Below are 55,020 nucleotides of genomic sequence, written 5' to 3'. Positions count from 1 at the left end.
GTCGGAGACAGCCTGAACGTCGCAGGCCGGTAGTCGCGCTACCACCGTCGGCCGCGGTCTGGGCGCGCGAAACGTTCCGGAGCGGTCGTAGGCTGCGATCATGACCGAACGACGCATCCGGATCGGCCTGCAGCTCCAGCCGCAGCACGCCGACTACGACACCATCCGGCGCACCGCGTCGGCCGCCGAAGACCTCGGGGCCGACATCGTCTTCAACTGGGACCACTTCTACCCGCTGTACGGCGATCCCGACGGCCTGCACTTCGAGTGCTGGACGATGCTGGGCGCGTGGGCGGAGTCGACGTCCCGGGTGGAGATCGGCGCGCTGGTGACCTGCAACAGCTACCGCAACCCCGAGCTGCTGGCCGACATGGCCCGCACGGTCGACCACATCTCGGGCGGCCGGCTCATCCTCGGCATCGGCTCCGGCTGGTTCGAGAAGGACTACGACGAGTACGGCTACGAGTTCGGCACCGCGGGCGGCCGCCTCGACGACCTGGCGGAGTCGCTGCCGCGCATCGAGTCGCGCCTCGGCAAGCTGAACCCGGCCCCGACCCGCAAGATCCCGGTCCTCATCGGCGGCGGCGGCGAGAAGAAGACGCTCAAGCTGGTGGCCAAGCACGGCGACATCTGGCACGGCTTCGGCGACCCGGAGGTCGTCGAGCGCAAGGTGAAGATCCTCGACCAGCACTGCGCGGACGTCGGCCGCGACCCGGGCGAGATCGAGCGTTCGTGCGGCGTGCAGGGCGAGCCGGACGAGCTGGGCCCGAAGCTGCTCGACCTGGGCGTCACGACGTTCACGGTCGGCGTGGGCGGTCCGGACTACGACCTGGGCGCGCTCGAGAAGTGGGTCGCTTGGCGGGAGAAGACCACCAGCTGAGTTCTCGAGGTGGTCGAGGTCCGAGTGGCCTCGACCACCTTCAGCCGCGGCTGACGACGGCGTACTCGCCGGAGCTGCTGTTCTCCGAGACGACGTAGCCGTCGCCGCGGACGCCCGAGCCGGTCGTCGTGACGCTGTAGGTGATGCGGTTCGCCTTGCGCTGGGCTTCCTCTTCTGCCTTCCGTTGCGCCTCGGCCGCGGCAGCGGAGCTGGCCGCCGCCTTCGAGGACTGTTCGGCAGCCGAGGACGAAGCATCGGCCGCCTCCGAGTTCCGACTTTCCTGGGCTTCCCAGCTCGCCTTCGCGGCGGAACTTTCAGCGGCCGCGGCGACCGGGGTCCGTCGTGCGGACAGTCAGGTCCGAAGTCGCCTCGGCCGTGAGCGCCGGCTTCGGCGAGGTGGCCATGGAGATCGAGCCGACGATGACGACGGCACCCACCGCCGCGGTGATCCACGGCCACCTGGGGCGCCGCTTCGGGTGGGGTGGCGGCTGGACTGCGGGGAAGGTCGTGCGGTTCTCGATTCGGGTCTCGCCGGCACTTCCCCCGCGTCGTCGCGCACGTCCGGCCGGTTGTTGCGGTCCGCAGCGAAGACAGGCCGAAAGACCCGGGCATGACCTCAGTGCGTCACCTTCGCGCGCGGTGCGCGGCGACGCGTTCGCGTGTCGCGCACCGGGGGGAACAAAACCGCCGGGGGCTGCCGCCGCCCGTGTGGGCGAACGGCTTGCCGCACGACGGTGAAGCGCACAACCCTCCCGGGACGTCCTGGCGCTCCGCCAGCAGCGAAGCCAGCCCCAGCGCCGACGACGTCACCAGCCACGCGCGCCACGGGCCGTCGTCCGAGGCGTCGACGTGCAGGTGCCAGCCGTAGCCCTCGTCGTGGTCGGTCAACCGCGGCGGGCGTGCGTATGTCGCGAACAACCCGTTCAGCACCGCGGCCGCCGCAGCGACGTCCGGCGCCGCGAAGACCGGAAGCAGCTCGAGAGCCGCCGCGTGCAGTTCCGGAACGTCGACCTCGGAGAGGTCGGTTTCGCCGTGGGCCAGCAAAACGCGCCGCACCGCCGCCGGATCGGGGTCCGGGAGCAGTACCCGGAGCAGGTCGACCGCGCGCTGCACGGAATCCCGGTGCGGAAACGCCATACCCCACTGTAACGTCTCGCTCATGATAAGGCGTTACCTGGTCGGAGCGACGCTCGCGCGGACCGGGGACGAGCTGTCCGGCCCCGCTCTCCTCCTGCTCGGCCTCACCGCCGGGCCGCACGCCGGGTCCGCGCTGCTCGCCGGGCTGACCGCGGCCGCCGCCGTGGGTGGCCCCCTGTTCGGGGCCCTTCTCGACCGCAGTGCCGTGCCCGGGCGGCTGCTCGCCGTCGCGCTCGCCGGGTACGCCGGAGGGCTCGCGGTCGTCGCCGCCGTCTTCGGGCACCTGCCGCTCGCCGGGGTGGTCGCCGTGGCGGCCGCGGCCGGGCTGCTCAACCCCGCCATCGCGGGCGGCTGGACCGCTCAGCTGCCCGGCGTCGCCGGTCCGGAACTCCCCCGCGCCAGCCGGCTCGACGCCCTCACCTTCACCGCCGCCGCGCTCGCCGGGCCCGGGCTCGCGGGGCTGCTCGGCGGGCCGGCCGGGCTCGTCGTGGCCGTCGCCATGGTCGGCGTCGCGGTGCCGGTGGCGTGGGCGCTGCCGAAGAAACCCGGGAAGGCGACGACCCACCTCAAGGAGGGCTTCACGGTTCTGGTCCGCAACGCCGCGCTCAGGCGGGCGACGGTCGCCTCGACCCTCTCCTGCGCCGGGATCGGCATGGTCACCGTCTGTTACCCACTCCTCGGCGCGGCGCACCTGCGCGGCCCCACGGACGGCGCACTGCTGATGACCGTGCTGGCCGTGGCGTCGCTGCTGGTCAACGCGGTCTTCGCGAAGAAGCCGCTGCCGTGGGCGCCGGACCGGACGGTGTGGCTGAGCACGCTCGTCCTGGCCGCGAGCGCCGTCCTGGCCGCGCTCGCCGACGGCGTGACCCTGCTGCTGGTCGCCGCGGCCACCGCCGGATTGGCCGAAGGTCCGCAGCTCACGGCCTTGTTCGCGATCCGCCACCGGGAAGCGCCCGAGCACGTCCGGGCGCAGGTGTTCACGACGGCGGCGAGCGTGAAGATCACCGGGCTGGCGGCGGGAGCCGCACTGGCCGGTCCGCTGGCCGCGTGGTCGCTCCCCGCGTGCCTCGGCGTCGCCGCGGCCGTTCAGGCCGTCGCGGCGCTCAGCTGTCTGCGCAGGTCAGAACGCCATCGCCTGCGCGCGCCGCTTGACCTCGGTGCCGTGGCTGGTGCGCAGGGCGTTGACCGGGGTACTGCCGGGCAGGGTGTCGTCCGCCGTGAACAGCCACCGGAGCATCTCCGTCCGGCTGAACCCGGAGTCGGCGAGCACCGTGATGGTGCCGGCCAGGCCCTTGACCACGCCGTCCTTGACGAAGAAGTCGCCGGGCACGCACAGTTCGCCGCCGCGCTTCAGCGCGATCAGCTGCCCGTCGCGCAGCATCTGCCGGACCTTGTTGGTCGAAGTCCCGAGCGCTTTCGCGACCTCGGGCAACGGGAGGACCGCGATGGCGGTGTCGAGGACGTCATCGGCGACAGGAATCCCACTCACAGGTGACACTGTGCCACATTCGGCTCCCGCACCCGCTAGTGCGCACGGGTGACCCGCGAGGTCTCCTCCACGAGGCGTGTGCGGTTCCGTACGATCCATACCCGTGACACGCACCCACCCCAGCCTGGCCGGCACGCTCCTCGAGCGGCGCTACCGGGTGGACCGGCTGCTGGCCCACGGCGGGATGTCTTCCGTCTACCGGGGGACCGACACCCGGCTGGACCGTCCGGTCGCGATCAAGATCATGGACCCGCGGTTCGCGGACGACCGGTCGTTCGTCGACCGCTTCGTGCGCGAGGCCCAGTCCGCGGCGCAGCTGCACCACCCGCACGTCGTGGCGGTGCACGACCAGGGCTTCGACCTGCCGCAGGGCGCCGAGTCCGGGCTGGCGTTCCTGGTCATGGAGCTGGTGGACGGCGGGACGCTGCGCGACCTGCTCGACGAGCGGGGTCCCCTGGACATCGCGCTGGCGCTGAGCGTGGCCGAGCCGGTGCTCTCGGCGCTGGCGTCGGCGCACCGGGCCGGGCTGGTGCACCGGGACGTCAAGCCGGAGAACGTGCTGATCGGCCGGTCCGGCCCGCACACCGGCGGCGCGGTGAAGGTCGCGGACTTCGGCCTGGTGCGGGCGGTGGCGAGCGCGGGCACGACGAGCTCGAGCGTCATCCTCGGCACCGTCGCCTACCTCTCCCCCGAGCAGGTCGAAACCGGCTCGGCGTCGGCACGCGGCGACGTCTACTCGGCCGGGATCCTGCTCTACGAAATGCTGACCGGCCAGGTGCCCTACACCGGCGACACGGCGATCTCGGTGGCCTACCGGCACGTGAACGACGACGTGCCGCGCCCGAGCCTGCTGCGCCCGGATCTGCCGCCGGAGCTCGACGACCTGATCACGCGCGCGACGCGCCGCGACCCCGAGCAGCGCCCGGCCGACGCCGGCGAGTTCCTCACCGAGCTGACCGCGGTGCGCGCCCGGCTGGGGCTGCTGCCGGTGAACGTGCCGATCCCGGTCTCCCGCGGCCAGGGCGACCACGCCGACACCGAACGCACCCTGCCGCGCATCCCGCAGGTGCCGGACGGCCAGCGGACGATGCCGGTGCACCGCCCGAACGCGACGCGGGCGCTGAGCCACCCGGGCACCCCGCCGCCGGGGATCACCCAGCAGATCCCGCCCGTCCGCCCCCACCCGCCGCGGCGGCGGAGCGAGCCGGAACCGGAGAAGCCGAAGGACAAGCGCAAGCTCATCGCCATCGTCGCCGGCGCGGCGCTGCTGTTCGGCGGGCTGATCACCGCGTTCGTCTTCATGCTCACCGACACCGGCGGCGACAAGACCGCGACCGTGCCGAAGCTCGTGGGGCTGAACCAGGCCGCGGCCGGCGACGCGCTGCGGTCGGTGAAGCTGACCCCGCAGTTCAGCCAGGAGTACGACAACAGCGTCCCGTCGAACACCGTGCTGCGCGCCGAGCCCGGCGAAGGCACGCCGCTGGCGCCGAACTCGACGGTGTCGGTCGTGCTGTCCAAGGGCCGCCCGGCGGTCCCGGACGTCCGGCCCGGCACCGCGCTGCCCGATGCCGAGAACGCGATCAAGACCGCGCAGCTGACCCCGGTCCGCGGCACCGACGACTACGACGCCGAGGTCCCGCAGGGCGCGGTCATCCGCACCGAGCCCTCCGCCGGCAGCCAGCTGAACATCGGCGGCCAGGTCACGATCATCGTGTCGAAGGGCCCGATCCCGCTGCCGCCGGTCCCGGACGTCGCCGGCCGGAGCAAGGACGAGGCCTTCCAGCTGCTGCAGCAGGCCGGCTTCGAGCCGTTCCAGGCGGGCGAGGAGTTCAAGCAGGACGTCCCGGGCGGCGCCGTCACCCGGACCGACCCGCCGGGCGGCGCGCAGGCGAAGGAAAAGCGGATCGGCGTCTTCGTCAACAACGCCGTCCAGGTGCCGGACGTCCGGTTCCGCTCGTTCGACGACGCGCAGAAGATCCTCGAGCAGGCCGGGCTGAAGGCCGACCGCGACGGCGGCCGCGGGCGCGGCCCGGGCGGCGGCGGGTTCGACTTCGTCTTCAACCAGGACCCGCAGCCGGGGTCGTTCGTGCAGAAGGGCTCCAAGGTCAAGCTCAAGGGCTTCGGCCAGTGATCGGCAGCCGCGGCCGCGTCACCGGCACGATCGGCCCCGGCCTCATCGGCGAGGTGCTGCTGAACGTCCGGGGCGGCACGGAGGCGTTCTACGCCTATCCCGCCGACCCGGACGAGACCTACCGCTCCGGCACGCAGGTGCTCGTGGTCGACTTCGAACCCCCGCGAACGGTTTATGTCGAACGGTGGCAACCGCTGAGCCGCTGACGGCGTCGAAGAGGCACCAACACACCCACAACAGAAGAGCGAGGGGGTCGGTGCCATGAGTCTCGTGGAAATCGTGCTGCTTTCCATCGGTGGTCTCATCGTCGCGCTGGTGGTGATCTTCGGCATCCTGCGGCTGCTCTACAAGGTCGCCGAGCCGAACGAAGCCCTGATCATCTCCGGGCTCGGCGTCCGCGTCGACCGCGCGGACACCGCGGACAGCCTGGGCTTCAAGATCATCACCGGGCGCGGGGTGAACGTCCTGCCCGGCTTCCAGACCGCGCGGCGGCTGTCGCTGGACACCCGGGGCGTCAACCTGCAGGTCTCCTGCGTGACCAAGCAGGGCCTGCCGGTGACCGTGCGGGCCGTCGTCATCTACAAGGTCGGGGACGACTTCGCCTCCATCGCCAACGCCGCCCGCCGGTTCCTGGACCAGCAAAAGGGCATGAACGACACGATCCACGAGCTGTTCTCCGGGCACCTGCGCTCGATCGTGGGCGGGCTGACCATCGAGGAGATGATCCACAACCGCGACGCGCTCACCGGCGAGGTGCGCCAGTCCTCGGCCACGGAGATGATCAAGCTCGGGCTGATCGTGGATTCGCTGCAGATCCAGGAGATCGACGACGAATCGGGCTACATCACCAACCTCGGCAAGCCGCACGCCGCCGCGATCGCCGCTTCGGCCCGCATCGCCGAGGCGCGCAGCGACCAGGAGGCCGCCGAGGTCGAGCAGGTCTCCGCGGCGAAGAAGGCGGCCGCGGTCCGCGAAAGCCAGATCCAGCAGGCCGGTTACCAGGCCGAGGTGGACCAGGCCCGGGCGAAGGCGTCGCAGTCGGGCCCGCTGGCCGAGGCGACCGCGCGCCAGGAGGTCGTCGTCCAGGAGACCCGCGCGGCCGAGCTGGAAGCGGCGCTGGCCGAGCAGCGGCTGCAGTCGCAGGTCCGCAAGCCGGCCGACGCGAAGGCGTACGACACGCGGACGACGGCCGACGCCGCCCGTGACGCTTCGATCGCGAAGGCCCAGGCCGAGGCGAAGGAGACCGAGCTGCGGGCCGCGGCGGACGCGACCCGCGTGAAGACGGCGGCCGAAGCCGAGGCGCAGGCCACGAAGGCCCGGGCGGAGGCGGCGGCCGGGGCGACCCGGGCGACCGGTGAAGCGGAGGCGGCCGCGGCCAAGGCCCGCGGGCTGGCCGACGCGGAGGCCGCGAAGGCGAAGGGTCTCGCCGAAGCGGAGTCGGCCCGGGCGAAGGGTCTCGCCGAGGCGGACGCCATCAAGGCGCGTGCGGCGGCGCTGGCGGAGAACCAGGAAGCCGTCGTCGCGCAGCAGCTGGCCGAGCGCTGGCCGGAGATCGTCGAGGCGGGCGCGAGCGCGTTCGGCAACATCGACCACATGGTCGTGCTCAACGGCGCCGACGGCATGTCCGACATGTTCGCCAAGGCGCTTTCGCTCGGCGGAACCGGTCTCGGCCTGGCCCGGCAGCTCATGGACGCCATGGGCAAGCCGGCCGAGAACGAGCTCGACGAAGGCGCGCGCAAGAACGGCGAGCTCAAGCTGAGCGACTGACCGGCCACGGAGCGTACGGCCCCGGTGTCCCGGATCACGGGAAGCCGGGGCCGTACGCCCGATCGGGGGCGGCAATTCCCCGGCCGTTGTCCTACCGTGGGCGCATGGTGCCGGACTGCGTGTCGCGGGCCGTCCGATGAGCTTCTTCACCGGCGGTCCCCGTGAACGTCCCCTGTTCCCCGTCCCGGAGCAGGAGCTGTACGCGTTCAACGGCCGGCACTGGACCGACGCCCCGCGCGAGCACATCGTCCCGGCCGTGCTGAGCTGGGCTCAGCCGCTGGGCCGCGCCGACCGCACGGTGGTCGCGCTGCGGGCCATCGAGGTGTGGCCGGAGGCGCTGACGCTGCGCATCACGGTGTACTCGCGGGACAGCCTGCTCGACGACCCCGCCGAGGGGCTGATCGACCACCGGCGCAAGCCGGACTACAACGGGCTGCTGATCGGCGTGCTCTACGCCGACGGCAGCCGGGCCAGCTCGGAAACGGTGTCGGTGCCCTCGGCCGCCGAGCCCGACGGCCCGGTGCTGCGGGCGCAGGCGGCGGGCGGTACGCGCTTCGCCGTCGAGCACGAGGTGTTCCTGTGGCCGCTGCCCCCGGCCGGCCCGCTCAAGCTCGTCGTGCAGTGGACCGACCGGGAAATCCCGGAGACCCGGACGACCCTCGACGGCGGCGCGATCCGGGCCGCGGCGAAGGACGCCGCGGAGATCTGGCCGGGACTCGGCAAGCGGCAGGCGAACGGCCTGCCGGTCCGCCGGGTCGGCAAGCAAGTGGCACTGACCCCCGATTGGGGGACCCCGGTGGTGCGGGCAGAGCAGCCCGGATCCACCCCGGGCGAGTGACCACCAGCTGATCTGTGACCCCGGGCACCGCGACCCGGGGTATCTCGAATGGATGAACGGGGTGAGTAGTTAGCGTCGTGGAAACACTTCGACCACCCGGCCGTCATGTCGGGCTGGTGCAGTGGATCCCCTCCTCCTGACGCACGTGGCCGTGCACCCGCGAACCAGGAAAGGTCGCCCATGGCAGGCTCGCCGCTCAGCGCTCTCGACGTCGCTTTCCTTTGCCTGGAAAGCGAAACCTCCCCGATGCACATGGGGGCGGTGCTCACGTTCACCCCCCGCCTCCCCGTGGACTCCGGGGCTCTGACGGCGCTCCTCGCCGACCGGGCCGCGCGGCTGCCGAAGCTGCGCCAGCGGGCGCGCGCGGAGCTGTTCCCTCCCGGCGCCGCCAGCTGGACCGAGGACGCGGGATTCGTTGCCACCGAACACATCCACCACGTCGTGCTCAGCTCGCTCTACGATCCGGACCCCTTGGCGGCGTTCGCGTCGCGGTGGATCGCCGAGCCGCTGGACACCACCCGCCCGCTGTGGGACCTCACCGTCGTGACCGGGCTGCCGGACGGGAAGTTCGCGCTGCTGCTCAAGCTGCACCACGCGCTCACCGACGGCGCCGGGGCGTACGCGGTCGCGGCCGGCCTGCTCGACGGCGTCAAGCTGCCGGAGCGGAGCACCGCGCTGCCCCGGGCGATCCCGGCGCCGCGCTCCACTTTGGACACGGTGAAGGACGCGCTGGGCACGGCGTGGGGGCAGGCGAACGAGACCGCCGGGATCGCCTCGTCCCTCGTGCGGGCCGCGCGGCCGCCGCTCTCGCCGGTGTCGGCGCCGACGTCGGCCGAACGACGCCTCGGGTTCGTGCGGCTGCCGCTGGCGGAGCTGCGCCGGGTGCGCCGGGCCCACGGCGGCACCACGAACGACGTCGTGCTGGCGGTGCTCTCCGGCGCGCTGCGCGAATGGCTGGTCAACCGCGGCCGGCGCGCCGACGGCCGCACGCTGCGCGCGCTGATCCCGGTGAGCGTGCGCGGCCGGGCGGGCGGTGGGCTCGGCGGCAACAAGCTGTCCGGCTACCTGTGCGACCTGCCGGTCGGCGAAGACGACCCGGTCGAGCGGCTGCGCGCGGTCCGCCGCGCGATGACCCGCAACAAGGCGGCGGGCCCCAGCCGGGGTGCCGGCGCGCTGCCGCTGCTGGCCGACCGCGTCCCGCCGCTGCTGCACCGCCTGGGCACGCGCACCGCGGGCTTGGCCGCGCCGATGCTGTTCGACCTGGTCGTCACCACGGTCCCGGTGCCACCGGCCCGCCTGTCGATCGACGGCGCCCGGCTGGCGGAGATCTACCCGTTCGTGCCGCTGGCCCCGCGGCACGCGGTCGGCATCGCGGTGGCCACCTACCGCGACTCGGTCCACGTCGGGTTGCAGGTCAACGGCGCGGCGGTGCCGGACGTCGGCTCGCTGCGCGACGCGGTGCTGAAGTCCGCGGACCGGCTCGTGGACGCGTCCTAAGGTGTCACGCCCGCCGCGCCGACCACTTCCAGGAACGCCAGTGCCTCGGCGCTTCGGGAGCCGGGCGGTGCGGTGTAGAGCACGAGGTGCTGGTCGTCGCCCGCCAGGGTGAGGGAGTCGCAGTCGACGGTCACCTCGCCCACGGCCGGGTGCCGGAAGGTCTTGGTGAGCACCGGCGCCGCGTGCACGTCGTGGCGCTCCCACAGCCGGGCGAAGTCGGCGCTGCCCGCGCGCAGCTCGTCGACCAGCCCGCGCACCGCCGGGTCGGCCGGGTAGCGGGCCAGGGTCGCGCGCAGTTCCATGACGACGTTGAGCCGGAACTCGGCGGTGTCGGAGACCCGGTACAGGGACCCGGCCGGCGCGAGGAACGCCTTGCGGGCGAGGTTGCGCTCCTCGGGCGGGACCGCAGCGAAGTCCGCCATCAGGGCCGCCGCGAGGTCGTTCCACGCCAGCACCTCGAACGTGGCGGAGACGACGAAGGCGGCCGTCTGCGGCAGCCGCTGCAGCAGCGCCAGGATGCTGGGGCGCACGGCACGGCGGTGGTGCCCGCTCCGGATCGGCGCGGTCCCCGCCAGGACGTGCAGGTGCTCGGCCTCGGCGCCGGTCAGCCGCAGCGCCTCGGCGATACCGGCCAGCACCTCGCCCGACGGGCGCGGCGCCCGGCCCTGCTCGAGGCGGACGTAGTACTCGGTGGAGATGTGCGCGAGCACCGCGACCTCCTCGCGGCGCAGTCCCGGCGTTCTCCGGCGCGGCCCCGAGGGCAGGCCGGCGTCCGACGGCCGCAGCCGCTCACGGCGGCTGCGGAGGAAGGCTCCGAGCTCTTGCTTGTCCACCCCTCCAGTATGCGAAGGGCGCGGCGCCGGATCCTGGTACGACCTGTGCCTGTCTCGCGGCTCCGGGCCGGGGCAGCGTCGAAGGCATGACGAACTCCCGTGACTTCCGCTCGCTCGGCCTGCTCGCCGGCAAGGTCGTGCTCATCACCGGCGCCAGCCGCGGCATCGGCGCGGCCGCGGCCCACCTCTTCGCCCGCGAAGGCGCCTCCGTCGTGCTGGCCGCGCGCACCACCGCGTCCCTCGACGCCCTCGCCGCCGAGATCCGGGCCGAGGGCGGCACCGCCGACGGCGTCGCGCTGGACCTGGCCGATCCCGGGAGCATCCGGGCCGCCGTCGACCAGGTCGAGCGGCGGCACGGCCGGCTGGACGGCGCGTTCAACAACGGCGCGGCCATCCAGTCCCCCGGTCCGCTCGACACCACCGGCGAGGACGACATCGACCGGCAGTTCGCGGTGAACTTCCGCGGGCACTGGACGGCCATGACCGCGGAGGCCGCGCTCATGCGCCGCACGGGCGGCGGGGCGATCGTCAACACGTCGAGCATCGGCAGCCGCCGCGCCAACCCCGCCCTGCCCGCCTACGGCGCCATGAAGCGGGCGCTGAACAGCATCACCGAGACCGCGGCCGTGACGTGGGGCCCGCACGGCATCCGCGTCAACGGCCTCACCCCCGGCGGCACCGCCACGGACATGATCGACGAGTGGGAAGCCGCGACCCCCGGGATCGTCGAGCGGATCACCGCCTCGATCCCGCTGGGGCGGATGGCCGAGCCCCGCGAGGTCGCCGAGGCGGCCGCCTGGCTGCTCAGCGACCGCGCGTCGATGGTGACCGGCGCGATCGTGCCGGTCGACGGCGGCGCGGGCGCGTGAGCCGTCAGCCGCGGAGCATCTCCGCGACCAGGAAGGCCAGCTCCAGCGACTGCTGCGTGTTCAGCCGCGGGTCGCAGGCCGTCTCGTAGCGGCCCGACAGGTCGACGTCGGAGATCTCCTGGGCGCCGCCGAGGCACTCGGTGACGTCCTCGCCGGTCAGCTCGACGTGGATGCCGCCCGGGTAGGTGCCCAGCTTGTTGTGCACCTCGAAGAAGCCCTGGACCTCGTCGACGATCCGGTCGAAGTGCCGGGTCTTGTAGCCGGTGGACGACTCGTGCGTGTTGCCGTGCATCGGGTCGCACTGCCAGATGACCTTGTGCCCGGACGCCTCGACCTTCTCGACGATCGCCGGCAGCACCTCGCGGACCTTGCCGTTGCCCATCCGCGCGATGAGCGTCAGCCGGCCGGGCTCGTTGCGCGGGTCGAGCCGCTCGACGTACTCCACGGCCTGGTCGGGCGTGGTCGTCGGGCCGATCTTCAACCCGATCGGGTTGGCCAGCAGCTCGGCGAACGCGATGTGCGCGCCGTCCAGCTGGCGGGTCCGCTCGCCGACCCAGAGGAAGTGCGAGGACAGGTTGTAGAGCTTCGGGTCGGCCGCGTCGGCGTTGTCCAGGCGCAGCATCGAGCGCTCGTAGTCGAGCAGCAGCGCTTCGTGGCTGGCGAAGATCTCCGTCGACTGCAACGACGTGTCGGTGACCCCGCACGCCGACATGAACCGCAGGCCGCGGTCGATTTCGTTGGCCAGCGCCTCGAAGCGCTGGGCCGCCGGCGAGGCCGACACGAAGTCCTTGTTCCAGTCGTGCACCTGGTGCAGGTCGGCCATGCCGGCGCCGGTGAGGGCGCGGACCAGGTTCATCGCGGCGCCCGCGTTCGCGTAGGCGCGGATCATCCGGCCGGGGTCCGGCACGCGCAGCTCGGGCTTGGCGACCAGCGAGTTGATGATGTCGCCGCGGTAGACCGGCAGGCCCAGCGCGTCCGTCGCGGCCGACCGCGGCTTCGCGTACTGGCCGGCGATGCGCCCGACCTTGACCACCGGCAGGCTCGCGCCGTAGGTCAGCACGACGGCCATCTGCAGCAGCGTGCGCAGGTTGGCCCGGATGTGCGGCTCGGTGTTGGACTCGAACGTCTCGGCGCAGTCGCCACCCTGCAGGAGGAACGCCTCGCCGCGGGCGACCATGGCCAGCCGGTCCTTGAGCCGGTCGATCTCGGCCGGGACCGTGATCGGCGGCACGCTCTCGAGCACGCCGCGGACCCGGCGGGTCGCGTCCGGGTCGGGCCACTCCGGCTGCTGCGCGGCCGGCCGGGCCAGCGCGTCGTCCAGCCGCTCCCGCAGACCGGGCGGCAGCGGCGGCAGTTCGGGCAGTGTGTCGACGGGGACGTCCACAGTCCAGTTCACGCAGACCAGGATAAGGTTCGCGCCTCACGGCGTTCCGCCCGGTCAGCCCAGGCCCCCTGAGCTGCGGACGTCATCGGCACGGCCCGTCCGCCGCCGGGAAGACCCCGTCGCGCAGGTAGCCCAGCACCAGTCGGTTGCCGCACGCGTTCTCCCGCGTGAAGACGCCGTGCCCGCCGGCGTCGACGGTCACCAGCCGCGCCCGGGACCCGAAAGCCGCTCGCGTTTCGCGCGCGCCGGACAGCGGGGTCGCCGGGTCGCGCAGGTTCTGCACCAGCAGGACGTTCGCCGGGCCGAGGCCGCCCACGCGCACCGCCGGTTCCGCGCGTCCGGCGGGCCAGAACGCGCACGGGTTCACGTTCGCCGCGGCCGGGCCGAACATCGGGTGGCGGCGCCGTTCGCGCTCGACCACGAGCTGGTAGGTGCCGATCCGCCCGGGCCAGTCGGAGTCGTTGCACAGCACCTGCAGCTGGAGGGCGGCGTGGTTGTCCCCGTCGAGGGACCCGCCCGCGGCCCGCGCGGTGCCCGCCCAGTCCGCGGCGAGGACGGGGAACAGCGCGTCGTCGTAGAGCGCGTTCCACGTGCCGGCCCGGAACCCCGGTCCACGAGCGGCGGCGAGTGCGAAGAACTTCGCCGTCACCGCCGCCTCGGTCCGGCCCAGGTGGTAGACGTCGTCGCGCCGCGCGGCCCACGCCGCGAAGTCCGGGAAGCGGTCGTCGAACCCTTCCGCGAACCGCAGCTGGGCGCGGTAGTCCAGGCCGCCCGGTCCGAGCACGCTGTCCAGCACGATCCGGTCCCCGCGCCCGGGGAACATCGAGGCGTAGGCGGCGCCGAGGTAGCTGCCGTACGAGACGCCGTAATAGGAGATCTTCTCCTCCCCGAGCGCCTCGCGGATCCGGTCGAGGTCGCGCGCGGTGTTCGCGGTCGTCATGTGCGGCAGCAGGTCCTTTGTGGACGCGGTCGCGCATTGCCGCACGACGGCCCGCGCTTTCACGGCGGTGGCGGCGACGTCCCGGGGTCCTTCGGCGTAGGGCCCGAGCACCGCGCCGCGCTGCTCCGGCGTCAGGTCGCAGGTGACCGGCGTGCTGTAGCCGGTGCCCCGGGGGTCGAAACCGATGACGTCGTAGGCGTCGGGCAGGCCGGACCCGCCCATCCGCTGCGCCAGCTGGGCGGGCATGGCGAGCCCGGGACTGCCGGGCCCGCCGGGGTTCATCAGCAGCACCCCGCGCCTCTTGCCCGGGACACCGGCGCGGCGCGAGAGGGTCAGCTCGATGGTGCGCTCCGGGTGCGCGTAGTCGAGCGGGACGCGCAAGGTCGCGCATTCGAGCCCCACGGTCGGAGACGGGCTCAGGCCGTAGTCCGGGCAGGGAACCGTCCACTTCGGACTCGGGGCGGCTTCGGCCGGCGGAGCGGCGAGAACGCGCAGGAAGGCGAGCGACAGCAGTATTTTCCGCATGCCCGCAAGCCTGGCCCGCCGATGCGCGGCGGACGTCAGCCCAGGGGCCGGAACCGCGGCTCCACCCCCGGGCTGACGACGGTCACGCGGCTTGCGCGCGGTTGTACAGGTTCTGCGCGTCGGTGCCGAAGTACGGCCCGAACATGTAGCCCGGCAGGAAGGTGTAGCCGAAGCTGTTGACCGAAGCCTGCACGCCGGTGCCGGTGCTCTCGTCGAACGAAAGGAACCACGGCCCGCCGCTGGAGCCGCCAGTCATGTCGCAGTTCATGCCGTGGTCCTTGGTGAGCAGGAAGTCGGTGAAGGTACTCCCGCTGCAGTAGATCAGCTTCGTCCCGTCGTACGGCGCGGCGGCCGGGTAGCCGAAGGTGTACATGCTCTGGTTCTTCGGCTGGTTGAAGGCGATCCCCTGCGCGCCCACAACGTCCGTGAGCCGCTGCCCGTTCAGCGGGTTGACGACGGCCATGCCGACGTCGTAGTTCATGTCCTCACCGGCTTCCCACTGCGGCGTGGTGAGCGTGGTCTTCGCGGCCCACTGGCCGTAGGGCGCGTTGCCGTTGGTGTACCCGGGCACGAAGACCCATTCGGTGTGCCAGGTGCCCTGGTACTTGACGCAGTGCCCGGCGGTGACGACGACACTGCCGTTGGCGCTGGTGACGGCGTCCCCGGAGCAGGACGCTTTCTGCCCGTTGAAGAGGAAGAACACCCGCCCGGCGGTCTGGGTGACCTTGCCACCGCCGGTCCAGGCTCCTCCGGCGTTGGGGATGCTCCGGATGATCGCGCTCTGCCCCTTGGCCACGTCTTTCGGCGTGGAGGCGGGGACCTTGACGAGGTTGTCCATCGGAACGGCCGCCCGCATGGCATCGGGCGTCCAGAAGGGTTTCGCCGCTGCCTGAGCGGGCGTGCTGACGAGGCCGAACACAAGCGAAAGGACGGCGGTGAGGACCGCGGCCCGGAATGTCGTGCGCTTCAAGACACCCACCTTCCGCGAAAGTGAATTGCCGCAAAAGCGGCACAGCTACTCGAAAGTAGTTGTCCTGACACGGAGCGCACACCGCCGTTCGGCGGTCGCCGTGGCCGCCGGTCGACGTAGTCATCCCTCTTCGGAGGCAAGGCCCAGCCGGGCCTCCTGGAGCGTGACGAACTGGTCGACCACCTCGGGCACACCGGGGAACTCGCCCGGCCGAAGGCTGACAAGATCGATGGCCGTTCGTTCGACTGCGCCACGTCCGCGAGGATCCGCGATCGCGCGGGCTTCGCCGCGCGACGGGCCATCGCCAGCAGCACCTCACTCGGTTGGTACCCGGTCAGCGAGGTACCGGCGAGGTGAAGCGCCCGTTCGACCTTTCGCCGGCTCTCCCAGCGTCGCTGCGGGAACGCCCGGTGTTACGCCGGAAGCCCCCTCACCGGTGACGAGGGGGCTTCCGGAGAACCGAGGATCAGACCACCGCGAGCGGCAGCGCCGTCGGGTGCACTGGCGCCGGGAGGTCCGAAGCACCAGTCAGGTACGTGTCCACCGCGTTGGCCACCGAACGGCCCTCCGCGATCGCCCACACCACCAGCGACGCCCCGCGGTGCGCGTCACCACAAACGAACACCCCCGGCGTCTCCGTCTGCCAGTCCGCGCCGCAGGAAAGCGTTCCCCGCCGGGTCAGCGAGAGGCCCAGCCCGGACAGCAACGGCATCTCCTCGACGCCTTCGAAGCCGATCGCCAGCAGAACAAGGTCGGCCGGGACCGTCTCGATCTCCTCCGTCACCGGGATGACCTCGCGGCGGCCCGTCGTCGGGTCCTTGCGGACGCGGACCTGCTGGAGCTCGACCGCGCGCACGTGGCCGGTCTCGTCGCCGACGAAACGCTTGACCGCCACCGCGAACTTGCGCTCGCCCGCTTCCTCGTGGGCCGGGTACGTGCGCAGGATGTACGGCCAAGTCGGCCACGGTGAGCGCTCGTTGTCCCTTGTGGACGGTGGGGTCGGGTACTGGTCCAGCTGGGTCACCGAGCGCGCGCCCTGGCGGGTGGCCGTGCCGTAGGAGTCCGCGCCCGTGTCGCCGCCGCCGATGATGAGGACGTGCTTGTCGCGGGCGTCGATCGACGGCGGGCCGTCGCCTTCGACGTACTTGTTGGCCGGGACTAGGTGTTCCATCGCCAGGTGGATGCCCGTGAGCTCGCGGCCCGGCGTCGTCGTGTCGTCGCGGCCGCGCAGGGCGCCGACCGCCAGCACGACGGCGTCGTACTGCGCGCGCAGGTCTTCCACCGAGAGGTCGACGCCGACCTCGCAGCCGGTGACGAACCGGGTGCCCTCCTTGCGCAGCTGCGCGAGGCGGCGGTCGAGGACCTTCTTCTCCATCTTGAACTCGGGGATGCCGTAGCGCAGCAGGCCGCCGAGGCGGTCGTCGCGCTCGAACACCGTGACCTCGTGGCCCGCGCGGGTCAGCTGCTGGGCGGCCGCGAGGCCGGCCGGGCCGGAGCCGACCACCGCGACGCGGCGGCCACTGGCCACTTCGGACATCTGCGGCTGGACGTAGCCCGCTTCCCACGACTGGTCGGCGATCGTCTGCTCGACGCGCTTGATCGCCACCGGCCCGCCGGAGTCCGGCGAGATCGACAGCACGCAGCCCGCCTCGCACGGCGCCGGGCACAGCTTCCCGGTGAACTCCGGGAAGTTGTTGGTCGCGTGCAGCCGGTCGCTCGCCGCGGCCCAGTCGCCGCGGCGGACCAGGTCGTTCCACTCCGGGATCAGGTTGCCCAGCGGGCAACCCGAGCCGCCGGAGTGGCAGAACGGGATGCCGCAGTCCATGCACCGCGACGCCTGCTTGCGCACCTTTTCGTTGCGCTCGGCGGAAGGAACGTCCGCGTAGACCTCACCCCACGAAGAAAGCCGTTCCTCGTAGGACTTCTTCGGCGGCTCTTCGCGGTCGTACTTCAGGAAACCGGTCGGGTCAGCCACGAGCGGCCTCCATGATCGCCTCGTCGACGTCGCGGCCGGCGGCCTTGGCCGCCTTCGCCGCGTCCAGGACCCGCTGGTAGTCGCGCGGCATCACCTTCGTGAACGCCGCCGAGCGGCGCGGCCAGTCGCCGAGCAGCGAGGCCGCCACCGCGGAGCGGGTGAGATCGTGGTGCTGCTGCACCGTTTTCTTGAGCCACGCCAGGTCGTCGGCGGTCGGCTTGAGCAGGTCCACCATGTCCTGGTTGACCTTCTTGCGGTCGACGTCGAGCAAGAACGCCATGCCGCCGGACATGCCCGCCGCCAGGTTGCGCCCGGTCGGGCCGAGCACCACCGCGCGGCCGCCGGTCATGTACTCGAAGGCGTGGTCGCCGACGCCCTCGGCGACGACCGTGGCGCCGGAGTTGCGGACGCAGAAGCGTTCGCCGACCTGGCCGCGCAGGAAGATCTCGCCGCCGGTCGCGCCGTAGGCGATGGTGTTGCCCGCGATCGTCTGCGCCTCGGCGGCGAACGACGCCACCGGGTCGGGGCGGACCACGATCCGGCCGCCGGACAGACCCTTGCCGACGTAGTCGTTCGCGTCGCCGACCATGTCGAGGGTGATGCCGCGCGGCAGGAACGCGCCGAGCGACTGCCCCGCCGAGCCGGTGAGCGTGACGTTGATCGTGCCCTCGGGCAGGCCGTCCCCGCCGTAGCGGCGGGTGATCTCCGAGCCGAGCAGCGTGCCGACGGTCCGGTTGACGTTGCGCACCGGCAGCTCGATGTTCACGTGGTGCGCGTCTTCCAGCGCCGCCTCGGCGAGCTGGATGAGCGTGCGGTCGAGCGCGTGCTCGAGGCCGTGGTCCTGGCCGCGGGTGCGCCGCTTGGCGCCGCCGTACGGGGTCTCCGACGGCATCTCGAAGATCGGCGCCAGGTCCAGACCGGACGCCTTCCAGTGGTCGACGGCCTCGTCGGTGTCCAGCAGCTCGGCGTGGCCGATGGCCTCGTCGAGTGTGCGGAAGCCCAGCGCCGCAAGGGTTTCGCGGACTTCTTCGGCGATGAACCTGAAGAAGTTCACGACGTGCTCGACCTGGCCGGTGTAGCGCTTGCGCAGTTCGGGGCTCTGCGTGGCGACGCCGACGGGGCAGGTGTCGAGGTGGCAGACGCGCATCATGATGCAGCCCGCGACGACGAGCGGGGCCGTCGCGAAGCCGTACTCCTCGGCACCGAGCAGCGCCGCGATGACGACGTCGCGCCCGGTCTTCATGGCGCCGTCCACCTGCACGGTGATCCGGTCGCGCAATCCGTTGAGCAGCAACGTCTGCTGGGTCTCGGCGAGGCCGATCTCCCACGGCGTGCCCGCGTGCTTGAGCGAGTTCATCGGGGACGCGCCGGTGCCGCCGTCGTGGCCCGAGATGAGCACGACGTCCGCGTGCGCCTTGGACACGCCCGCCGCGACCGTGCCGACACCCAGCGAGGACACCAGCTTCACGTGGATGCGGGCGTGCTCGTTGGCGTTCTTGAGGTCGTGGATCAGCTGCGCCAGGTCCTCGATCGAGTAGATGTCGTGGTGCGGCGGCGGCGAAATGAGGCCCACGCCCGGCGTCGAGTGCCGGGTCCGCGCGATCCACGGGTACACCTTGTTCGGCGGCAGCTGGCCGCCCTCGCCGGGCTTGGCGCCCTGCGCCATCTTGATCTGGATGTCGTCGGCGTTGACCAGGTACTCGCTCGTGACGCCGAAGCGGCCCGAAGCGACCTGCTTGATCGCGCTGCGCCGCTCGGGGTCGTAGAGCCGTTCCGGGTCCTCGCCACCCTCACCGGTGTTGGACCGGCCGCCGATGCGGTTCATCGCGATGGCCAGGGTTTCGTGCGCCTCGGCCGAGATCGAGCCGTACGACATCGCGCCGGTGTTGAAGCGCTTGAAGATCGCTTCGGCGGGCTCGACCTCGTCGAGCGGCACCGGCTCGCGGACGCCGTCGCGGAAGGCGAACAGCCCGCGCAGCGTGCCGCCTTCGCGGTAGAGGCGGTGCACCTCGTCGGTGTACTTGCGGTACACCTCTTCGCGGCCGGTCTTGGACGCGTGCTGCAGCAGGAACACCGTCTCCGGCGTGAACAGGTGCAGCTCGCCCTCGCGGCGGTAGGCGTACTCGCCGCCGGTGTCGAGTCCACGGTGGACGCGCTCGGTCGGGTTGTCCGGGTACGCGCGGCGGTGGCGCACGGCCACCTCTTCGGCGAGCACGGTCAGGCCGACGCCGCCGAGCTTCGACGACGTCCCGGTGAAGTACTCGTCGAGCAGGTCCTGGGCCAGGCCGAGGGATTCGAAGACCTGGGCGGCGGTGTACGCGCCGACCGTCGAGATGCCCATCTTGGACATGATCTTCAGGACACCCTTCACGAGCGCCTGCACGTAGTTGCGGATCGCCTTGGCGGGCTCGATGCCGGTGACCGCGCCCTGCCCGATCATGTCCTCGATGGTCTCGAAGGCCAGGTACGGGTTGACCGCGGCGGCGCCGTAGCCGAGCAGCAGCGCGATGTGGTGCACCTCGCGGGCGTCGCCGGATTCGACGACGAGCGCGACGCGCAGGCGCTCCTTGGTGCGGACCAGGTGGTGGTGCACCGCGGAAACCAGCAGCAGCGACGGGATCGGCGCCATCCGGTGGTCGGAGTCGCGGTCGGACAGCACCAGCGTGCGCGCGCCGGCCGCGATCGCCTCGGACGCCTCACGCCGGACGCGCTCGATCGCACCGGCCAGCGCCTCGGCGCCACCGTCCACTTCGTACAGTCCGGAAAGGACACTGCACGCGAAGCCCGGGAGGTCGCCGTCGTCGTTGATGTGGATGAGCTTCGCCAGCTCGTCGTTGTCGATGACGGGGTACGGCAGCTTCAGGTGCCGGCAGGACGCCGGGCCGGGGGCCAGGAGGTTGCGCTCCGGGCCCATGATCCGCGCCATGCAGGTGACGAGCTCTTCGCGGATCGCGTCCAGCGGCGGGTTGGTGACCTGCGCGAAGTTCTGCTTGAAGTAGTCGTAGAGGAGCCGGGATCGCTGCGACAGCACCGCGGGCGGGGTGTCCGAGCCCATCGAGCCGATCGGCTCGGCGCCCTTCTCGGCCATCGGCGCCAGCAGGATCTTGAGCTCTTCTTCGGTGTAGCCGAAGGAAAGCTGACGGCGCAGCACCGAATCGTGGCTCTGCACGACGTGGTCGCGGTCGGGCAGCTCGGCGATCTTCAGCAGCCCGGCGTGCAGCCAGGCGTCGTAGGGCAGTTCGCCGGCGAGGGCGGACTTGACCTCTTCGTCGTCCACGATCCGGCCGGCCTCGGTGTCGACGAGGAACATCTTGCCGGGCTTGAGCCGTCCCTTGGCCACGACGTCGGCGGCGGGAACGTCCAGGACGCCGGCCTCGCTGGCGAGGACGACGCGGTCGTCGGCCGTGCGCCACCAGCGCGCGGGGCGCAGGCCGTTGCGGTCCAGGACCGCCCCGACCAGGCTGCCGTCGGTGAAGGTGACGCACGCCGGGCCGTCCCACGGCTCCATCAGGCTGGCGTGGAACTGGTAGAACGCGCGGCGCTCGGGCTTCATGGTGGCGTGGTTCTCCCACGCCTCCGGGATCATCATGAGCACCGCGTGCGGCAGCGACCGGCCGCCCAGGTGCAGCAGCTCGAGGACCTCGTCGAAGGACGCCGAGTCCGAAGCGTCCGGCGAGCAGATCGGGAACAGCCGCGACAGGTCGCCGTCGAGGAGCTCGGATTCCAGCAGCGCCTCGCGGGCCCGCATGCGGTTGCGGTTGCCGCGGATGGTGTTGATCTCGCCGTTGTGGGCCACGAACCGGAACGGGTGGGCCAGCGGCCACGACGGGAAGGTGTTGGTGGAGAAGCGGGAGTGCACCAGCGCGATGGCGCTTTCCAGCCGCTCGTCGCGGAGGTCGGCGAAGAACGCCGGCAGCTGCTCCGGCGTCACCATGCCCTTGTAGACGATCGTCCGCGAGGACAGCGACGGGAAGTACGTGCCACAGCCGGAGTTCGCGCTTTCGTGCTCGACGCGCTTGCGCAGGCAGAAGGCCAAGCGGTCGAGCTCCAGGCCCGCTTTTCCGTCGGCGGTGACGAAAAGCATGGCGAAGTGCGGCATGACCGAGCGCGCGGTCGGGCCGATGTCGGCGCGGTCGGCGTCGACCGGCACCTCGCGCCAGCCGAGGACCTCCAGGCCCTCTTCGACGGCGATGCGTTCGGCCAGCTCGACGGCCTTGCGGCGCTGCTCGGCGTCTTGGGGGAGGAACGCGATGCCGGCGGCGTAGGTGTGGTGGCCGCGCTCGTCGGGTTCGGGCAGCGCGAAGCCGGCTTCCGCGCGCAGCAGCACATCGGGCAGCTGCAGCAGGATGCCGGCGCCGTCGCCGCTGGTGGGTTCGGCGCCGGCGGCGCCGCGGTGGTCGAGGTTCGTCAGCGCGGCCAGGCCGTCGGTGACGATTCCGTGGGAGCGGCGCCCGCGGATGTCGGCCACCATGGCCACACCGCAGGAGTCCTGTTCGGTCTCCGGGTCGTAGAGACCCTGCTTGCCGGGAATGGCGGAGAAGATCATGAAGAAGGGACCTCCTTCGTCGTCTGTCGTGCGGGGCCGGGCTACCGGCCGGGAGCGCACGGGACGACGATGGCCCGCTTGTTAGCGCGACTTTAACACCTGGGAAACACGTCAGCATCAATCCGGACTGCCCCGAACAGCGCCGGACGGTAACGATCCGGCAGCGCGGAACGACGTAGTTCCTGATGGGTTCCCGGTAGTTCGCGGCGCTAAGTATACGGCCCGGAAACTCCGGCCGAGCCTAACGTGACCAGTCCGACCCGGCACATCCGGCCTGTGTCCGCCGTCACTAGAACGTGTTACATTTCGCCGCATGATCCTCGACCGGTTCAAGCTCACCGACCAGGTCGCGGTGGTCACCGGCGCCGGCCGCGGCATCGGCGCGGCCACGGCCGTGGCCCTCGCCGAAGCGGGCGCCGACGTGGTCATCGCCTCCCGGACCGCCGCCCAGCTCGAAGAAGTGGCCGCCCGGGTGTCGGCGGCCGGCCGCCGCGCCGTCACCGTCCCCGCCGACCTCTCCACACCGGACGCCGCGGCCGCACTGGCCGAGACGGCGGTGGCCGAGTTCGGGCGCCTCGACCTGGTGGTCAACAACGTCGGCGGCACGTACCCGCGGCCCCTGCTGGAGACCACTCCGGACTTCCTGGAGGAAGCGTTCCGCTTCAACGTCTCGACCGCGCACGCGCTGACGGCGGCGGCCGCCCCCGCACTGGTGAAAACGGGCGGCTCGGTCGTCAACATCTCGTCGGTGATGGGCCGCGTCTCGGGCCGCGGCTTCGCGGCGTACGGAACGGCGAAGGCGGCCCTGGCCCACTACACCCGCCTGGCCGCGGCCGACCTGGCCCCGAAGGTCCGGGTGAACGCGATCTCGGTGGGCTCGGTGGCGACGTCGGCCCTGGAGATCGTGGTGGGCAACCCGGAACTCAAGGCGAAGATGGAGTCGGCCACCCCGCTGGGCAAGATCGGCGAGGCGGAGGACATCGCGGCGACGGTGGTGTTCCTGGCCTCGCGGGCCGGCGGGTACATCACCGGCAAGGTCCTCGAAGTCGACGGCGGGCTGCAGACACCCAACCTGGAGCTGGGCCTGCCCGACCTGTCCTGAGGGGCACCCTCGTGGCCGTAAAAGCCAGGGGCCCCGCTAAGCCGGATCGGCCGCCCCAGGTCCGGCGGTTCGCAAAGTCATGAGGGTGCCCCTCATGGCTACGGTCAGCTCTCGTCGGTCTTCTTGGGCTCTTCGGCCGGGGCTTCGTCGGCGGGCTTCTCCGCGGCCGGGGCCTCGGCCGCCACCTTCGCGTGTTCCGGCTCCCCGTCCGCCGGGGAAGCGTCGTCGACCGGCACCTCGTCCGGCCCGGGCGCGTCCTTGCTCACCAGCGTCTCCGGCAGCTCCCGCGGCCCCCGCTTCCCGGCCAGCACGAAGTACACCACCGCCGCGGCGAACAGCAGGATCGACGTCCACACGTTCACCCGCAGGCCGAGGATGTGGTTCGCGGTGTCGGTCCGCATCATCTCGATCCAGCCGCGGCCGACCGTGTAGCCGGCGACGTACAGCGCGAACGCCCGCCCGTGCCCGAGCTTGAAGCGCCGGTCCGCCCAGACGACCAGCAGCGCGACCAGCAGGTTCCAGATCAGCTCGTACAGGAACGTCGGGTGGACCGGGCTCTCCGGCAGCGGGATGTGCCCCGTCGCGACGCCGTTCAGCAGGTTGTCCGGGTCCTCCGGGTTGAAGCGCTGGTAGACCTCCAGGCCCCACGGCAGGTCGGTGTGCGCGCCGTAGAGCTCCTGGTTGAAGTAGTTGCCGATGCGGCCGATGGCCTGCGCGACGACGATGCCCGGGGCGATCGCGTCCGCCATCGCCGGCAGCGGGATGCCCTTGCGGCGGCACGCGATGAGCGCGCCCACCGCGCCGAGGGCGATGGCGCCCCAGATGCCGAGGCCGCCGTCCCAGATCGCGAACGCGTTCCAGGGGTTCTTGCCCTCGGTGAAGTACAGCTCGGGGTCGGTGATCACGTGGTACAACCGGCCGCCGACCAGGCCGAACGGCACCGCGAACACCGCGATGTCGATCACCGTGCCCTTGGTGCCGCCGCGGGCGGCCCAGCGCCGTTCGCCCCACCAGATCGCCACGATGATGCCGGCGATGATGCACAGGGCGTACGCGCGGAGCGGGATCGGTCCCAGGTGCCAGACCCCCCGGTCGGGACTGGGGATCGTCGCGAGGTAGGCGCTCATCACGCGGCCACCGTAGCGCTACCGGCCCGGACCATCCAAGGCGGCCAGGTACCCCGCCACCAGCGCGTGCGCGACGTGGGTGACGGCTTCGTCGCGCGGGAGGAAGCGTTCGTCGTGCAAGCTGGGCACGCCCGCGGTGTCGCCGAGGCCGACGAAGAGCATCAGCCCGCGGGTCGCGCCGCCGCAGTAGTGGGCGAAATCGTCGGCGCCGAAGGACCGGAACTGGTCGTCGACGGCGAAGCCCGCGTGGCTCAGCCAGCGCTGGGCTCCGGTCGCCAGCGCGGCGTCGTTGTCCAGCACCGGCTCGCACGGGCTGATCTCCAGCTCGGCCGTGCAGCCGTGCGCCCGCGCGGTGCCGTGCACGATGTCGGCGAGCGCCTCCAGCGCGCGGTCGCGGTCCTTCTCGCGCATCAGGCGCAGCGAGCCGAACGCGGTCGCGCTGTTCGGGACGACGTTGGCCGCCGCGCCCGCCTGGATCCGGCCGACCGAGCAGACCGCGCCGAACACCGGGTCGATCCGGCGCGACGCGAGCTGCTGCAGGCTCACGACCAGCTGCGACAGCGCCAGGATCGGGTCGCGCAGCAGGTGCGGGTAGCCGGCGTGGCCGCCCTGGCCGTGCAGGGTCACCTCGAACTCGTCGGTGGACGCGTTCACCGGGCCGGGCACCGCCGCGACGACGCCGTGCGCGATCCGCGGCTGGACGTGCGCGCCGATCACCGCGTCCACGCCGTGCTCGGCCAGCACCCCGGACTCGACGATGTCGACCGCGCCGGGCGGCGACGTCTCCTCGCGCGGCTGCAGCAGCGCCAGGATCGGCCGCGGCACGCCGGCGCGCACCGCCGCGCGGCCGACGGCGACCAGCGCGGCGAGGTGGACGTCGTGGCCGCACGCGTGCATCAGCTCGTTGCCCGACGCCCACGGCACGCGGGTGCCCTCCAGCACCGGGAGGGCGTCGAGCTCGGCCCGCAGCGCCACCGCCGGGCCGTCGCCGCCGGGCAGCGGGATGGCGCGGCCGGTCTTGGCGACGCGGATCCCGTCGCCCGCGCCGAGCGCCTCGGCGACCAGGCGGGCGGTGTCCTCTTCGTCGCCGGAACCGCGCGGGTCGGCGTGCACCGCGTGCCGCAGCTCGACGGCGGCGGGCAGTTCGTCGGCGATCGCCCGCGTCCACCGGGCCCACAGGTCACTCACACGTGCTCCAAGCGGTAGATCCTCTGCGCGTTCTCGTGCCCCACCAAAGCACACAGCCGCACGGCGTCCACTTCGGACACCGCGTCCGCGTCGAGCGCGGCACGCACGAAGTCGGACAGACCTCGCCGGAACAGGGCCGTGCCCAGGTGGTACAGCTCGGCCAGGCCGAACGCGTCGGTCGAGAAGAGGACCTTCCCGAACGGCGCGACCTCCAGCAGCTCGGCCAGGATCGCCGGCGCCCGGAACCCCGCGTTGTGCGTGATGAGCCCGGCGTCCACGAACACGTGCTCGAAGACCTGCGCCAGGTACGCGGCGCCCCGGTGGAAGGGGTAGTTGTGCAGCAGCAGGATCGGCACGCCGAGGTCGCGGGTGGCCCGCAGCAGCCCGGTGAGCAGGAGCGGGTCGCAGCGGTGCAGGTCGACGTCGGAGTCGCCGTAGCCGACGTGGAACTGCACCGGCAGGCCCAGGTCGAGGCCGGTGAACACGAGGTGCCGGTGCAGCACCTCGTCGGCCAAGCGCGGGTTCCCGCCGCGCAGCCAGCGTCCCGCCGCGGCCGCCACCTCCGACGGTGACGGCCGCTCCCCCGCCAGTTCGAGGCCGACGCGGTAGGCGGCGATCGACTTGAGCCCGACGGCGGTCTTCGCGCGTTTCCCCAGCTCGTCGGCGAAGGCGGCGGCGAACCCTTCGGCGGTGGTCCCGCCGATGACGGCCTCGGCGACCTGTTCCAGCCGGACGACGTCGTGCGCACGGGTGCCCGCGAGCGCGGCGAACTCCGGTGTCGTGGTCACCGGCTCCGGCAGGAACCCGCCGTCCAGGAGGAAGCCGGTGGTGCCGGTGGCGCGCAGGAACCGCCGCGCCACCTCGGCCGCGCCCAGTTCGGCGCGGCGTTCGAGGTAGGCGTCGGCGTCCGCGTGCTTCGGCAGGTCGAGGACGGGCGCGCAGCGTTCGCGCACGGCCAGCCCGATCAGCGAGTCGAACAGGCTCGTGCCGAGCGGCGAGCGCGCGTCGGCCTCGGTCAGCATCCCTTCGAAGTCCGCGCGGGTCACGTCCCGGGTGACGAGGCCGTGGCAGTGGTGGTCCACCAGCGGCAGATCCGCGACGAACGGGAGCAGGTCGGTCATGCGCCTCCGTCCACGGTGGTCAGCCTCTCCCCCACCCTACGAGCGTAGGCGGGCGCCGACAGCACCAAGATCACCGCGAGCACCAGCACGGCCGCCGCGGCAACGGGGAACCAGCGCGCCGGTCCCTCGGCCGGGTAAGGCACCACGTTGACGTAGACGGTGTACCCGAGGACGGCGAGCGCGCCCAGCGGGAACACCAGGTGCCACCCCGGCACGCGCATACGGCGCTTCACGAACAGCAGCAGGATCGCGCCGAGCGTCGTGAGCAGGTAGATCACCAGCAGGATCAGCGTCCCGATCGAGCCAGACCAGGCGAAGGTGTCCGCCGCCGTGGCGCCGAAGGCCAGCGCGCACACCAGGGTGATCAGCGCCGCCGCGCCGGTCACCGCGCCGACGGCGACCACCGGCGTGCCGCGGCTCGACGTCCGGCCGATGCCGCGCCCGCCGACGGCGTCCCGCCCCAAGGCGTACAGGAGCCGCGAACCGCCGACCACGCAGGCGAGGCAGCAGCCGAACGCGCTGATCGCGGCGCCGACGCTGATCACGTCGCCGACCCAGGCGCCGGCGTAGCGGCTGCCGAGGTCGCCGAGCAGGGACGGCGAGTCGTGGAACGCGGCCGCGTCGGTGCCGAACGCCATCATCTCGACGGCGGTGACCACGACGAAGTAGCCGCCGCCGAAGAACGCCGTGCCGAGGATCGCGCGCGGGATGTTCCGCTTCGGGTCGTGCGTCTCCTCGCCGAGCGTGGCCGCGGCCTCGAAGCCGGCGAAGGACAGGAAGCCGAACACCGCGCCGAGGAAGACGCCGGACAGGCCGGTTTCCGGCACGAAGACGTCCAGGGTGAACCGGGCGCCACCGGGGGCGTTCCCGGCCAGCAGGCGCACCAGGATCACCACCGTGACCAGCAGGATCACCGCGATCGTCGCGCCTTCCACGGCGAGCAGCGTGCTCGTGCCGCGGCGGGCGGGCAGCACCGCCAGCAGCCAGGCACCGGCGAGCGCGACGGCCGTCAGCACGAACGGGCCCCAGGACGGGGGATCCGGCCAGATCCCCGTCTGCGTCAGGAAAGCCGTGCCGAGCGTGCCCGCGGCCGAGCTCGTGACGACGGCGTAGAACGTGTACGTGCCGAGCAGGCCGATGCCGGAGACGACGCCGGCGCGCGGGCCGAGGGTGGCGCCGACGAAGGCGTACACCGAACCGGCGTGCTGGTAGTGGCGGCAGAGCTTGACGAAGCCGTACGCGACCAGCAGGACGCCGACCGCGGAGAGCAGGAACGCGAGGGGGACGGCGCGGCCGGCGGCGGCCGCGGTCTGCTGGGGGTTGATGTTCGCGGCCATGCTGGGCGCCATCAACGCCACGGACAGGCCGACGGCCTGCCAGACGGAGAGGGAGCGGCGCAGCCCTGGACGGGTTTCGACGGTGTCTGACACGATCTCCACCTCTTTTCTCAAGACGAACAGTGAACAACGACGGGAGCGGGATGAGCCAGCTCGATCGGGCAGAACTCGCGCAGCAGGGCGCGATCCGGGCCGACGGCCTGCGCGCGGCCGGCGTGGAGCTGGTCGCGCTGACCTTCGTGGACAACAGCGGCATCGCCCGGGTGAAGGCCGTCCCGGTGGACCGGCTGTGGTCGGCGGCGGCGTGGGGCGTCGGCGCGTCGAACTCGTTCGACTTCTTCCTGGCCACCGACGACATCGTGGGCGGCACGTACTCGCGCGGCCCGGTCGGCGACCTGCGGCTGCACCCGGACCTCGACGCGCTGGTGCCGCTGGCTGCGCAGCCGGGCTGGGCGTGGGCGCCGGTCCGGAAGTACGACACCGAGGGCGAACCGCACCCGCAGGACGCGCGGGCGCTGGCCGCGGCCGCGACGGCCGAGCTGGCCTCGCACGGTTACCGGGCACGAATGGCGTTCGAGCTCGAATGGGTGATCACCGCGGCGGACGCGCCGGACGACCCGCGCTCGGCCACCGCGGGCCCGGCCTACGGCTACGCGCGGCTGTCCTCGCAGGCGGGCTACCTGCGCGCGCTGGTGTCGGCGTTGTCCGCGCAAGACGTTGCGGTGGAACAGATCCACCCGGAATACGCGGCGGGGCAGTTCGAGCTGTCGGTGGCGGCGGACGACCCCGTGCGCGCGGCCGACGTCGCGGTGCTGACGCGGGAGACGATCCGGGCGGTCAGCGGGCAGCACGGGCTGCGGGCCTCGTTCACGCCGAAGTTCGCACCGGGCGGCGTCGGCAACGGCGGCCACGTCCACCTGAGCGTCTGGGACGGCGACCGCAACCTGTGTTCCGGCGGCGACGGTCCCTTCGGGCTGACGCGGACGGCGGAGGCGTTCGGCGCCGGCATCCTCTCGCGGCTGCCGGCGCTGCTGGCGATCGGCGCGCCCTCGGTGGTGAGCTACCTGAGGCTGGAGCCGCACCGCTGGGCGGGTGTGTTCAGCGCGTGGGGCCTGGAGAATCGCGAGGCACCGCTGCGGCTGGTGCAGGGCCCGGCCGGGCAGCGCGAACGGACGGCTAACTTCGAGGTCAAGTGCTTCGACCTGACGGCGAACCCGTACCTGGTGGTGGCGGCGCTGCTGTTCGCGGGACTGGCGGGCGTTTCGGCGTCGGCGTCGCTGCCGGAACCGGTGGACGTCGACCCGGGAACGCTCCCGTCGGCGACGCGCCTGCCGACGTCGCTGGCGGACGCGGTGACGGCGTTCGAAGCGGATTCGGTGCTGACGTCGGCGTTCGGCCCGGAGCTGGCGACGACGCTGATGGACGTCCGCCGCGGCGAAATCGACCGGCTCGGTTCGCTGCCGCCGGAGGAGCTGTGCGCGGTGATGCGGTACCTACATTGAGGCTTTCACCTCGTCCCGCAGCTGCGGGAGCTTGGCGTAGAGGCGGTCACCGGGGCATTCGGTGTTGTAGAAGTCGCGGTGGCCTTTGATTTCGGCCACGGGGATGCCGTACTGGCGGCAGACGTGGGCGCAGAAGACGACGAGCGCCGCCCACTGCGCTTCGGGTGGCTCGACGCTGGTGTAGGTGCCTTCGTTTTCGATGCCGATGGCATTGGTGTTCTGCCCGGGGCAGTGCGCGCCCTGGATCATGGTGGTGCGGCCGCGCAGGGCGTCGAGACTGCCGTGCCGCCCTTCGAGCCGGTACCCGCCGCGGCTGACGGTGAAGTGCTGGCCGGTGTCGGACCAGCCGTTGTTGTCCATGTGGTCGTGCTGGTCGTCGCGGGCGACCTGGAAGGCGTGGGCACGGGAGTAGTCGGTGCTGTTGGCGCTCGCGATGTGGTGGATGAGGATGCGGTTCGCGGGGTGGTCGAGCGTGGTGAGGGCATCGGCGGGCGGCCGCGCACCCCACTCGGCACAGCTGTAGACCCGCGGTTCGGTCGCTGCTTCCGCTGCACGGGGTATCGCGAGCCCGGCTGCTCCCGCGGCAGCGACACCCGCGACGCCGCGGAGGAACGTACGTCGCGGGAGGTGTCCTAAGTCGAAGTCCATGGCGCGGAGCTTGATCGAGCCGCGTACAGCTTTCGTACAAAGACCGTCAGAGGTGGAGGGTGGCCTCGAAGGGGCGGGTGAGGTGGAGATCGCGCGCTTGAGAATCCGGTCCTGCACCTTGGCCGATGGCGAGACGATTTCCGCTGCCACCAGGACATCACTCGCCGCGTAGGCGACGGTGTCAGCCCCGGGACAGTTGAGGATCACCAGGTCCGGGACCAGCTCGGCCACAGTTCTGGATCAGGTGAGGGTGTCACGCCGGTGCGGCAGCCAGCTCCTCCGCCCCGCTGTACAGCCGGATCTTGAACCGGATGTGGTCCTGGTGCTCCTGCAGCCGCGAGATCTGCGCCGCGACCCGCCGTTCGTGGTCGCGCAGCACCTCCACGCGCTCTTCGCGCGTCGCGTCACCAGACCGCAGCAACGACACGAACCGCAACATCTCCGCCACCGGCATGCCCGTGTACCGCAGGCAGCGCAGGAGCTGCAGGAACTCCACATCCTGGTCGGTGAACACGCGCCGCCCGCCTGCCGTGCGGCCGACGTGGTGGAGCAGGCCGATGCGCTCGTAGTACCGCAGGGTGTCGATGGTGAAGCCGGTCTTTTCGGTCACCTGAGCCGGGGTGTAGGACGTCACCGACCCAGCGTGACACCTGGAGCGCACTCCAGGTCAAGCGGTGGCGACCGCCCGGCGCACGCCTTCGGCCAGCTCGGCGGACAGCGCACGCACCCCGGAAGGACCTTCCGCCGCCGCCGTGACCAGGGCCGAGCCCACGATCACCGCGTCCGCGAACGACGCCACCTCGGCCGCCTGGTCGCCCGAACGGACGCCCAGGCCCACGCCGATCGGCAACGACGTGTGGGCCCGCGTGCGGCGGACCAGCTCCTCGGCACCCGCGCCGACCTGGTCGCGCGCGCCGGTCACACCCATCACCGCGGTCGCGTAGATGAAGCCCGACGAGGCCGCCGCCGTGCGGGCGAGGCGCTCCTCCGACGACGAAGGCGCCACCAGGAACGTGCGGTCCAGGCCGTGCTCCTCCGACGCCGTCAGCCACGCCGAGGCTTCGTCCGGGATCAGGTCCGGCGTGATCAGCCCGAGGCCGCCCGCCGCCGCGAGGTCGCGGGCGAAGCGGTCGACGCCGTAGCGGTTGACCGGGTTCCAGTACGTCATCACGACCGCGCGGCCGCCGCGGGAAGCGATCGACTCGACGACCTCGAAGACGTGCTTGAGGCGGAAGCCGTTGTCCAGCGCCGTCACCGAGGCGGCCTGGATGGTCGGGCCGTCCATCACCGGGTCGGAGTACGGGACGCCGACCTCGATCAGGTCCGCGCCGCCGTCCACGCACGCCGCGATCAGGTCCTTCGACCCGGCCACCGTGGGGAAGCCCGCCGGGAGGTAGCCGACCAGCGCGGCCCGGCCCTCCGCGCGCGTCGTCGCGAAGAGGTCGTCCAGCCCGCTCATCCGTTCACCAGCCCGAACCACTTCGCCGCCGTGTCCATGTCCTTGTCGCCGCGACCGGAGAGGTTCACCACGATCAGCCCGTCCGGCCCCAGCTCGCGGCCGAGCACCAGCGCGCCGGCCAGCGCGTGCGCCGACTCGATCGCCGGGATGATGCCCTCGGTGCGCGAGAGCAGCTTGAACGCGTCCATCGCCTCGGCGTCGGTGACCGGGCGGTACTCCGCGCGGCCGGTGTCCTTCAGCCACGCGTGCTCCGGGCCGACGCCCGGGTAGTCCAGCCCGGCCGAGATCGAGTGCGACTCGACCGTCTGGCCGTCCTCGTCCTGCAGCAGGTACGTCATCGCGCCGTGCAGGTTGCCCGGAGTGCCCTTCGTGAGCGTCGCCCCGTGCCGGTTGCCCTCGATGCCCTCGCCGCCCGGCTCCAGGCCGACCAGCCGCACGGACGGGTCGTCGTAGAAGCCGGAGAAGATGCCGATCGCGTTCGACCCGCCGCCGACGCACGCCGCGACGACGTCGGGCAGGCGGCCGGCCTGCGCGAGGATCTGCTCGCGGGCCTCGGTGCCGATGACGTGGTGGAAGTTGCGCACCATCGTCGGGAACGGCGCCGGCCCGGCGGCCGTGCCGAACAGGTAGTGCGTGGTGTCGGCGTTGGTGACCCAGTCGCGCAGCGCCTCGTTGATCGCGTCCTTCAGCGTCCGCGAACCGGTCTTGACCGGGATCACCTCGGCGCCGAGCAGCCGCATGCGGGCCACGTTCAGCGCCTGGCGCTCGGTGTCGACCTCGCCCATGTAGACAACGCAGTCGAGGTCGAGCAGCGCGCACGCGGTCGCCGTCGCGACACCGTGCTGGCCCGCGCCGGTTTCGGCGATGACGCGCTTCTTGCCCATCCGCTTGGTGAGCAGTGCCTGGCCCAGCACGTTGTTGATCTTGTGGGAGCCGGTGTGGTTCAGGTCTTCGCGCTTGAGGAAGACGCGCGCGCCGCCGGCGTGCTCGCCGAAGCGCTTGGCCTCGGTGAGCAGCGACGGGCGGCCCGCGTAGTCCTTCAGCAGGCGGTTGAACTCGTTCAGGAACTCCGGGTCGTGCCGGGCCTTCTCGTACTCCGTGGCGACCTCGTCGACGACGCCGATCAGCGCCTCCGGCATGAACCGCCCGCCGTACGGGCCGTAGTAGCCCCGCTCGTCCGGGTCGTGCTTGTCGTGCTGCTCCGTCACCGCGACGGCCTCGGGCAGGCGGGGTGCGATCCGGCGGTGACCAGCTTGACCAGGGAACCCTTCGGGTCACCGGACGCGACGAGACCCTCGCCGACCAGCACCGCGTCGGCGCCGTGACCGGCGTAGGACATCAGGTCGCCCGGCCCGCGGACACCCGACTCGGCGACCTTGTAGACGTCCATCGGCAGGCCGGGGGCCAGCCGCGAGAAGACGTCCCGGTCCACCTCGAGGGTGTGCAGGTTGCGCGCGTTGACGCCGATGACCTTGGCGCCCGCTTCGAGGGCCTTGTCGGCCTCCTCGGCGTTGTGGATCTCCACCAGCGCGGTCATGCCGAGCGACTCGACGCGGTCGAGCAGCGCGACGAGCGCGTTCTGCTCCAGCGCGGCGACGATCAGCAGCACCATGTCGGCACCGTGCAACCGGGCCTCGTGCACCTGGTACGGGCTGACGATGAAGTCCTTGCGCAGGATGGGGATGTCCACCGCGGCGCGGACCGCGTCGAGGTCGGCCAGCGACCCGCCGAAGCGGCGCTGCTCGGTCAGCACGCTGATCACCCGCGCGCCGCCGTCTTCGTAGTCCTTCGCCAGCGCGGCCGGGTCGGGGATGTCGGCCAGGTCGCCCTTGGAGGGGCTGCGCCGCTTCACCTCGGCGATCACGCCGATGCCGGATTCACGCAGCGCGGACATCACGTCGCGGGGCGCCGGGGCGGCGGCCGCGCGGAGCTTCAGTTCGTCGAACGGCAGCGCGGATTCCCGCACGGCGAGGTCTTCCCGCACGCCGGCGACGATGTCTTCGAGCACGCTCACCGGGCGCCCCCGCCCTGGCACGTGCTCACGGATTCACTCGCAAGGTCGCTCACAAAAACCTTCCCCTTCCCGCCGAAACGATGCTAACCCCCGCATCTGGAGCGCTCGGTTCCGGGTGCGTGCGTTACTCCGAATGCCTGCCGCGGACGTCCGTCGGGTCCTCCCCTTCCGACAGCGCTTCCCACAGCTCGGCGTCCGGATCGCGGGTCTTCTTCCGCGTCGCCGGAGCCGCGTACTTGGTACCCAGCCGCGCCGCCTTGCCCGCGCCCTTGACGGCTGCCAACCCGCCGGCGGCGACGAGAATTCCCCCGAGCACGGCCAGCGCGCGCCCGATCAGCATCTGGGACACCGGCAGGCCGTCGGCGTAGCCGCCGAAGCGGACGCCGTCGATCCCGGTCCAGACCGCCGCCAGGCCGGCCAGCGCGAGCACGACGCCGAGCACGCGCCGCGCCCAGCCGCCGGTCGCGATGACCCCGGCCACCCCGGCCAGCGCGAGCAGGGCCAGCGGCACCAGGGCCGTCGCCTGCTGCTCGCCGGTCTCGCGGTACAGCACCGTGCCGCGCACGCCGCCGTCGCGGAATTCGGCGAACCAGGTCAGCCGTGACGCGCCCCACAGCGCGAGCGCGCCGAGCAGCAGCCCGGTCACGATCATCCACAGTGGACGGCGGGACGGCTTGGCCGCGGCGGGCTCAGACACGGGCGGAGTCCGCGGCCGGGTCGAGGGTGCCCGCGGGCACCATCGTCTGCGCGGCGGCCACCGCCGAGAGCACGGTCCTGGCCTTGTTCAGCGATTCGGTGTCCTCGTAGTCCGCCACCGAGTCCGCGACCACCCCGCCGCCGGCCTGCACGTGCGCGATGCCGTCCTTGACCAGCGCGGTGCGGATCGCGATCGCCGTGTCGGCGTCGCCGGCGAAGTCGAGGTAGCCCACGACCCCGCCGTACAGCGCGCGGCGGACCGGCTCCAGCTCCTCGATCAGCTGCATGGCGCGCACCTTGGGCGCACCCGAGAGCGTCCCGGCCGGGAAGCACGCGGTGACGGCGTCGAAGGCCGTCTTGCCCTCGGCCAGCTCGCCGGTGACGGTCGAGACGATGTGCATGACGTGGCTGTAGCGCTCGATCTGGAAGAAGTCGACGACGCGGACGGTGCCCGGCTTGCAGACCTTGCCGAGGTCGTTGCGGCCGAGGTCGACGAGCATCAGGTGCTCGGCGCGCTCCTTCTCGTCGGCCAGCAGGTCCTTGGCCAGCTGCGCGTCCTCTTCCGGATCGGCGCCGCGCCAGCGCGTGCCCGCGATGGGGTGCGTGGTCGCGCGGCCGTCCCGCACGGTGACCAGGGACTCGGGGCTGGAGCCGACGATGTCGAAGCCCTCCAGCCGCAGCAGGTACATGTACGGGCTCGGGTTGGACGTCCGCAGCACGCGGTAGATGTCGAGCGCGTCGGCGGCGGTCGGGATCTCGAACCGTTGCGAGGGAACGATCTGGAACGCTTCGCCGGCCTTGATCGCTTCGACGGCCTTCTCGACCGCGGCGTGGAAGTCCGCCTTGGACCGCTTCCGGGTGAACTCCGGCGCGGGCCGGTCGAACGCGGCGACGGTCGCGGGCGCGGGCACCTGCAGCTGCTCGGTCATCGCGCTCAGCCGGGCGACGGCGTCGTCGTAGGCCGCGTCCACGCGCTCGGGCGAGTCGTCCCAGTTGACGGCGTTGGCGATGAGCGTGACCGTGCCCTCGTGGTGGTCGAACGCCGCGAGGTCGGTGGCCAGGAGCATGGTCAGCTCGGGGATGTCGAGGTCGCGCTCGGCCAGCTCGGGCAGCCGCTCCAGCCAGCGCACGGCGTCGTAGCCGATGTAGCCGACCATGCCGCCGGTCAGCGGCGGTAATCCGGGCAGGGGTTCGGTGTGCAACGCTTCGATCGTTTCGCGCAGCACGGTGAGCGGGTTGCCTTCGCACGGCAGGCCGACCGGCGGGGTACCGGTCCAGACCGCTTTCCCGGCACGCACGGTCAGCGCGGCCGGGCTGCGGACGCCGATGAACGACCAGCGCGTCCAGGAGGCGCCGTTTTCTGCCGACTCGAACAGGAACGTGCCCGGCCGGTCGGCGGCGAGCTTGCGGTACACCCCGATCGGCGTCTCGCCGTCGGCGAGGACCCGGCGCACGACCGGGATGACGCGGCGGCTCTCGGCGAGGGTGCGGAAGTCCTCGCGGGACGGGCTGACCGAGCCGGGACCGGTCGAACCGGCGGAAGCGCTGACCATGGGGCTCATTGTGCCGCCCCGGGCAGATCCGGCGACGGCGGGGCCACAATTCAATGAATGTGGAATTGTGCCGGGACGTGCGCCATGATGGAGCCGTGAGCACCACCGACAACCCCGACACTACTGCCCGCCGCCGCGGCCGCCGGCCCGCCGGCCAGGACACCCGCACGGCGCTGGTCGAGGCCGCGCGGGCGGTGTTCGCCGAGAACGGCTACGACGGCGCGACGGTGCGCGCGATCGCCACCCGCGCCGGCGTCGACGCGGCGATGGTCAACCACTGGTTCGGCAGCAAGGAGGGCCTGTTCGCGAAGGCCGTGCTCCAGCTGCCGTTCGATCCGGTGGAACTGCTGGGGGAAATCCGCCGCGGCCCGGACGAGGAGATCGGCGAACGGATCGTCCGCACCTTCCTGACCCGCTGGGACGGCGCGGGCGGCGACGTCTTCCAGGCCCTGGTCCGCAGCATCACCGGCCACGAGCAGGCCGGCCAGGTCCTGCGGGCCTTCTTCCAGAACTTCTTCACCGGCCTGATCACGTCGATCGGCTCGGACCGGATCCCGCTGCGCACGGCGCTCTGCGCGTCCCAGCTGGTCGGCATGGGCATGATCCGGTACGTGGCGAAGTTCGAGCCACTGGTGGCGGCCGAGGTCGAGACGCTGGTGGCGGCGGTGGCGCCGACGGTGCAGCGCTACATCACCGGCGAGATCGACTAGGCCCACCGTCCCGCAGCTGGGAGTGCGTCAGGACGCCGGGCGCCACCGGGCGGCCTCGGCGCGCGCGCCGAACAGCACCGGTCCGTCGCGCAGGGGCGGGTTCGGGGGCACGAGCACCGTCATCGCGGGTCCGTCCCCGGCGACGATCGCCGGCAGCCCCGGCGTCAACGCCCGTACGGCCACCCCCGCCTGCCACGAGCGGAGATCGAGCCGGCTGCCGTCCGCGAACCGCACGGCGACGGGAACCGAGCCGGCCTGCCAGGACACATCGGCGACGGTGACGACCGCGCTCCGCCAGCCCGTCCGGCGGGCCGCCTGCGCGCGCCTGTCCGCGGCGAAGCCGCAGTAACCTCCGCACACCGCGATCACCGGGCCGAGCACCATGAGCGGCACCTGGCCGCTGAACAGGCACGCGACCGCGATCAGGATTTCCAGGACCAGGAACGCCGCCAGCCGCCGGAACCGCCGCTCCAGCACGGTCGTGCCCTGCCCGGACCACGCCGGCTCGCTCTTCTCCCGCGGTGGCAGGAAATCCGCGTACCGCTCGCGGCCCTCCACCGGGCCCGTTTCCCCCATTTCCGCAGCTTGCGCCGGGCTCAGCGGGCGAGCAGCAGCGCGATCAGCGCCAGCGCGGCCGGCAGCACCTGCACGAACAGGATCCGCTTGCTCGCCGTCGCCGCGCCGTAGAGGCCCGCGACGATGACGCACACCAGGCCGTACAGCTTGAGCTGGAAGCCCGACGGGTCGCTCGCGATGAGCCCCCACACCAGCGCGAGCGCCAGGAAACCGTTGTACAGCCCCTGGTTCGCGGCGAGCGTCTTGCTCTCCTCCGCGAACTCCTTCGTGGTACCGAAGGCGGCGCGGGCGCGCGGCGTGGTCCAGAGGAACATCTCCAGGACGACGATGTAGACGTGGATCAGGGCGACCAGCCCGACCAGGACGTCGGCGACGATTGTCACGCGTGCTCTTTCTCGTCGGCCAGGAGCAGCCGCTCCTCGGTGTCGAAACAGGTGTGCGTGCCGGTGTGACAGGCGGGGCCGGTCTGGTCGACGCGCAGCAGCACCGTATCGCCGTCGCAGTCGATGCGCACCTCGCGGACGTGCTGGTAGTGCCCGGACGTCTCGCCCTTGACCCACAGCTTGCCGCGGCTGCGCGACCAGTACGTGCCGCGGCGGGTGGCCAGGGTCGCGGCGAGGGCGTCGTCGTTCATCCAGGCCATCATCAGCACGTCCGAAGTGGCGTGCTCGACGACGACCGCGGCGATCAGGCCGTCGGCGGTGCGCTTGAGGCGCGCCGAAACGGCCGCGTCCAGGCTCATGCTTGCGCTCCCAGGATGTGCCGCTTGAGCGGCATCGAGTTCAGCAGGACGAACGCGTAGCCGTAGCCCGCGAAGGACAGACCGGAGAACAGCTTGTTCCACCACAGCGCCGCGCCGAGCAGCAGGAAGGCGTGCAGCAGCGCGAAAACCACAGTGACGACGAGGCCGCCGATGCGCGCGCTGCCCATCTTGTGCACCAGCCCGGTCGTCACGACGCCGCCGAGGATCAGCGCCAGCGCCGGCATCCGGTAGATCTCGAGCCCCGAACCGGCACCGAGCACCGGGATCAGGTCGAGCAGCGCCCACGCGACCGGCAGCCCGATCAGCAGGGCGGCGGTGACCTTCACCTCGACGGGTGCCTGCCACGACCTCATCGGACCTCGACCCCGCCGTCGCGCAGCGCGCCCTTGACGTCGCCGATCTTCAGCTGTCCGAAGTGGAACACGCTGGCCGCGAGCACCGCGTCGGCGCCGGTGCGCACCGCGGGCAGGAAGTGCTCGAGCGCGCCCGCTCCCCCGCTGGCGATCACCGGGACCCGCACGGCCTTGCGGACCAGCTCGATGAGCTCGAGGTCGAAGCCGTTCTTGGTGCCGTCGGCGTCCATGGAGTTCAGCAGGATCTCGCCGACGCCGAGCTCCTCGCCGCGCGCGGCCCACTCGACGGCGTCGATCCCGGTGCCGCGGCGGCCGCCGTGGGTGGTGACCTCGAAGCCGGACGCGGTCGGCTCGCCGCCTTCGGGGACGCGGCGCGCGTCGACCGAAAGCACGATGCACTGGGCGCCGAAGCGGCGTGAGGCCTCGTGGAGGAACTCGGGCCGGGCGATGGCGGCGGTGTTGATGCTCACCTTGTCCGCGCCGGTGCGCAGGAGCCGGTTGACGTCGTCGTTGGTGCGGACGCCGCCGCCGACGGTGAGCGGGATGAAGACCTGCTCGGCGGTGCGGCGGACCACGTCGTAGGTGGTTTCGCGGTCGCCGGAAGACGCCGTGACGTCGAGGAACGTCAGCTCGTCGGCCCCCTCGGCGTCGTAACGCCGGGCCAGCTCGACCGGGTCGCCGGCGTCGCGGAGGCCGGCGAAGTTGACACCCTTCACGACCCGGCCCGCGTCGACGTCGAGACAGGGGATCACCCGCACCGCGACAGACATGCGCACCAGCGTAGTCAAGGGGGTTCTAAGCTCGGGCAATGGCACGGGCGGGACGGCGGCCGGGACAGACGGAGACGCGCGAGAAGATCCTCGACGCGGCCCGCCACCGGTTCGCCGAGCTGGGCTACGACGGCGCGACGGTCCGCGGGATCGCCGCCGACGCGGGCGTCAACGCGGCCCTGCTGCACCACTTCTTCGGCAGCAAGCAGGCCCTCTTCGCGGCGGCGATGAACCTGCCGGTGAACCCGGCGTCCCTGGTCCCGGCGATCCTGGCCGGGCCGCGCGAAGGCGTCGGCGAACGGCTGGTGCGGGCCTTCCTGGCGGTGTGGGCGGCGCCGGAGGGGCGCACGCCGTTCATCGCGATGCTGCGCGCGGCGGCGACGAACGAGCAGGTCGCGGTGATGATGCGCCAGTTCATCGAGCGCACGGTGCTGGCCGAGGTGGCGCGGGCGCTGGACGTCCCGAAGATCCGCGTGACGGGGATCGCGGCGCAGATGATGGGGGTCGCGCTGCTGCGGTACGTCATCAGGCTGCCCCCGCTGGCCGGGGCGGACGACGAGGAGATCGTCGCGCTGCTGGCTCCGGTGGCGCAGTACTACCTGGATTCGCGCGACGGTGTCGAAACCCGCCCGGCGCCTTCGTAGTCAGGGTGAGAGTCCCCGACCCGAGGAGCGCACCATGACCGCCACCTACACCTTCGACGTCTTCATGAGCCTCGACGGCTTCGGTTCCCACACCGGCGACTGGGGCGGCTACTGGGGCAAGCAGGGCCCCGAGCTGCTCGAACGCCGCCTCGAGCTCTACCGCGAGGACCAGCGGATGGTCTTCGGGGCGGCCACGCACCGGCTGAACGCACAGCTGCTGCCGGCCGACCCGGCGGCGCTCGACCCGTGGGTGACCCGGATGCGGGACCTGCCGGCGACGGTGGTGTCGGCCACCCTGGACGGCCCGCTCGGCTGGCCGGACGCGACCGTCGTGGCCGGCGACGCCGTCGAGGTCGTCACCCGGCTGAAGGCGGAGTCGCCGGTGCCGTTGCGCTCGCACGGGAGCCTGTCGCTCAACCGGGCACTGCTGGCGGCGGGCCTGGTGGACCGCGTCCAGGTGACGGTGTTCCCGGTGCTCACCGGGCAGACCGGCGAGCGGCCGATCTTCGAGGGCGTGGCGGACCTCGACCTGGAGCTGCTGGAGAGCCGGACGCTCGACGGCGGCACGCAGGAGCTGATCTACCGCCCGGCGCTGCACGGGTGAACCCGGCATCCGCCGTTCACGTACCGGACACCCGATTCGTCTAATTTCCGCACGTGCGCAGACTCCTTCCGGTGGCCGTGGCCGCTGTCTCCCTGCTGTCCGCCGTCCCGGCTTCCGCAGCTCCGCGCGACCCCTCGCCGGTGGCCCAGACGCAGGCCTTCGTCGACGATCCCTCGGCGTCCCCGGCGAACGCCGACGCCGACGACCCGGCCATCTGGGTCCACCCGCACGACCCCTCGCGCAGCGTCGTGCTGGGGACGCTCAAGGAGGGCGGGCTCGCCGCGTTCGACCTGGACGCGCGCACGCTGCAGCTCGTCCCGGCCGGGCCGGGCGGGCGGTTCAACAACGTCGACGTCGTCGGGGACCTCGCCGTCGTCAGCGACCGGGGCCGGGACCTCGTCCGGGTGTACCGGATCGATCCGCGGGGCGCCGCCGCCGGGGCGGGCCTGCTGCGGGACGTCACCGAGCCGAACGCCCCGCGGGTGTTCCCGCAGTCCGCTGTGGACGAACAGCGGACCGCGTACGGCCTGGCCGCGGGGCGCGACCCGCGCACCGGCGTCCGGTGGGTGGCGGTGACCCAGCGGCACGAGACACGGGTGTCGCTGCTGCGGCTGGCCGACCGGCCGGACGGCACCGTCGGCACGGCCCCGGTGGCCACCGTCGACCTGCCGTCGTCGTTCCGGCTGCCCGGCGGCGCGACGTGGTCGCCCTGCGAGGAGCCGGGCGAAGGGCCGCAGCTGGAGGGGTCGGTGTTCGACGGCCGGGTGCTCTACACCGCCCAGGAAGACGTCGGGATCTGGCGGATCCCGCTGACGTCCGGCGGCTTCGGGCGGCCCGAGCTGGTCGACCGCGTGCGCTCCTACGGTGTTCCCCAGCGCTGGGACGCCGAGCAGGAGGAGTGCGTCCCGGACGGCGCCGGCCCCGGCTTCGGCGGCCGGTGGCTGGAAGCCGACGCCGAAGGGCTGGCGGTGGCGGACGGGACGCTGTTCGCGTCGAGCCAGGGTGACTCGCGCTTCGTCGTCTACGGGCACCGCACGCGCGACCTCCGGATCGTCGCGGGCCGCGGCACGGATTCGGTCGAGCACTCCGACGGCTCGGCGATCACGACGGCGTCCCTCGGCCGCCGCTTCCCGCACGGCCTCCTGGTCGTCCACGACGGCGAACGCCGCCCGGCGGCCGGCGATCTCCCGACCACGGGCTTCGCTTTCGTCCGCCTCGAAGACGTCCTCCCCCGGTAACGGGCGGCCGAACACCGGATTTCTACCGACTGCCATTGTCCCGGATTTGTCCTGTTCTCGTTTCCGGTGATTGTTTTACCGCGGCCGGAAATCCGCAACTGTCCACTGATGGCGGTATCTACGGGATCGATTCTGCGTAGGTTCACGGCATGCCGCGCACCCATTCCGCGCTCGTTGTCCTGCTCGTCGCCGCCTCCGTTGTACCGGTTTTCGCGACCACCGCGCCCGCCGCCGCAGCAGCCGGAACAGGTGCCGTTTGTGACCACCAGCCCGCGCTCTACGCCCAGGCACCGCCGGGTGCCGTCACCGTCGACCTGGCCGTGGAGGGTGACCTCAGCGTCAAGACGCAGGCGTCGCCACCGGGGACCACCTTCTGGCTGCCGCCCGGCACCCACCGGCTGGCCTCCGACCAGTTCGGGCAGGTCATCCCCAAGGACGGCGACGTCTACCTCGGCGCGCCCGGCGCCGTGCTCGACGGCCGCGGCGTCAACCGCGCCGCCTTCACCCAGCAGGCCAAGGACGTCGTCATCCGCGGCCTGACCATCCAGAACTTCGTCGCGCCGCAGGACCAGGGCGTGGTCAACCACGACTCCGGCGAGCACTGGGTCATCGAGAACACCACGATCCAGCGCAACACCGGCGCCGCGCTGATGGCCGGCGTCCGGCAGGTGGTGCGGGCCAGCTGCCTGCGCGACAACGGCCAGTACGGGATGAACGCCTACCGCCCCGACAACGCGATCACCGGGCTGCTCGTCGAAGGCAACGAAATCACCGGGAACAACGTCGACGACTGGGAAACGCGCAGCCCCGGCTGCGGGTGCAGCGGCGGAATCAAGTTCTGGGCCGTCAACGGCGCCGACGTCCGCGGCAACTGGATCCACCACAACCACGGCGTCGGCCTGTGGGCGGACACCAACGACAACGATTTCCTGATCGAAGACAACGTCATGGAAGACAATGACTCCGAAGCGATCTTGTACGAGATCAGCTACAACGTCGTGATCCGCCACAACGCCATCCGCCGCAACAACGTGGTGGCCGGCAGCAGGCGCGCGTCCCGGGGAGACAACTTCCCGTCCGCGGCGGTGTACCTGTCGGAATCCGGTGGCGAACCCCGCGTACCGGCCCGCACCGACATCATCGACATCTACGGCAACTCCTTCGAGGACAACTGGTCCGGCATCACGCTGTGGGAGAACGCCGACCGCTTCTGCAACAGCCCGGCGAACACGTCGACGGCGAGCTGCACCAAGCTCGTCCCGGACCGGACGCGGTGTTCGGCACCGGGCATCGAGTCCACGCCGCTGTTCGACGACTGCCGCTGGAAGACCCAGCGGGTCGAGATCCATTCCAACACCTTCCGCTTCGATCCCGCCCGGCCCGGCTGCGCCGGCCTGTGCGGCCGGATGGCCGTGCTGTCGAACTACGGCACCTACCCGGCGTGGTCCCCGTACCGGGGCACGCTCGTGCAGGAGGCGATCGCGCACGACCAGGACAACTACTGGTACAGCAACGACTACATCGGCCCGTGGGCGTTCGTCGCCGGGGACACCTCCCGCACCCTCACCGCGGACCAGTGGCAGAACGACCCGTGGAACCAGGACGACTGCGCCTCCTTCGACGGCGTGACCCCGTACTGCTGACCGGGTTCCCCGGCCGCCAGGCCGGCGGGGTCCCGGCGGCCCCGGGCGGGGTGGGCCGCCGGGACCCCGCTCACCAGAAGAAGATCCGGGGCAGGCTCACCCGGGGCGGTATCCGCGGTACCCGCGCGATCTCCGGGGGTACCGCGAACCGGTCCGGCAGGGTGAACCGGTCCGGCGAGGTGTAGCTGAACCTCCCCGGGTCGTACGAGTACGGCAGCCGGTAGTACTCCGGTGGCAGCAGGCGCAGGGGCTGAAGCTCCGGCAGCGTCAGGCGCAGCCGGCCCGACGGGTCGAGCGCCGGAGGTGGCGTCCGGGCCTGGATCACCTCCGTCACCTTCTGCCCCAGCTGGTCCGGGGCCGCCCGCAAGGTCGAAACCGACGCCTGGAACGCCCGCGCCGCTTCCTCGGCGCGGGGTGCCGCGGCCGCCACCGGCCGGCTCACGTCGGTGTGGTCGACCAGCGTCGTCGCCTCGCTCTCGACCGCCGCCGCGAAGTCGCGCGGGCTGCGCAGGGCGATCTCGGCCAGGCGGTCGTAGAGCGGGGACAGCTTGTCCTGCAAGGTCTTGTCGGCCGCCTCGGCGAAGGCCTGCACCAGCGGCTCCAGGATCGGGATCGCCTCGGTGATCGGCTTCGTCACCGCCACGATCCGCTCGGTCGCGACCTTTTCGACCTGCAGGGTCACCTTCTTGCGGCTGTCCGCGACCAGGTCGATCCCCGGTTCGGCCGGCCCGGCGCCGACGACCGCCCCGGCCGCCGCCACCTGCTCGGGCGTGATGCCGGGTGGCGCCTCCCGTGACCGCGCGCCGTCGACCCGCGCCTCGGGTGCGAGCGCCTCGACCTGCTTCCCGCGCTGCGTCTCGGCGCCGATCGCCTCGTCCACCGCCGGCAGCTTCACGTCGTACCCCGCCTTGGCGAACTCCGCACTGCCCCGCGCGGCCTCGACCAGGCCCGGCAGTTCCGTGCGCCGGACGGCGAGCGCGTCCCGGTACACCTTGGGCAAGGACGCTTCGACCTTGCCGTACAGCTTCCCCGCCACCCGCTGGGTCAGGTCCGCCTCGATCTTCCGCGTCACCTCGGCGTAGCCCTGCTGGGCGACCTTGAACTTCACCTGCAGGTCGGTGGCCGGCACGCCGAGCTGCATGCCGAACAGCGACAGCGCCGCCAGCGTGGCGAACCCGGCGGCCGCGGGACCGCTGTACTTCGTGTAGAAGTCCGCGGCCCGGCCGAGCCCGGCCGCGGTGTGCCCCCGCCAGCCGTCCGAGCGGCGCGCCAGCAGCAGGCACGTCATCAGGTAGACGCCGATCAGCGCCGCGAACACCGAGAACTCGCTCAGCTTCAGGTTCTCGGAGAAGAACCGCGACACCGATTCGAAGAACCGTTGCAGGGAAATGAGCCAGCCGGTGCTCGACGTGTCCGCGAACCACTGCAGGTACGCCGACAGCCCCAGGTACGCCGTCGCGGCCACCCCGACCGGCACGAGGTACAGCACTCCGAACGCCGCCACGTGGTGCCGCAACCCCGATGCCTCGTCCGCCGACCTCCGCGTGTAGCCGCGCAAACCCGCGACGAGCCCCCAGACCACGCCCACGAACAACGCGAACGGGCCGATCGCGAAAGCGGCCACGAGCACCGCCACGCCGGCCGCTGCCTTCCCCCTCGTCATCGCCCCTCCTCCAGGGTCGGCTTTCCTCCCGCTTCAAGGAAAGCACGCACCACCGACAGGTTTTGCCGAACGCCCGGACCGCCCCGGATCGGACCAGCGGAACCGGGAACGCACCGGAGCCGCCGGTCGCCCGGACCGGTGAACGCCGGCCCCGCCGCCGCCACCCGCTGCCCGAAAGCCGGAGCCAAGTGTGACCGCGACCACACCGCACTGGGCCGAACCGGTGAACTCGGCCGGGGGAAAATACTTTTCGCCCGCGTGCATCAACCCGGGCCCCTCGCGCGTCCAAGGGAGGAACGGAAGGGACGAGTGTGGACTTCGAAGAGTTCGTGGCGGAGCGGCTGGACGGCCTGCTCCGCTACGCCACCGTCCTGACGAACGACCCGCACCTGGCGCAGGACATCGTGCAAGACGTGCTGCTGCGCGCCCAGCAGCGGTGGGACGGCATCGACGCCCCGCCGTCCTACGTGCGGCGGATGATCACCAACGAGTACCTCTCGTGGCGACGGCGGGCGGTGCGGCGGATGGTGCCGAGCAGCCACGACGTCCTCGACGCGCTCGGCCCGCCCGAAGCCGACCCGGCCACCGCCTACGACGAGCGGGACGCGATGCTCGGCCTGCTCGCCACGCTGCCCCGCAAGCAGCGCGCGGCGATCGTGCTGCGGTACTACGAGAACTACTCCGACGCCGAGATCGCCGCGGTCCTGCGGTGCGGCGCGTCGACCGTGCGCAGCCAGATCTCCCGCGCGCTGGCCACCCTGCGCCAGGCCCCGAACCACCGCGCGGTACTCACCACCGGAGCTGGAGAATGACCCGCAGCGAGCACGACACCGAGACGCTGATCCGGGACAGCCTGGACCACCTCGCCGCCCGCGCCCCGGACGGCCGGGCGGTGCGCGAAGCGCTGGCCCGCGACCGGCGCAAGCGGCAGCCGGCGACGAAGCTGGCCCTGGTCGCCGCGGCGGTCGTCGTGCTGGTCGCCGGGGTCTTCGTGGGCACGCGCGCGGTCACCGCCCCGGACGTCGTCCCGGCCGCCGGCGTTCCGGTGCTCGGCTACAGCCCGGAGTGGCTGCCAGACGGCTTCACCGAGCAGTACCGCGAAGGCGGCCCGGGCATCACCCCGCAGGTCCGGCGGTGGTCCGCCGGTCCCGCGGCGATCACGCTGTCGGCGTACTCCACCGCCGACCCCGAGTGGTCGCAGGTCGCGCTGCGAATCGCGTCGGTCCGCGACCAGGTCCTGGTGCACGGCCGGGTCGCCATGGTCACCGGCGGCACCGAGACCGCCGCGCTGCTCACCTGGCTCGCCGACGACGACCACGTCCTGACCGCGCGGGTCGACGGGGTCCCGGACGCCCGCGCGGTGGCCCAGCGGATCGCCGACGAGGTCACCGCCCGGCCGGTCGGCGTCCGCGGCGAGCTGCGCTTCGGCGAGCTCCCGGCGGGGCTGATCGAGCGGTCCGCCGCGGTCAAGGGCAGCGGCCCGGCCGACGGGAGCACCGAGCTGACCGCCGCCGACCCGGCGCGGCCGTCGGTGGCCGCCGTCCGCGTCACGGCGAGCGCGGGCTCCCCCGGCGTGCACGGCGCCGCCCCGGTGACCGTCCGCGGCGGCCAGGGGTTCTTCGTGGCCGGCCGGGAAGCGGTGGTCGCGGTGCGGCTGCCGTCCGGGCGCTGGCTGACGGTGTCGGGCGCGCGGCCGGAGGCGGAGCTGGTCGCCGTGGCGGACGGCGTCCGGCTCGACCCCGCACCCGACTACCGCTGGCTCGGGCGTCCTACCAGCTGATCATCGGGAACCAGATGATCCCGAGCCTGCCGAGCACGCGGACGTCCCAGTACAGCAGCGTGAACGTGCCGCCGACGAGCAGCGCGGCCCCGGTCACCGTGGCGATCCGGGCCGGCTTCGCCGCCAGCCAGCGCTGCAGGCGCCCGCCGGTGGCGTAGGTCAGGATCAGGAACAGCACGGCCATGATCACGATGTTGCCGAGCGACTGCAGGGCGAACGCGGCGGCGCCGTAGAAGACGTTGTGCTGCTCGGCGGCGCTGCGGAACATGATCCGGAACAGCGGGTAGGGCCGCCCGATGAGGAACCCGCCGATGAGCGCGCCCATCAGGACGTGCGGGGCCGCCGGGTGCCGCCGGGTGAACGCGGCGAAGGGGTTGCGGAGGATGCCGAGCGCGATCAGGCCCAGCAGCAGGAAGATCAGGCCGACGACGCCGAACGCGATCATGGACTGGATGCTGCGGGGGCTCAGCCCGCTCGTCTGCGCGGTGGAGAACTGCGGCATGCCGGTGCCGACGAGGGCGACGACCACGCCGTAGGCGATCGAGACGGTGAGCATGCCCGCGGCGATCCAGCCGAGCGGCTTGAACGGGCTGCGCCGCTCGCCCGCCTGCCCGCCGACCAGCGGCGCGACCGCCCCGAACGCGGCGATGTTGCAGGCGGTGAACGAACCCGCGAGACCGGAGACGAACGCGAACAGCGTCCCGGCGAGGGCCCCGCTGATCGGCGTCGCCTTGGCGTCGTAGCCGAGGAGCCCGTTGGCGACGCTGTCCCCGATCACGGAGTCGACGAACGGCGCCGACCAGATGGCCGTCAGCGCGAAGCCGGCCAGGATCGCGACGAGGGCGATCGCGGCGCGGCGCACGGGATACGGTCCCTCGCCGAAGAACCCCGCCTGCGGGTGGACCGGTAGTTCCTGCTTGACGGCCATCGACATTCCCTCCAGTGGGCGCACCCCCGACCGATGAATCGTCGCAAACCAAGCCCTTGAAGCGCTTCTGCCGTCATGCCCCATCACGTTGCGCCGCCTGCACCCTTGACTCCGGAAACTCACCGGGCGCAGAATTAAACACATGACTAATTCTGCGCTCACGGTCACCGGGCTCCGGGTCCGGCGCGGCGGCAGGCCCGTGGTGCGGGACGTGAGCTTCGAGGTGCCGCGCGGGTCGGTCACCGGGCTGCTGGGCCCGAGCGGCTGCGGCAAGACCACGCTGATGCGCGCGATCGTCGGCGTCCAGATCGTCGAGGGCGGCACGGTCACCGTGCTCGGCCTGCCCGCCGGCAGCCCGCCGCTGCGGCGGCGGATCGGTTACGCGACGCAGAACCCCGCGATCTACGCCGATCTCACAGTCCGCGAAGCGCTCAAGTACTTCGCCGCGGTGCTGCGCGCGCCGGTGTCCGATGTGGACCGCGTCATCGCCGAAGTCGGGCTGGCCGACCACGCCGGGAAGCTGGTCGGCTCGCTGTCGGGCGGCCAGCACAACCGCGCGAACCTCGCCGTCGCGCTGCTCGGCGCACCGGAGCTGCTGGTGCTCGACGAGCCGACCGTCGGGCTCGACCCGGTGCTGCGCGACGAACTGTGGGCGCTCTTCCGCCGGCTCGCCGACGGCGGCGCGACGCTGCTGGTGTCCAGCCACGTCATGGACGAAGCGGCCCGCTGCGACCGCCTCCTGCTCATGCGCGAAGGCGTCCTCCTCGCCGACGACGCGCCCCTCGCGCTGCGGGAACGCACCGGCGCCGCCGACCTCGAAGGCGCGTTCCTGAACCTCGTGCGGGCCGCGTCGTGAACCCCGCGCTGACGCTGGCCACCACCCGGCGCATCCTGACCCAGCTGCGGCACGACCCGCGCACCGTGGTGATGCTGGTCCTGGTGCCGACGCTGCTCATGGTGCTGCTGCGGTACGTGTTCAACTCGACGGCCGTCTTCAGCCGCGTCGCGCCCGCGCTGCTCGGGGTGTTCCCGTTCCTGATCATGTTCCTGATCGCGTCGATCACGACGTTGCGGGAACGGACCACGGCCACCCTCGAACGCCTGATGACGCTCCCCATCGGCCGGCTCGACCTGCTCTTCGGCTACGCGCTGGCGTTCGGCGCGATCGCCGTCGTGCAGGTCTCGCTCGCGGCCGGGGTTTCGCTGTGGTGGCTCGGCCTCGACCTGGCCGGTTCCGTGGGGATGCTGCTGCTGATCGCGGTCCTCGACGCGCTGCTCGGCATGGCGCTCGGGCTGTTCGTGAGCGCGTTCGCCCGCACGGAGTTCCAGGCGATCCAGTTCATGCCGGTGTTCGTGCTGCCGCAGATCCTGCTGTGCGGCCTGTTCGTCCCGCGCGACGACATGGGCTGGCTGCTGCGGTGGCTCTCCGAAGTGATGCCGCTGTCGTACGCGGTCGAGGCGCTGACGCGCGTCACGACGGCCGGCACGGTCGACGCGGTGATCCTGCGCAACCTCGTGGTCGTCGCCTGCTGCGCGCTGCTCGCCCTGGTCCTCGGCGCGGCGACGCTGCGGCGCCGGACGCCGTGACTACCGTGGGCGCATGGCCTCCGAAACCGACCGCCTCGCGGCCGAGCGCTACGTCGTCCTGACCACGTTCCGCCGCGACGGGCGCGCGGTGCCGACCCCGATCTGGGTGGCGGGCGACGCCGGCGAGCTCGTGCTGTGGTCGGAGCGGAAGGCGGGCAAGGTCAAGCGCATCCGCAACAGCGGGCGGGTCGAGGTCCAGGCCTGCGACCTGCGCGGGCAGAAGACGCACGGCGCCGTCGCCACCGGCCAGGCGCGGCTGCTGGACCTGGACGGGACCGAGCGGGTGCGCAAGGCGATCGCGCGCAAGTACGGCCTCGTCGGGCGCGTCACGATGTTCTTCTCCAAGCTGCGCGGCCCGGCCGACCGGACGGTCGGGATCGCGGTCAAGCTGGACGGCTGAAGCCGCGGAACCCGCGCCGCAGGTAGTTCGGCAGCGCGTTCGGGTGGTCGAGCGTCGAGGTGTGCAGCCAGACCCGGCGCGCACCGGGCACGGTCCAGGCGTCGGCGACGACGAGGGTGAGCGCGTACCCGCCGAGCCCTTTGCCGACGAACTCCGGCAGCAGCCCGAACGTGGTGATCTCGACGTCGTCCCGGCCCTGCGGCTCGAAATCGGCGACGCCGGCGACCTCGCCGCGGTACTCGATCAGCCGGTACCGCCGCCCGGGTTCGGCGAGCCACCGCGCCCAGCCGTCGTCCGAACGGGACGCACTGGGCCACTGGTACGGCGTGCCGACGCGGACGTGCAGCTCGCGGATCAGCGGCCCGGGCCCGGCGGCCCGCAGCGTGACACCGTCGACGGCCGGAGCCGGGTTGAGCTGGTCGGCGGCGGTCATTTCGAGCTGCGTGACGATCTCCTCCACCCGCGGCAACCTACGGGGCCGAGCCGGTGCTGTCAGCCGCTTTTCGGCCCACCACGGCGGCCGGCTGCCCGGCCAGCAAGCGGTCGACCAGGGCCTCGACGAGGTCGTGGCGTTGTTCGCCGGTGAAGAGATCGGGCAGCGTCAGGCGTTCCATGATCAGCCAGTTCAGCGCCAGCCACAGGAGGACGACTGTCGTGCCGTCGCCGGGCAGCCCGGTTTTCGTGTGGTAGCCGACGTTGAAGTCGACGTCTTCCCGGATGCGGCGGGTGAGCACGTCCCGCAGCTCGGGTCGGCGCGTGGCTTCCAGGCGCAGTTCCAGGAGCGCGAGAAAACCGGTGGGGAAGGCGGCAACTCGGTCCACGAGCGCGTGCATCAGCTCGGCGACGCGGGCCCGGTCCTTCGGCCCGGCCAGCCCGTCGGCGATGACGGCTTCGTCGACGAGCCGCTCGTAGACGCGTTCCCCGGCGCGCTTGAGGATCTCGTCACGGCCGGCGAAGTAGTTGGAGGTCGTGCCGACGGGGACGCCGGCTTGCTGGTCCACGGCACGGAAGGTGAGGCCACGCGCGCCTTCGGCGGCCAGGACCTCGATGGCGGCGTCGAGCAGTGCCGCACGCCGTTCGGGGTTGCGTCGGACCATGGCGTTGACACCACTCCAGTTGCGGTATCGGGGTAGCGAACCACTTCAGGCAAAGTACTACAGCTGAGGCAGTTCGTGTCTGGTGCAGTCGGCGCGCGGATCGCCTGCTCGACCACGACCCGGTTGCTACTGTCCGGCCATGCCGCGTTTGAAGATCGAGGTGACCGTCCCGGAAAGCCACGTGGCCGCCGTGATCGACGCGCTCCACGAAGCGGGAGCGGGCCGGGTCGGCCAGTACGCGCGGTGTTCCAGCGTGTGGCAAGTGTCCGGAACCTGGCTGCCGTTGCCCGGCTCGGATCCGTACGACGGTCAGGTCGGCGTCGTGCAGCACGCCGAGGAATGCCGCGTCGAGTCGGTCTGCGACGTCGATCAGGCCCGCGCCGTCCAGCAGGCGGTCCGCGCCGCCCACCCGTACGAGGAAGCGGTCATCCGCTTCCTCCCGCTGCACGAACCGTGAGCCGTGGCGGCTAGACCTCCGCGACCGCGGCGAGCGCCTCCGGCAGCGTGAACGCGCCCGCGTACAACGCCTTCCCCACGATCGACCCCTCGACCCCGTCCGAAGCCAGCCCGGCCAGCGCGACCAGATCGGCCACGCTCGACACCCCACCGGAAGCGATCACCGGCGCATCCGTGCGCGCCACGACGTCCCGCAGCAGTTCGAGGTTCGGGCCGCGCAGCGTGCCGTCCTTGCTGACGTCGGTCACCACGTAGCGGGACGCGCCGTCGCGGTCGAGGCGCTCCAGGACCTCCCACAGGTCGCCGCCGTCCGAGGTCCAGCCGCGGGCCGAGAGGCGGTGGCCGGCGTCGGTGATACGGACGTCGAGGCCGATCGCGACGCGGTCGCCGTACTCGCCGATCACGCGCGCGGTCCACTGCGGGTCCTCGAGCGCGGCGGTGCCGAGGTTGACGCGGCGGGCGCCGGTGGCCAGCGCGGCCTTCAGCGACGCGTCGTCGCGGATGCCGCCGGAGAGCTCCACCTGGACGTCGAGCTTGCCGACGACCTCGGCGAGCAGCTCGCGGTTGCTGCCCTTGCCGAAGGCGGCGTCGAGGTCGACGAGGTGGATCCACTCGGCGCCGTCGCGCTGCCAGGCGAGCGCCGCCTCCAGCGGACTGCCGTAGGAGGTCTCGGTGCCGGCCTCGCCCTGGACGAGTCGCACGGCCTGGCCATCGGCCACATCAACGGCGGGAAGCAGCGTGAAAGTCACGCCGCTAACTCTAGGGCGGAGCCCCCGGTCACCCGGTCAGAGGGTCGCGAGCCAGTTCGTCAGCAGCCGCGCGCCCGCGTCGCCGGACTTCTCCGGGTGGAACTGCGTGGCCCACAGCGGCCCGTTCTCGACCGCCGCGACGAAGTCGTCGCCGTGGTTCGCCCAGGTGACCTTGGGTTCCTGGCCGGGCAGGCCGTCGAGCTCCCACTTGCGGGCGGCGTAGGAGTGCACGAAGTAGAACCGCTCGTCCGGGTCGAGGCCGGCGAACAGTTGCGAGTCCGCGGGCGCGCGCACGGTGTTCCAGCCCATGTGCGGCAGGACGTCGGCGTTGAGCCGGTCGACGACACCCGGCCACTCCCCCGTGCCCTCGGTCTCCTCGCCGTGCTCGACGCCGCGCGAAAAGAGGATCTGCATGCCGACGCAGATGCCGAGCACGGGGCGGCCGCCGGCGAGGCGCTTGCCGATGATCCGGTCGCCCTTGACCTCGAGCAGCCCGGCCATGCACGCCGAGTACGCGCCGACGCCGGGCACGACCAGGCCGTCGGCCTCGATCGCGGCATGCGGGTCGGCGGTGACCTCGACTTCGGCCCCGGCGCGCGCCACAGCGCGTTCGGCGGAGCGGAGGTTGCCGGAACCGTAGTCGAGGATCACCACACGAGACACGCCACCCAGCGTAGCCGGAGGGCTCAGCGACGCTCGAAGGAATAGACGTCCGTCACGGTGTTGCACGGCGACGGCGGCACGACCTCGACGCGCAGCACGCCGGCGTCGTAGTCCACGCCCTCCGGGGTGAACGTGCCGGTGCAGGTGCTGACCAGCGGAACCTGCTGGATTTCCCGCACCTTCGCCGTCACGTCGTGGCCGTTCAGGGGCCGCGGCAGGTCGATCTGCAGGAGCTGCAGGTTCGTCGGGTACAGGTCGTTGTACGGGTCGCTGGTGGCGCAGATCAGCCGCGTCGGGCTGACGAAGTCGCAGCCCTGGGCGCTGCGGACGTGGTGGTCGAGGTGGATGCGGGCGGCGATCGGGAGGTCGCCGGCGGTCTTCGGGCCGCGCGGGTTGAGGAACGGCGTCGGCGAGACGTAGAGGCGATCGATCTCGCCGAGCGGGCCCGAGACCAGCCACTGACCGTCCGGGGTGGCCGCGACCTGGGCGTTCGCGTTGGCCGCGGGCTCGTCGGGGGCGAGCGGGTGGACGAACTCCGTCGTGCTGCCGTCGGGCTTGGTGACCAGGTACATCTTCTTGACCGGCGCCGGGGTGACGGTGTCCTGGTAGACGTCGAAAACGTAGCCGCGCAGCGAGTCCGGGTCGCCGACGTGGCCCCAGCCCTCGTCCTTCAGCGGCTGCGGGATGGTGGCACCATTGCGGTAGACGGCCTCGGGCGCGTGGCCGGGCAGGCGCAGCGTGGTGAGGCCCTCGCCGCTGACGCGGTTTTCGGCGGTCGTGTGCCCCACCTGGCGCCAGCCGGTTTCGTGGGCGGTGGCGACGCCGGTCGCCGCGAGCAGGGCGGCGGTGGTGAGGGTGAGCAGACTGGCCGCGCGCATGGGCGCTCCTCGGGAGTAGAGGCCTTGGCGGCGGCGACGCGATTCTGCCATGGCGGGGTGACCGGCCGGAAGAAATCCGGGCGAGGACGTTTCGCTGTCCCGCCGACTGGGTATTACGCAACCCGATCGTGTGGCTTCCGCCCCGCACGACCGGACGCCAGGGAGGCGAAGATGGCCGAGGACGACGTGCTGTCGCAGATGCTGAACGCCTGGCGCGACGACATCGACAGTGTGCCATTCCCGCAGTTCAGCGAGCTGCTCATCCCCCGGCAGCAGACCCGCCCGCGCCGTTCGCCGTCCGCGTCTGCTGTCCGCGTGACGAACGCCACGCGGAGGACAGACGCCTGACTGTGGTTTCCTGCGAGGGCCGCATCGACGCGTCCCCCGGGAGCCCTCATGAGCCGCACCCCTGATCCGCACGACTTCCTCGACCTCGACGCCGGGCTCGCCGAAGAGGAACGCGCCATCCGCGACGCCGTGCGCGCGTATGCGAAGGACAACCTGCTCGACCACATCGCCGACTGGTACGAAACGGGCGCGCTCCCGGCGGCCGAACTGGCCAAGGGCTTCGGGTCGCTGGGCCTGCTCGGCATGCACCTGGAGGGCTACGGCTGCGCCGGGACCAGCGCGGTCGCGTACGGTATCGCGTGCCGCGAGCTCGAAGCCGTCGACTCCGGGCTGCGCAGCTTCGTGTCGGTGCAGGGCTCGCTGGCGATGTACGCGATCCACAAGTGGGGCAGCGAAGAGCACCGGCAGGAGTGGCTGCCGCGGATGGCCACCGGCGACGCGCTGGGCTGCTTCGGGCTGACCGAGCCGGACGCGGGCAGCGACCCGGGCTCGATGCGGACGCGCGCGGTGCGCGACGGCTCCGACTGGGTGCTGTCGGGTACGAAGATGTGGATCACCAACGGGACCGTCGCCGACGTCGCGGTCGTCTGGGCGCAGACCGACGACGGCGTCCGCGGCTTCGTCGTCCCGACGTCGACGCCGGGCTTCACCGCGAACGAGGTCAAGCACAAGCTGTCGCTGCGGGCGTCGCTGACCGCGGAGCTGGTGCTGGACGGCGTGCGGCTGCCCGGCTCGGCGGCGTTCCCCGAGGTCCGCGGGCTGCGCGGACCGCTTTCCTGCCTGAACGAAGCCCGCTACGGCATCCTCTTCGGCGTCGTCGGCGCGGCGCGGGCGTGCTACGAAGCCGCGCTGGAGTACACGCTTTCGCGCTCGCAGTTCGGCAAGCCGCTGGCCGGGTTCCAGCTGACCCAGCGCAAGCTCGCCGACCTGCTCGTCGAGGTGAACCGCACCGGGCTGGTGGCGCTGCAGATCGGGCGGCTCAAGGACGCCGGGACGCTGCACCACAACCACGTCAGCTTCGGGAAGATGGCGAACGTCCGGTCGGCCCTGGACGCGGCGCGCACGGCCCGTTCGATGCTCGGCGCCAACGGGATTTCGCTGGAGTACCCGGTGATGCGGCACATGGCGAACCTCGAGACGGTGCTGACGTACGAAGGCACCGAGGAGATGCACGCGCTGTCACTCGGTCAGGCGATCACGGGGCTCGCGGCCTTCCGCTGATCCGTTTTTTGTCGGTGGTGGCCGCTAGCTTCGGCGGCATGACCTTCACCGACTTCGAAACCGTCATCGAGCTCCGCCGCTACACCCTGCACCCGGGGCGGCGCGACGCGCTCATCGAGCTGTTCGAGCGCGAGTTCGTCGAGCCCCAGGAGGCGGCGGGCGCGCACCTGTTCGGCATGTTCCGCGAGCGCGCGTCGCCGGACAAGTTCGTGTGGCTGCGCGGGTTCCCCTCCATGGCGGCGCGCAAAGCGGCGCTGGAGGAGTTCTACTTCGGCCCGGTGTGGAAGGAGCACCGGGAGGCGGCGAACGCGACGATGATCGACTCCGACGACGTGCTGCTGCTGCGGCCGGTCCGGCGCGGGCTTTCCGCTCCCCCACCGGGTTCCGGCCTGCACGTCGCGATCTCTCCGCCGGCTTCGCC

Annotated in this window: 57 protein-coding genes (2 of these 57 only partly in view); 24 read left to right on the top strand and 33 right to left on the bottom strand. The window is 72.1% G+C overall.

What is annotated here, in order from left to right; translation table 11 throughout:
* A protein-coding gene (locus tag ACLJQM_RS43700; protein WP_410636132.1) for a hypothetical protein crosses the window boundary here: on the top strand, positions 1 to 16 show its 3' end. 539 nt of this gene lie to the left of the window's left edge; only the last 16 of its 555 coding nucleotides appear in the window; its start codon lies beyond the left edge, outside the window; its stop codon occupies positions 14 to 16.
* Between the two features lie 84 nt (positions 17 to 100).
* Entirely contained in the window at positions 101 to 880 is a 780-nt protein-coding gene (locus ACLJQM_RS43695) for an LLM class F420-dependent oxidoreductase (protein ID WP_247012338.1), read from the top strand.
* A gap of 624 nt (positions 881 to 1,504) precedes the next feature.
* Here ACLJQM_RS43695 and ACLJQM_RS43690 read toward each other — a convergent pair.
* From ACLJQM_RS43690 to ACLJQM_RS43675, 4 genes are all read right to left on the bottom strand, one after another.
* Positions 1,505 to 2,017 carry a CGNR zinc finger domain-containing protein gene (locus tag ACLJQM_RS43690; RefSeq protein WP_360767415.1) on the bottom strand — a complete coding sequence of 171 codons (513 nt, stop codon included), beginning with the start codon at positions 2,015 to 2,017 and terminating at the stop codon, positions 1,505 to 1,507.
* Positions 2,018 to 2,377: 360 nt separating this feature from the next.
* The gene (locus ACLJQM_RS43685; RefSeq protein WP_410636131.1) at positions 2,378 to 2,677 is read right to left on the bottom strand and encodes a hypothetical protein; all 300 of its coding nucleotides are present in this window, start codon (positions 2,675 to 2,677) and stop codon (positions 2,378 to 2,380) included.
* Positions 2,678 to 2,683: 6 nt separating this feature from the next.
* Positions 2,684 to 3,022: a hypothetical protein gene (locus tag ACLJQM_RS43680; protein ID WP_410636130.1), complete on the bottom strand. Its 339-nt coding sequence runs from the start codon at positions 3,020 to 3,022 to the stop codon at positions 2,684 to 2,686.
* Positions 3,023 to 3,137: 115 nt separating this feature from the next.
* Complete coding sequence (locus ACLJQM_RS43675) at positions 3,138 to 3,506, bottom strand: Rv2175c family DNA-binding protein (protein ID WP_360766479.1); 369 nt, start codon at positions 3,504 to 3,506, stop codon at positions 3,138 to 3,140.
* Positions 3,507 to 3,609: 103 nt separating this feature from the next.
* Between ACLJQM_RS43675 and pknB the strand changes: the two genes are divergently transcribed.
* From pknB to ACLJQM_RS43650, 5 genes are all read left to right on the top strand, one after another.
* On the top strand, positions 3,610 to 5,637 hold the full coding sequence (pknB, locus tag ACLJQM_RS43670; protein ID WP_410636129.1) for a Stk1 family PASTA domain-containing Ser/Thr kinase: 2,028 nt from the start codon (positions 3,610 to 3,612) through the stop codon (positions 5,635 to 5,637).
* Positions 5,634 to 5,843 (top strand): hypothetical protein, encoded by a 210-nt coding sequence (locus ACLJQM_RS43665; protein ID WP_247012350.1) that lies wholly within the window; start codon positions 5,634 to 5,636, stop codon positions 5,841 to 5,843. The genes pknB and ACLJQM_RS43665 overlap by 4 nt, the downstream gene beginning before the upstream one ends.
* Positions 5,844 to 5,898: 55 nt before the next feature.
* Entirely contained in the window at positions 5,899 to 7,404 is a 1,506-nt protein-coding gene (locus ACLJQM_RS43660; protein ID WP_247012352.1) for a flotillin family protein, read from the top strand.
* 136 nt (positions 7,405 to 7,540) lie between these two features.
* On the top strand, positions 7,541 to 8,242 hold the full coding sequence (locus tag ACLJQM_RS43655) for a hypothetical protein (protein ID WP_247012353.1): 702 nt from the start codon (positions 7,541 to 7,543) through the stop codon (positions 8,240 to 8,242).
* A 180-nt stretch (positions 8,243 to 8,422) separates the two neighbouring features.
* Complete coding sequence (locus ACLJQM_RS43650) at positions 8,423 to 9,739, top strand: wax ester/triacylglycerol synthase family O-acyltransferase (protein ID WP_410636128.1); 1,317 nt, start codon at positions 8,423 to 8,425, stop codon at positions 9,737 to 9,739.
* On the opposite strand, the gene ACLJQM_RS43645 is transcribed toward ACLJQM_RS43650, so the two are convergent.
* A complete protein-coding gene (locus ACLJQM_RS43645; protein WP_410636127.1) occupies positions 9,736 to 10,572 on the bottom strand; it encodes a helix-turn-helix transcriptional regulator in 837 nt (278 codons plus the stop codon). The genes ACLJQM_RS43650 and ACLJQM_RS43645 overlap by 4 nt on opposite strands.
* 86 nt (positions 10,573 to 10,658) lie before the next feature.
* On the opposite strand from ACLJQM_RS43645, the gene ACLJQM_RS43640 reads away from it, so the two are divergent.
* Entirely contained in the window at positions 10,659 to 11,441 is a 783-nt protein-coding gene (locus ACLJQM_RS43640) for an SDR family NAD(P)-dependent oxidoreductase (RefSeq protein WP_410636126.1), read from the top strand.
* 4 nt (positions 11,442 to 11,445) lie between these two features.
* Here ACLJQM_RS43640 and ACLJQM_RS43635 read toward each other — a convergent pair whose 3' ends face one another.
* The 5 genes from ACLJQM_RS43635 to gltB form a co-directional block, all read right to left on the bottom strand.
* Positions 11,446 to 12,837: a class II 3-deoxy-7-phosphoheptulonate synthase gene (locus ACLJQM_RS43635; RefSeq protein WP_247012357.1), complete on the bottom strand. Its 1,392-nt coding sequence runs from the start codon at positions 12,835 to 12,837 to the stop codon at positions 11,446 to 11,448.
* Positions 12,838 to 12,907: 70 nt separating this feature from the next.
* Positions 12,908 to 14,290 carry an alpha/beta hydrolase gene (locus ACLJQM_RS43630; protein ID WP_410636125.1) on the bottom strand — a complete coding sequence of 461 codons (1,383 nt, stop codon included), beginning with the start codon at positions 14,288 to 14,290 and terminating at the stop codon, positions 12,908 to 12,910.
* 82 nt (positions 14,291 to 14,372) lie between these two features.
* Complete coding sequence (locus ACLJQM_RS43625; protein ID WP_410636124.1) at positions 14,373 to 15,260, bottom strand: trypsin-like serine peptidase; 888 nt, start codon at positions 15,258 to 15,260, stop codon at positions 14,373 to 14,375.
* Between the two features lie 466 nt (positions 15,261 to 15,726).
* Entirely contained in the window at positions 15,727 to 17,235 is a 1,509-nt protein-coding gene (locus ACLJQM_RS43620) for a glutamate synthase subunit beta (RefSeq protein WP_410636123.1), read from the bottom strand.
* Positions 17,228 to 21,781: a glutamate synthase large subunit gene (gene gltB, locus ACLJQM_RS43615; protein ID WP_410636122.1), complete on the bottom strand. Its 4,554-nt coding sequence runs from the start codon at positions 21,779 to 21,781 to the stop codon at positions 17,228 to 17,230. The genes ACLJQM_RS43620 and gltB overlap by 8 nt, the downstream gene beginning before the upstream one ends.
* 313 nt (positions 21,782 to 22,094) lie before the next feature.
* Between gltB and ACLJQM_RS43610 the strand changes: the two genes are divergently transcribed.
* Positions 22,095 to 22,883 carry an SDR family oxidoreductase gene (locus ACLJQM_RS43610; protein ID WP_410636121.1) on the top strand — a complete coding sequence of 263 codons (789 nt, stop codon included), beginning with the start codon at positions 22,095 to 22,097 and terminating at the stop codon, positions 22,881 to 22,883.
* Between the two features lie 104 nt (positions 22,884 to 22,987).
* On the opposite strand, the gene lgt is transcribed toward ACLJQM_RS43610, so the two are convergent.
* The 4 genes from lgt to ACLJQM_RS43590 are packed head-to-tail and all read right to left on the bottom strand — an operon-like array spanning position 22,988 to position 27,749.
* Positions 22,988 to 24,010, bottom strand: a complete 1,023-nt coding sequence (lgt, locus tag ACLJQM_RS43605; RefSeq protein WP_410636120.1) for a prolipoprotein diacylglyceryl transferase — start codon at positions 24,008 to 24,010, stop codon at positions 22,988 to 22,990.
* Between the two features lie 18 nt (positions 24,011 to 24,028).
* Complete coding sequence (locus tag ACLJQM_RS43600; protein WP_247012371.1) at positions 24,029 to 25,198, bottom strand: M20 family metallopeptidase; 1,170 nt, start codon at positions 25,196 to 25,198, stop codon at positions 24,029 to 24,031.
* Positions 25,195 to 26,319, bottom strand: coding sequence for an amidohydrolase family protein (locus tag ACLJQM_RS43595; RefSeq protein WP_360766446.1), 1,125 nt, complete (start codon positions 26,317 to 26,319; stop codon positions 25,195 to 25,197). The genes ACLJQM_RS43600 and ACLJQM_RS43595 overlap by 4 nt, the downstream gene beginning before the upstream one ends.
* Positions 26,316 to 27,749, bottom strand: coding sequence for an APC family permease (locus tag ACLJQM_RS43590; RefSeq protein WP_410636119.1), 1,434 nt, complete (start codon positions 27,747 to 27,749; stop codon positions 26,316 to 26,318). The genes ACLJQM_RS43595 and ACLJQM_RS43590 overlap by 4 nt, the downstream gene beginning before the upstream one ends.
* Positions 27,750 to 27,799: 50 nt before the next feature.
* On the opposite strand from ACLJQM_RS43590, the gene ACLJQM_RS43585 reads away from it, so the two are divergent.
* Positions 27,800 to 29,158, top strand: a complete 1,359-nt coding sequence (locus ACLJQM_RS43585; RefSeq protein WP_410636118.1) for a glutamine synthetase — start codon at positions 27,800 to 27,802, stop codon at positions 29,156 to 29,158.
* Here the strand turns inward: ACLJQM_RS43585 and ACLJQM_RS43580 are convergent.
* The 7 genes from ACLJQM_RS43580 to ACLJQM_RS43550 all read right to left on the bottom strand — a co-directional run bounded on the left by ACLJQM_RS43580 (position 29,150) and on the right by ACLJQM_RS43550 (position 35,528).
* Positions 29,150 to 30,037 (bottom strand): peptidoglycan recognition family protein, encoded by an 888-nt coding sequence (locus ACLJQM_RS43580; RefSeq protein ID WP_410636117.1) that lies wholly within the window; start codon positions 30,035 to 30,037, stop codon positions 29,150 to 29,152. The genes ACLJQM_RS43585 and ACLJQM_RS43580 overlap by 9 nt on opposite strands.
* 22 nt (positions 30,038 to 30,059) lie before the next feature.
* Positions 30,060 to 30,440, bottom strand: coding sequence for a MerR family transcriptional regulator (locus ACLJQM_RS43575; RefSeq protein WP_410636116.1), 381 nt, complete (start codon positions 30,438 to 30,440; stop codon positions 30,060 to 30,062).
* 33 nt (positions 30,441 to 30,473) lie between these two features.
* Complete coding sequence (gene trpA, locus ACLJQM_RS43570; protein WP_247012385.1) at positions 30,474 to 31,265, bottom strand: tryptophan synthase subunit alpha; 792 nt, start codon at positions 31,263 to 31,265, stop codon at positions 30,474 to 30,476.
* Entirely contained in the window at positions 31,262 to 32,473 is a 1,212-nt protein-coding gene (gene trpB, locus ACLJQM_RS43565; protein WP_360766432.1) for a tryptophan synthase subunit beta, read from the bottom strand. Before trpB ends, trpA begins: the two co-directional genes overlap by 4 nt.
* Positions 32,470 to 33,279 carry an indole-3-glycerol phosphate synthase TrpC gene (gene trpC, locus ACLJQM_RS43560; RefSeq protein WP_410636115.1) on the bottom strand — a complete coding sequence of 270 codons (810 nt, stop codon included), beginning with the start codon at positions 33,277 to 33,279 and terminating at the stop codon, positions 32,470 to 32,472. The genes trpB and trpC overlap by 4 nt, the downstream gene beginning before the upstream one ends.
* Positions 33,280 to 33,403: 124 nt before the next feature.
* On the bottom strand, positions 33,404 to 33,931 hold the full coding sequence (locus tag ACLJQM_RS43555) for a Trp biosynthesis-associated membrane protein (RefSeq protein ID WP_360767412.1): 528 nt from the start codon (positions 33,929 to 33,931) through the stop codon (positions 33,404 to 33,406).
* 37 nt (positions 33,932 to 33,968) lie between these two features.
* A complete protein-coding gene (locus tag ACLJQM_RS43550; protein ID WP_410636114.1) occupies positions 33,969 to 35,528 on the bottom strand; it encodes an anthranilate synthase component I in 1,560 nt (519 codons plus the stop codon).
* Positions 35,529 to 35,623: 95 nt separating this feature from the next.
* On the opposite strand from ACLJQM_RS43550, the gene ACLJQM_RS43545 reads away from it, so the two are divergent.
* Positions 35,624 to 36,238: a TetR/AcrR family transcriptional regulator gene (locus ACLJQM_RS43545; protein ID WP_360766424.1), complete on the top strand. Its 615-nt coding sequence runs from the start codon at positions 35,624 to 35,626 to the stop codon at positions 36,236 to 36,238.
* A 27-nt stretch (positions 36,239 to 36,265) separates the two neighbouring features.
* On the opposite strand, the gene ACLJQM_RS43540 is transcribed toward ACLJQM_RS43545, so the two are convergent.
* The 5 genes from ACLJQM_RS43540 to hisF are packed head-to-tail and all read right to left on the bottom strand — an operon-like array spanning position 36,266 to position 38,700.
* On the bottom strand, positions 36,266 to 36,814 hold the full coding sequence (locus ACLJQM_RS43540; protein WP_360766421.1) for a hypothetical protein: 549 nt from the start codon (positions 36,812 to 36,814) through the stop codon (positions 36,266 to 36,268).
* 20 nt (positions 36,815 to 36,834) lie between these two features.
* A complete protein-coding gene (locus ACLJQM_RS43535) occupies positions 36,835 to 37,197 on the bottom strand; it encodes a DUF1304 domain-containing protein (RefSeq protein WP_247012399.1) in 363 nt (120 codons plus the stop codon).
* Complete coding sequence (gene hisI / locus ACLJQM_RS43530) at positions 37,194 to 37,556, bottom strand: phosphoribosyl-AMP cyclohydrolase (RefSeq protein ID WP_247012401.1); 363 nt, start codon at positions 37,554 to 37,556, stop codon at positions 37,194 to 37,196. Before hisI ends, ACLJQM_RS43535 begins: the two co-directional genes overlap by 4 nt.
* Complete coding sequence (locus ACLJQM_RS43525) at positions 37,553 to 37,930, bottom strand: hypothetical protein (RefSeq protein ID WP_247012402.1); 378 nt, start codon at positions 37,928 to 37,930, stop codon at positions 37,553 to 37,555. The genes hisI and ACLJQM_RS43525 overlap by 4 nt, the downstream gene beginning before the upstream one ends.
* Complete coding sequence (hisF, locus tag ACLJQM_RS43520; protein ID WP_247012404.1) at positions 37,927 to 38,700, bottom strand: imidazole glycerol phosphate synthase subunit HisF; 774 nt, start codon at positions 38,698 to 38,700, stop codon at positions 37,927 to 37,929. The genes ACLJQM_RS43525 and hisF overlap by 4 nt, the downstream gene beginning before the upstream one ends.
* A 38-nt stretch (positions 38,701 to 38,738) precedes the next feature.
* On the opposite strand from hisF, the gene ACLJQM_RS43515 reads away from it, so the two are divergent.
* From ACLJQM_RS43515 to ACLJQM_RS43500, 4 genes are all read left to right on the top strand, one after another.
* Complete coding sequence (locus ACLJQM_RS43515; protein ID WP_410636113.1) at positions 38,739 to 39,344, top strand: TetR family transcriptional regulator; 606 nt, start codon at positions 38,739 to 38,741, stop codon at positions 39,342 to 39,344.
* Positions 39,345 to 39,378: 34 nt separating this feature from the next.
* Positions 39,379 to 39,948, top strand: a complete 570-nt coding sequence (locus ACLJQM_RS43510) for a dihydrofolate reductase family protein (RefSeq protein ID WP_410636112.1) — start codon at positions 39,379 to 39,381, stop codon at positions 39,946 to 39,948.
* A 71-nt stretch (positions 39,949 to 40,019) separates the two neighbouring features.
* Entirely contained in the window at positions 40,020 to 41,186 is a 1,167-nt protein-coding gene (locus tag ACLJQM_RS43505; RefSeq protein WP_410636149.1) for a phytase, read from the top strand.
* Between the two features lie 149 nt (positions 41,187 to 41,335).
* The gene (locus ACLJQM_RS43500; RefSeq protein ID WP_247012411.1) at positions 41,336 to 42,829 is read left to right on the top strand and encodes a right-handed parallel beta-helix repeat-containing protein; all 1,494 of its coding nucleotides are present in this window, start codon (positions 41,336 to 41,338) and stop codon (positions 42,827 to 42,829) included.
* A 70-nt stretch (positions 42,830 to 42,899) separates the two neighbouring features.
* On the opposite strand, the gene ACLJQM_RS43495 is transcribed toward ACLJQM_RS43500, so the two are convergent.
* Positions 42,900 to 44,492 (bottom strand): hypothetical protein, encoded by a 1,593-nt coding sequence (locus ACLJQM_RS43495; protein WP_410636111.1) that lies wholly within the window; start codon positions 44,490 to 44,492, stop codon positions 42,900 to 42,902.
* 311 nt (positions 44,493 to 44,803) lie between these two features.
* Between ACLJQM_RS43495 and ACLJQM_RS43490 the strand changes: the two genes are divergently transcribed.
* Positions 44,804 to 45,304, top strand: coding sequence for a SigE family RNA polymerase sigma factor (locus tag ACLJQM_RS43490; RefSeq protein ID WP_247012415.1), 501 nt, complete (start codon positions 44,804 to 44,806; stop codon positions 45,302 to 45,304).
* The gene (locus ACLJQM_RS43485) at positions 45,301 to 46,272 is read left to right on the top strand and encodes a hypothetical protein (RefSeq protein WP_410636110.1); all 972 of its coding nucleotides are present in this window, start codon (positions 45,301 to 45,303) and stop codon (positions 46,270 to 46,272) included. The genes ACLJQM_RS43490 and ACLJQM_RS43485 overlap by 4 nt, the downstream gene beginning before the upstream one ends.
* Here ACLJQM_RS43485 and ACLJQM_RS43480 read toward each other — a convergent pair.
* Positions 46,262 to 47,200, bottom strand: a complete 939-nt coding sequence (locus ACLJQM_RS43480; protein WP_247012419.1) for a hypothetical protein — start codon at positions 47,198 to 47,200, stop codon at positions 46,262 to 46,264. The genes ACLJQM_RS43485 and ACLJQM_RS43480 overlap by 11 nt on opposite strands.
* A gap of 142 nt (positions 47,201 to 47,342) precedes the next feature.
* Between ACLJQM_RS43480 and ACLJQM_RS43475 the strand changes: the two genes are divergently transcribed.
* Genes ACLJQM_RS43475 through ACLJQM_RS43465 form a run of 3 tightly spaced genes read left to right on the top strand, consistent with a single transcriptional unit; the run spans position 47,343 to position 49,187 of the window.
* Entirely contained in the window at positions 47,343 to 48,056 is a 714-nt protein-coding gene (locus ACLJQM_RS43475) for an ABC transporter ATP-binding protein (RefSeq protein ID WP_410636109.1), read from the top strand.
* On the top strand, positions 48,053 to 48,787 hold the full coding sequence (locus ACLJQM_RS43470; RefSeq protein WP_360766396.1) for an ABC transporter permease: 735 nt from the start codon (positions 48,053 to 48,055) through the stop codon (positions 48,785 to 48,787). Before ACLJQM_RS43475 ends, ACLJQM_RS43470 begins: the two co-directional genes overlap by 4 nt.
* 13 nt (positions 48,788 to 48,800) lie before the next feature.
* Complete coding sequence (locus tag ACLJQM_RS43465; RefSeq protein ID WP_247012425.1) at positions 48,801 to 49,187, top strand: PPOX class F420-dependent oxidoreductase; 387 nt, start codon at positions 48,801 to 48,803, stop codon at positions 49,185 to 49,187.
* Here the strand turns inward: ACLJQM_RS43465 and ACLJQM_RS43460 are convergent.
* Both ACLJQM_RS43460 and ACLJQM_RS43455 read right to left on the bottom strand, forming a co-directional pair.
* Positions 49,171 to 49,647, bottom strand: coding sequence for a GNAT family N-acetyltransferase (locus tag ACLJQM_RS43460; RefSeq protein WP_247012427.1), 477 nt, complete (start codon positions 49,645 to 49,647; stop codon positions 49,171 to 49,173). The two genes, ACLJQM_RS43465 and ACLJQM_RS43460, sit on opposite strands and share 17 nt — an antisense overlap.
* Positions 49,648 to 49,657: 10 nt before the next feature.
* The gene (locus tag ACLJQM_RS43455; RefSeq protein ID WP_410636108.1) at positions 49,658 to 50,284 is read right to left on the bottom strand and encodes a TetR/AcrR family transcriptional regulator; all 627 of its coding nucleotides are present in this window, start codon (positions 50,282 to 50,284) and stop codon (positions 49,658 to 49,660) included.
* A 139-nt stretch (positions 50,285 to 50,423) separates the two neighbouring features.
* Between ACLJQM_RS43455 and ACLJQM_RS43450 the strand changes: the two genes are divergently transcribed.
* On the top strand, positions 50,424 to 50,741 hold the full coding sequence (locus tag ACLJQM_RS43450) for a hypothetical protein (protein ID WP_360766384.1): 318 nt from the start codon (positions 50,424 to 50,426) through the stop codon (positions 50,739 to 50,741).
* 10 nt (positions 50,742 to 50,751) lie between these two features.
* Here the strand turns inward: ACLJQM_RS43450 and priA are convergent, their stop codons facing one another.
* The 3 genes from priA to ACLJQM_RS43435 are packed head-to-tail and all read right to left on the bottom strand — an operon-like array spanning position 50,752 to position 53,030.
* Positions 50,752 to 51,489 (bottom strand): bifunctional 1-(5-phosphoribosyl)-5-((5-phosphoribosylamino)methylideneamino)imidazole-4-carboxamide isomerase/phosphoribosylanthranilate isomerase PriA, encoded by a 738-nt coding sequence (gene priA, locus ACLJQM_RS43445; protein ID WP_360766381.1) that lies wholly within the window; start codon positions 51,487 to 51,489, stop codon positions 50,752 to 50,754.
* A gap of 36 nt (positions 51,490 to 51,525) precedes the next feature.
* Positions 51,526 to 52,143 carry an imidazole glycerol phosphate synthase subunit HisH gene (hisH, locus tag ACLJQM_RS43440; protein WP_410636148.1) on the bottom strand — a complete coding sequence of 206 codons (618 nt, stop codon included), beginning with the start codon at positions 52,141 to 52,143 and terminating at the stop codon, positions 51,526 to 51,528.
* 32 nt (positions 52,144 to 52,175) lie between these two features.
* Positions 52,176 to 53,030 (bottom strand): hypothetical protein, encoded by an 855-nt coding sequence (locus ACLJQM_RS43435; protein WP_410636107.1) that lies wholly within the window; start codon positions 53,028 to 53,030, stop codon positions 52,176 to 52,178.
* A 171-nt stretch (positions 53,031 to 53,201) separates the two neighbouring features.
* On the opposite strand from ACLJQM_RS43435, the gene ACLJQM_RS43430 reads away from it, so the two are divergent.
* The 3 genes in view from ACLJQM_RS43430 to ACLJQM_RS43420 are tightly spaced (at most 48 nt apart) and all read left to right on the top strand, a layout consistent with a single transcriptional unit that may run on beyond the window.
* Positions 53,202 to 53,378, top strand: coding sequence for a hypothetical protein (locus ACLJQM_RS43430; RefSeq protein ID WP_247012435.1), 177 nt, complete (start codon positions 53,202 to 53,204; stop codon positions 53,376 to 53,378).
* A gap of 48 nt (positions 53,379 to 53,426) precedes the next feature.
* A complete protein-coding gene (locus tag ACLJQM_RS43425) occupies positions 53,427 to 54,599 on the top strand; it encodes an acyl-CoA dehydrogenase family protein (protein ID WP_247012437.1) in 1,173 nt (390 codons plus the stop codon).
* Between the two features lie 38 nt (positions 54,600 to 54,637).
* A protein-coding gene (locus ACLJQM_RS43420; protein WP_410636106.1) for an NIPSNAP family protein crosses the window boundary here: on the top strand, positions 54,638 to 55,020 show its 5' portion. 166 nt of this gene lie beyond the right edge of the window; the window shows 383 of its 549 coding nt (coding positions 1-383); the start codon lies at positions 54,638 to 54,640; its stop codon lies off the right edge, out of view.

This window comes from Amycolatopsis sp. cmx-4-83, assembly GCF_046548815.1.
GTDB classification, from domain to species: Bacteria; Actinomycetota; Actinomycetes; order Mycobacteriales; family Pseudonocardiaceae; genus Amycolatopsis; species Amycolatopsis pretoriensis_A.
The sequence above is the reverse complement of the archived record's forward strand: the minus strand, read 5'-3'. Positions and strand labels throughout refer to the sequence as shown.

Excerpts from the sequence above, each read along its gene's own strand:
- ACLJQM_RS43695 (WP_247012338.1), top strand. The coding sequence starts at position 101 with ATGACCGAACGACGCATCCGGATCGGCCTGCAGCTCCAGCCGCAGCAC.
- ACLJQM_RS43690 (WP_360767415.1), bottom strand. The coding sequence starts at position 2,017 with ATGGCGTTTCCGCACCGGGATTCCGTGCAGCGCGCGGTCGACCTGCTC.
- ACLJQM_RS43660 (WP_247012352.1), top strand. The coding sequence starts at position 5,899 with ATGAGTCTCGTGGAAATCGTGCTGCTTTCCATCGGTGGTCTCATCGTC.
- ACLJQM_RS43655 (WP_247012353.1), top strand. The coding sequence starts at position 7,541 with ATGAGCTTCTTCACCGGCGGTCCCCGTGAACGTCCCCTGTTCCCCGTC.
- ACLJQM_RS43650 (WP_410636128.1), top strand. The coding sequence starts at position 8,423 with ATGGCAGGCTCGCCGCTCAGCGCTCTCGACGTCGCTTTCCTTTGCCTG.
- ACLJQM_RS43640 (WP_410636126.1), top strand. The coding sequence starts at position 10,659 with ATGACGAACTCCCGTGACTTCCGCTCGCTCGGCCTGCTCGCCGGCAAG.
- ACLJQM_RS43630 (WP_410636125.1), bottom strand. The coding sequence starts at position 14,290 with ATGCGGAAAATACTGCTGTCGCTCGCCTTCCTGCGCGTTCTCGCCGCT.
- gltB (WP_410636122.1), bottom strand. The coding sequence starts at position 21,781 with ATGATCTTCTCCGCCATTCCCGGCAAGCAGGGTCTCTACGACCCGGAG.
- ACLJQM_RS43610 (WP_410636121.1), top strand. The coding sequence starts at position 22,095 with ATGATCCTCGACCGGTTCAAGCTCACCGACCAGGTCGCGGTGGTCACC.
- lgt (WP_410636120.1), bottom strand. The coding sequence starts at position 24,010 with ATGAGCGCCTACCTCGCGACGATCCCCAGTCCCGACCGGGGGGTCTGG.
- ACLJQM_RS43595 (WP_360766446.1), bottom strand. The coding sequence starts at position 26,319 with ATGACCGACCTGCTCCCGTTCGTCGCGGATCTGCCGCTGGTGGACCAC.
- ACLJQM_RS43585 (WP_410636118.1), top strand. The coding sequence starts at position 27,800 with ATGAGCCAGCTCGATCGGGCAGAACTCGCGCAGCAGGGCGCGATCCGG.
- trpA (WP_247012385.1), bottom strand. The coding sequence starts at position 31,265 with ATGAGCGGGCTGGACGACCTCTTCGCGACGACGCGCGCGGAGGGCCGG.
- ACLJQM_RS43555 (WP_360767412.1), bottom strand. The coding sequence starts at position 33,931 with ATGATCGTGACCGGGCTGCTGCTCGGCGCGCTCGCGCTGTGGGGCGCG.
- ACLJQM_RS43550 (WP_410636114.1), bottom strand. The coding sequence starts at position 35,528 with ATGGTCAGCGCTTCCGCCGGTTCGACCGGTCCCGGCTCGGTCAGCCCG.
- ACLJQM_RS43540 (WP_360766421.1), bottom strand. The coding sequence starts at position 36,814 with ATGGGGGAAACGGGCCCGGTGGAGGGCCGCGAGCGGTACGCGGATTTC.
- hisI (WP_247012401.1), bottom strand. The coding sequence starts at position 37,556 with ATGAGCCTGGACGCGGCCGTTTCGGCGCGCCTCAAGCGCACCGCCGAC.
- ACLJQM_RS43525 (WP_247012402.1), bottom strand. The coding sequence starts at position 37,930 with ATGAGGTCGTGGCAGGCACCCGTCGAGGTGAAGGTCACCGCCGCCCTG.
- hisF (WP_247012404.1), bottom strand. The coding sequence starts at position 38,700 with ATGTCTGTCGCGGTGCGGGTGATCCCCTGTCTCGACGTCGACGCGGGC.
- ACLJQM_RS43515 (WP_410636113.1), top strand. The coding sequence starts at position 38,739 with ATGGCACGGGCGGGACGGCGGCCGGGACAGACGGAGACGCGCGAGAAG.
- ACLJQM_RS43510 (WP_410636112.1), top strand. The coding sequence starts at position 39,379 with ATGACCGCCACCTACACCTTCGACGTCTTCATGAGCCTCGACGGCTTC.
- ACLJQM_RS43500 (WP_247012411.1), top strand. The coding sequence starts at position 41,336 with ATGCCGCGCACCCATTCCGCGCTCGTTGTCCTGCTCGTCGCCGCCTCC.
- ACLJQM_RS43495 (WP_410636111.1), bottom strand. The coding sequence starts at position 44,492 with ATGACGAGGGGGAAGGCAGCGGCCGGCGTGGCGGTGCTCGTGGCCGCT.
- ACLJQM_RS43485 (WP_410636110.1), top strand. The coding sequence starts at position 45,301 with ATGACCCGCAGCGAGCACGACACCGAGACGCTGATCCGGGACAGCCTG.
- ACLJQM_RS43480 (WP_247012419.1), bottom strand. The coding sequence starts at position 47,200 with ATGGCCGTCAAGCAGGAACTACCGGTCCACCCGCAGGCGGGGTTCTTC.
- ACLJQM_RS43475 (WP_410636109.1), top strand. The coding sequence starts at position 47,343 with ATGACTAATTCTGCGCTCACGGTCACCGGGCTCCGGGTCCGGCGCGGC.
- ACLJQM_RS43465 (WP_247012425.1), top strand. The coding sequence starts at position 48,801 with ATGGCCTCCGAAACCGACCGCCTCGCGGCCGAGCGCTACGTCGTCCTG.
- ACLJQM_RS43455 (WP_410636108.1), bottom strand. The coding sequence starts at position 50,284 with ATGGTCCGACGCAACCCCGAACGGCGTGCGGCACTGCTCGACGCCGCC.
- ACLJQM_RS43450 (WP_360766384.1), top strand. The coding sequence starts at position 50,424 with ATGCCGCGTTTGAAGATCGAGGTGACCGTCCCGGAAAGCCACGTGGCC.
- ACLJQM_RS43435 (WP_410636107.1), bottom strand. The coding sequence starts at position 53,030 with ATGCGCGCGGCCAGTCTGCTCACCCTCACCACCGCCGCCCTGCTCGCG.
- ACLJQM_RS43430 (WP_247012435.1), top strand. The coding sequence starts at position 53,202 with ATGGCCGAGGACGACGTGCTGTCGCAGATGCTGAACGCCTGGCGCGAC.
- ACLJQM_RS43425 (WP_247012437.1), top strand. The coding sequence starts at position 53,427 with ATGAGCCGCACCCCTGATCCGCACGACTTCCTCGACCTCGACGCCGGG.